The organism is Clostridium sp. AF27-2AA, assembly GCF_003478505.1.
Taxonomy (GTDB): Bacteria; Bacillota; Clostridia; order Lachnospirales; family Lachnospiraceae; genus Brotaphodocola.
This window is the reverse complement of the sequence record NZ_QUFI01000020.1, coordinates 1-54,070: the sequence shown is the minus strand read 5'-3', so window position 1 is coordinate 54,070 and position 54,070 is coordinate 1. Positions and strand designations below refer to the sequence as shown.

General features: G+C 49.2%; 69 protein-coding genes and 1 other annotated feature (1 of these 70 cut by a window edge). Of the genes, 55 read left to right on the top strand and 14 right to left on the bottom strand.

What is annotated here, in order from left to right:
- The 3 genes in view from DWY84_RS11795 to DWY84_RS11785 are tightly spaced (each overlapping or abutting the next) and all read right to left on the bottom strand, a layout consistent with a single transcriptional unit that may run on beyond the window.
- On the bottom strand, window positions 1-371 hold the beginning of the coding sequence (locus tag DWY84_RS11795) for an MATE family efflux transporter (RefSeq protein ID WP_118533533.1). The gene continues 1,024 nt to the left of window position 1, outside the view; only the first 371 of its 1,395 coding nucleotides appear in the window; the start codon lies at window positions 369-371; the stop codon falls past the left edge of the window.
- Entirely contained in the window at window positions 364-1,200 is an 837-nt protein-coding gene (locus DWY84_RS11790) for a polysaccharide deacetylase (protein ID WP_118533531.1), read from the bottom strand. The genes DWY84_RS11795 and DWY84_RS11790 overlap by 8 nt, the downstream gene beginning before the upstream one ends.
- Window positions 1,197-2,066 (bottom strand): polysaccharide deacetylase, encoded by an 870-nt coding sequence (locus tag DWY84_RS11785; protein WP_118533529.1) that lies wholly within the window; start codon window positions 2,064-2,066, stop codon window positions 1,197-1,199. The genes DWY84_RS11790 and DWY84_RS11785 overlap by 4 nt, the downstream gene beginning before the upstream one ends.
- 260 nt (window positions 2,067-2,326) lie before the next feature.
- Here DWY84_RS11785 and DWY84_RS11780 point away from each other — a divergent pair, with 260 nt between their 5' ends.
- The 6 genes from DWY84_RS11780 (at window position 2,327) to spoIIID (ending at window position 6,347) form a co-directional block, all read left to right on the top strand.
- Window positions 2,327-3,208, top strand: a complete 882-nt coding sequence (locus DWY84_RS11780) for a transporter substrate-binding domain-containing protein (protein WP_243024840.1) — start codon at window positions 2,327-2,329, stop codon at window positions 3,206-3,208.
- A 22-nt stretch (window positions 3,209-3,230) separates the two neighbouring features.
- Window positions 3,231-3,899, top strand: coding sequence for an amino acid ABC transporter permease (locus DWY84_RS11775; RefSeq protein WP_118533525.1), 669 nt, complete (start codon window positions 3,231-3,233; stop codon window positions 3,897-3,899).
- A complete protein-coding gene (locus tag DWY84_RS11770) occupies window positions 3,883-4,605 on the top strand; it encodes an amino acid ABC transporter ATP-binding protein (RefSeq protein WP_118533523.1) in 723 nt (240 codons plus the stop codon). The genes DWY84_RS11775 and DWY84_RS11770 overlap by 17 nt, the downstream gene beginning before the upstream one ends.
- A 135-nt stretch (window positions 4,606-4,740) precedes the next feature.
- A complete protein-coding gene (locus DWY84_RS11765) occupies window positions 4,741-5,829 on the top strand; it encodes an FUSC family protein (RefSeq protein WP_347560794.1) in 1,089 nt (362 codons plus the stop codon).
- Window positions 5,822-5,995 carry a chorismate--pyruvate lyase gene (locus tag DWY84_RS11760; protein ID WP_118533521.1) on the top strand — a complete coding sequence of 58 codons (174 nt, stop codon included), beginning with the start codon at window positions 5,822-5,824 and terminating at the stop codon, window positions 5,993-5,995. The genes DWY84_RS11765 and DWY84_RS11760 overlap by 8 nt, the downstream gene beginning before the upstream one ends.
- 70 nt (window positions 5,996-6,065) lie before the next feature.
- Window positions 6,066-6,347: a sporulation transcriptional regulator SpoIIID gene (gene spoIIID, locus DWY84_RS11755; protein ID WP_118533519.1), complete on the top strand. Its 282-nt coding sequence runs from the start codon at window positions 6,066-6,068 to the stop codon at window positions 6,345-6,347.
- 18 nt (window positions 6,348-6,365) lie between these two features.
- Here the strand turns inward: spoIIID and DWY84_RS11750 are convergent, their stop codons facing one another.
- The gene (locus tag DWY84_RS11750) at window positions 6,366-7,094 is read right to left on the bottom strand and encodes a histidine phosphatase family protein (protein WP_118533517.1); all 729 of its coding nucleotides are present in this window, start codon (window positions 7,092-7,094) and stop codon (window positions 6,366-6,368) included.
- A 19-nt stretch (window positions 7,095-7,113) separates the two neighbouring features.
- Window positions 7,114-8,805: an AAA family ATPase gene (locus tag DWY84_RS11745; protein ID WP_118533515.1), complete on the bottom strand. Its 1,692-nt coding sequence runs from the start codon at window positions 8,803-8,805 to the stop codon at window positions 7,114-7,116.
- 148 nt (window positions 8,806-8,953) lie between these two features.
- On the opposite strand from DWY84_RS11745, the gene DWY84_RS11740 reads away from it, so the two are divergent.
- From DWY84_RS11740 to DWY84_RS11720, 5 genes are all read left to right on the top strand, one after another.
- On the top strand, window positions 8,954-9,919 hold the full coding sequence (locus DWY84_RS11740; RefSeq protein ID WP_118533513.1) for a D-2-hydroxyacid dehydrogenase: 966 nt from the start codon (window positions 8,954-8,956) through the stop codon (window positions 9,917-9,919).
- A gap of 75 nt (window positions 9,920-9,994) precedes the next feature.
- Complete coding sequence (locus tag DWY84_RS11735; RefSeq protein WP_118533511.1) at window positions 9,995-10,426, top strand: protease complex subunit PrcB family protein; 432 nt, start codon at window positions 9,995-9,997, stop codon at window positions 10,424-10,426.
- Between the two features lie 97 nt (window positions 10,427-10,523).
- A complete protein-coding gene (cysE, locus tag DWY84_RS11730; RefSeq protein WP_118533509.1) occupies window positions 10,524-11,174 on the top strand; it encodes a serine O-acetyltransferase in 651 nt (216 codons plus the stop codon).
- A 100-nt stretch (window positions 11,175-11,274) separates the two neighbouring features.
- A complete protein-coding gene (locus tag DWY84_RS11725; RefSeq protein WP_118533507.1) occupies window positions 11,275-12,831 on the top strand; it encodes an SPOCS domain-containing protein in 1,557 nt (518 codons plus the stop codon).
- 203 nt (window positions 12,832-13,034) lie between these two features.
- A complete protein-coding gene (locus DWY84_RS11720; protein ID WP_118533505.1) occupies window positions 13,035-13,313 on the top strand; it encodes a GIY-YIG nuclease family protein in 279 nt (92 codons plus the stop codon).
- Window positions 13,314-13,352: 39 nt separating this feature from the next.
- On the opposite strand, the gene DWY84_RS11715 is transcribed toward DWY84_RS11720, so the two are convergent.
- Entirely contained in the window at window positions 13,353-14,003 is a 651-nt protein-coding gene (locus DWY84_RS11715) for a hemolysin III family protein (protein ID WP_118533503.1), read from the bottom strand.
- A 154-nt stretch (window positions 14,004-14,157) separates the two neighbouring features.
- On the opposite strand from DWY84_RS11715, the gene DWY84_RS11710 reads away from it, so the two are divergent.
- The 3 genes from DWY84_RS11710 (at window position 14,158) to DWY84_RS11700 (ending at window position 15,841) form a co-directional block, all read left to right on the top strand.
- Window positions 14,158-15,021, top strand: coding sequence for an RluA family pseudouridine synthase (locus tag DWY84_RS11710; protein WP_118533501.1), 864 nt, complete (start codon window positions 14,158-14,160; stop codon window positions 15,019-15,021).
- A 210-nt stretch (window positions 15,022-15,231) separates the two neighbouring features.
- On the top strand, window positions 15,232-15,507 hold the full coding sequence (locus DWY84_RS11705; protein ID WP_118533499.1) for a type II toxin-antitoxin system HicB family antitoxin: 276 nt from the start codon (window positions 15,232-15,234) through the stop codon (window positions 15,505-15,507).
- 76 nt (window positions 15,508-15,583) lie between these two features.
- Window positions 15,584-15,841: a TIGR03905 family TSCPD domain-containing protein gene (locus DWY84_RS11700; protein ID WP_118533497.1), complete on the top strand. Its 258-nt coding sequence runs from the start codon at window positions 15,584-15,586 to the stop codon at window positions 15,839-15,841.
- Here the strand turns inward: DWY84_RS11700 and DWY84_RS11695 are convergent, their stop codons facing one another.
- Window positions 15,842-16,726: a LysR family transcriptional regulator gene (locus DWY84_RS11695; RefSeq protein WP_118533495.1), complete on the bottom strand. Its 885-nt coding sequence runs from the start codon at window positions 16,724-16,726 to the stop codon at window positions 15,842-15,844.
- Window positions 16,727-16,908: 182 nt separating this feature from the next.
- Here DWY84_RS11695 and DWY84_RS11690 point away from each other — a divergent pair, with 182 nt between their 5' ends.
- The 4 genes from DWY84_RS11690 (at window position 16,909) to DWY84_RS11675 (ending at window position 22,152) form a co-directional block, all read left to right on the top strand.
- The gene (locus tag DWY84_RS11690) at window positions 16,909-18,186 is read left to right on the top strand and encodes an L-serine ammonia-lyase, iron-sulfur-dependent, subunit alpha (RefSeq protein ID WP_118533493.1); all 1,278 of its coding nucleotides are present in this window, start codon (window positions 16,909-16,911) and stop codon (window positions 18,184-18,186) included.
- 175 nt (window positions 18,187-18,361) lie between these two features.
- A complete protein-coding gene (locus DWY84_RS11685; protein WP_178716364.1) occupies window positions 18,362-19,546 on the top strand; it encodes a sensor domain-containing diguanylate cyclase in 1,185 nt (394 codons plus the stop codon).
- Window positions 19,491-21,854 (top strand): DMSO/selenate family reductase complex A subunit, encoded by a 2,364-nt coding sequence (locus DWY84_RS11680; RefSeq protein ID WP_178716363.1) that lies wholly within the window; start codon window positions 19,491-19,493, stop codon window positions 21,852-21,854. Before DWY84_RS11685 ends, DWY84_RS11680 begins: the two co-directional genes overlap by 56 nt.
- Window positions 21,844-22,152: a DUF3837 family protein gene (locus DWY84_RS11675; protein WP_118533487.1), complete on the top strand. Its 309-nt coding sequence runs from the start codon at window positions 21,844-21,846 to the stop codon at window positions 22,150-22,152. Before DWY84_RS11680 ends, DWY84_RS11675 begins: the two co-directional genes overlap by 11 nt.
- A gap of 400 nt (window positions 22,153-22,552) precedes the next feature.
- Here DWY84_RS11675 and DWY84_RS11670 read toward each other — a convergent pair whose 3' ends face one another.
- The 5 genes from DWY84_RS11670 to DWY84_RS11650 all read right to left on the bottom strand — a co-directional run bounded on the left by DWY84_RS11670 (window position 22,553) and on the right by DWY84_RS11650 (window position 26,313).
- Window positions 22,553-23,146 (bottom strand): cytidylate kinase-like family protein, encoded by a 594-nt coding sequence (locus tag DWY84_RS11670; protein WP_118533485.1) that lies wholly within the window; start codon window positions 23,144-23,146, stop codon window positions 22,553-22,555.
- 13 nt (window positions 23,147-23,159) lie between these two features.
- The gene (locus DWY84_RS11665; RefSeq protein ID WP_118533483.1) at window positions 23,160-23,822 is read right to left on the bottom strand and encodes an amino acid ABC transporter permease; all 663 of its coding nucleotides are present in this window, start codon (window positions 23,820-23,822) and stop codon (window positions 23,160-23,162) included.
- Window positions 23,816-24,544 carry an amino acid ABC transporter permease gene (locus tag DWY84_RS11660; protein ID WP_118533481.1) on the bottom strand — a complete coding sequence of 243 codons (729 nt, stop codon included), beginning with the start codon at window positions 24,542-24,544 and terminating at the stop codon, window positions 23,816-23,818. The genes DWY84_RS11665 and DWY84_RS11660 overlap by 7 nt, the downstream gene beginning before the upstream one ends.
- Before the next feature lie 102 nt (window positions 24,545-24,646).
- On the bottom strand, window positions 24,647-25,564 hold the full coding sequence (locus DWY84_RS11655) for a transporter substrate-binding domain-containing protein (protein ID WP_118533479.1): 918 nt from the start codon (window positions 25,562-25,564) through the stop codon (window positions 24,647-24,649).
- A 26-nt stretch (window positions 25,565-25,590) separates the two neighbouring features.
- Entirely contained in the window at window positions 25,591-26,313 is a 723-nt protein-coding gene (locus tag DWY84_RS11650; RefSeq protein ID WP_178716406.1) for an amino acid ABC transporter ATP-binding protein, read from the bottom strand.
- A gap of 349 nt (window positions 26,314-26,662) precedes the next feature.
- Window positions 26,663-26,886: a binding site (T-box leader), on the top strand.
- A gap of 117 nt (window positions 26,887-27,003) precedes the next feature.
- On the opposite strand from DWY84_RS11650, the gene proS reads away from it, so the two are divergent.
- On the top strand, window positions 27,004-28,437 hold the full coding sequence (gene proS, locus DWY84_RS11645) for a proline--tRNA ligase (RefSeq protein ID WP_118533477.1): 1,434 nt from the start codon (window positions 27,004-27,006) through the stop codon (window positions 28,435-28,437).
- Between the two features lie 87 nt (window positions 28,438-28,524).
- Here the strand turns inward: proS and DWY84_RS11640 are convergent, their stop codons facing one another.
- Entirely contained in the window at window positions 28,525-29,436 is a 912-nt protein-coding gene (locus DWY84_RS11640; RefSeq protein WP_118533475.1) for a LysR family transcriptional regulator, read from the bottom strand.
- Between the two features lie 15 nt (window positions 29,437-29,451).
- Window positions 29,452-30,411, bottom strand: a complete 960-nt coding sequence (locus DWY84_RS11635) for a hypothetical protein (RefSeq protein WP_118533473.1) — start codon at window positions 30,409-30,411, stop codon at window positions 29,452-29,454.
- Between the two features lie 206 nt (window positions 30,412-30,617).
- On the opposite strand from DWY84_RS11635, the gene thrC reads away from it, so the two are divergent.
- From thrC to DWY84_RS11455, 36 genes are all read left to right on the top strand, one after another.
- Window positions 30,618-32,105 carry a threonine synthase gene (gene thrC, locus DWY84_RS11630; protein ID WP_118533471.1) on the top strand — a complete coding sequence of 496 codons (1,488 nt, stop codon included), beginning with the start codon at window positions 30,618-30,620 and terminating at the stop codon, window positions 32,103-32,105.
- Between the two features lie 117 nt (window positions 32,106-32,222).
- Window positions 32,223-33,086: a class II fructose-1,6-bisphosphate aldolase gene (fba, locus tag DWY84_RS11625; protein ID WP_118533469.1), complete on the top strand. Its 864-nt coding sequence runs from the start codon at window positions 32,223-32,225 to the stop codon at window positions 33,084-33,086.
- A gap of 227 nt (window positions 33,087-33,313) precedes the next feature.
- Entirely contained in the window at window positions 33,314-35,431 is a 2,118-nt protein-coding gene (locus tag DWY84_RS11620) for a glutamine synthetase III (protein ID WP_118533467.1), read from the top strand.
- A 282-nt stretch (window positions 35,432-35,713) separates the two neighbouring features.
- Window positions 35,714-37,078 carry a cell wall-binding protein gene (locus tag DWY84_RS11615; protein WP_118533465.1) on the top strand — a complete coding sequence of 455 codons (1,365 nt, stop codon included), beginning with the start codon at window positions 35,714-35,716 and terminating at the stop codon, window positions 37,076-37,078.
- Window positions 37,079-37,490: 412 nt separating this feature from the next.
- Entirely contained in the window at window positions 37,491-37,808 is a 318-nt protein-coding gene (gene rpsJ / locus DWY84_RS11610; protein WP_118533463.1) for a 30S ribosomal protein S10, read from the top strand.
- Between the two features lie 51 nt (window positions 37,809-37,859).
- Window positions 37,860-38,495 (top strand): 50S ribosomal protein L3, encoded by a 636-nt coding sequence (gene rplC / locus DWY84_RS11605; protein ID WP_118533461.1) that lies wholly within the window; start codon window positions 37,860-37,862, stop codon window positions 38,493-38,495.
- Window positions 38,496-38,523: 28 nt separating this feature from the next.
- A complete protein-coding gene (gene rplD / locus DWY84_RS11600; RefSeq protein ID WP_118533459.1) occupies window positions 38,524-39,144 on the top strand; it encodes a 50S ribosomal protein L4 in 621 nt (206 codons plus the stop codon).
- Entirely contained in the window at window positions 39,144-39,443 is a 300-nt protein-coding gene (rplW, locus tag DWY84_RS11595; protein WP_118533457.1) for a 50S ribosomal protein L23, read from the top strand. The genes rplD and rplW overlap by 1 nt, the downstream gene beginning before the upstream one ends.
- A gap of 212 nt (window positions 39,444-39,655) precedes the next feature.
- Complete coding sequence (gene rplB, locus DWY84_RS11590) at window positions 39,656-40,501, top strand: 50S ribosomal protein L2 (protein ID WP_118533455.1); 846 nt, start codon at window positions 39,656-39,658, stop codon at window positions 40,499-40,501.
- Window positions 40,502-40,522: 21 nt separating this feature from the next.
- Window positions 40,523-40,801, top strand: coding sequence for a 30S ribosomal protein S19 (gene rpsS, locus DWY84_RS11585; protein ID WP_006782235.1), 279 nt, complete (start codon window positions 40,523-40,525; stop codon window positions 40,799-40,801).
- Window positions 40,802-40,831: 30 nt separating this feature from the next.
- Window positions 40,832-41,218 carry a 50S ribosomal protein L22 gene (gene rplV / locus DWY84_RS11580; protein ID WP_118533453.1) on the top strand — a complete coding sequence of 129 codons (387 nt, stop codon included), beginning with the start codon at window positions 40,832-40,834 and terminating at the stop codon, window positions 41,216-41,218.
- A 12-nt stretch (window positions 41,219-41,230) separates the two neighbouring features.
- The gene (gene rpsC / locus DWY84_RS11575) at window positions 41,231-41,893 is read left to right on the top strand and encodes a 30S ribosomal protein S3 (RefSeq protein ID WP_118533451.1); all 663 of its coding nucleotides are present in this window, start codon (window positions 41,231-41,233) and stop codon (window positions 41,891-41,893) included.
- Window positions 41,893-42,330, top strand: coding sequence for a 50S ribosomal protein L16 (gene rplP, locus DWY84_RS11570; protein WP_118533449.1), 438 nt, complete (start codon window positions 41,893-41,895; stop codon window positions 42,328-42,330). The genes rpsC and rplP overlap by 1 nt, the downstream gene beginning before the upstream one ends.
- The gene (rpmC, locus tag DWY84_RS11565) at window positions 42,320-42,526 is read left to right on the top strand and encodes a 50S ribosomal protein L29 (protein ID WP_118533447.1); all 207 of its coding nucleotides are present in this window, start codon (window positions 42,320-42,322) and stop codon (window positions 42,524-42,526) included. The genes rplP and rpmC overlap by 11 nt, the downstream gene beginning before the upstream one ends.
- 16 nt (window positions 42,527-42,542) lie before the next feature.
- Window positions 42,543-42,803, top strand: coding sequence for a 30S ribosomal protein S17 (gene rpsQ, locus DWY84_RS11560; RefSeq protein WP_118533445.1), 261 nt, complete (start codon window positions 42,543-42,545; stop codon window positions 42,801-42,803).
- Between the two features lie 24 nt (window positions 42,804-42,827).
- On the top strand, window positions 42,828-43,196 hold the full coding sequence (rplN, locus tag DWY84_RS11555; protein ID WP_118533444.1) for a 50S ribosomal protein L14: 369 nt from the start codon (window positions 42,828-42,830) through the stop codon (window positions 43,194-43,196).
- 13 nt (window positions 43,197-43,209) lie between these two features.
- Window positions 43,210-43,509: a 50S ribosomal protein L24 gene (rplX, locus tag DWY84_RS11550; protein WP_118533442.1), complete on the top strand. Its 300-nt coding sequence runs from the start codon at window positions 43,210-43,212 to the stop codon at window positions 43,507-43,509.
- Window positions 43,510-43,532: 23 nt separating this feature from the next.
- Window positions 43,533-44,072 (top strand): 50S ribosomal protein L5, encoded by a 540-nt coding sequence (rplE, locus tag DWY84_RS11545; RefSeq protein ID WP_118533440.1) that lies wholly within the window; start codon window positions 43,533-43,535, stop codon window positions 44,070-44,072.
- Between the two features lie 15 nt (window positions 44,073-44,087).
- Window positions 44,088-44,273 (top strand): type Z 30S ribosomal protein S14, encoded by a 186-nt coding sequence (locus DWY84_RS11540; RefSeq protein ID WP_002566501.1) that lies wholly within the window; start codon window positions 44,088-44,090, stop codon window positions 44,271-44,273.
- Between the two features lie 264 nt (window positions 44,274-44,537).
- On the top strand, window positions 44,538-44,939 hold the full coding sequence (rpsH, locus tag DWY84_RS11535) for a 30S ribosomal protein S8 (protein ID WP_118533438.1): 402 nt from the start codon (window positions 44,538-44,540) through the stop codon (window positions 44,937-44,939).
- Between the two features lie 93 nt (window positions 44,940-45,032).
- Complete coding sequence (gene rplF / locus DWY84_RS11530; protein ID WP_118533436.1) at window positions 45,033-45,575, top strand: 50S ribosomal protein L6; 543 nt, start codon at window positions 45,033-45,035, stop codon at window positions 45,573-45,575.
- A 17-nt stretch (window positions 45,576-45,592) separates the two neighbouring features.
- A complete protein-coding gene (gene rplR, locus DWY84_RS11525; protein WP_118533434.1) occupies window positions 45,593-45,961 on the top strand; it encodes a 50S ribosomal protein L18 in 369 nt (122 codons plus the stop codon).
- 16 nt (window positions 45,962-45,977) lie between these two features.
- A complete protein-coding gene (gene rpsE / locus DWY84_RS11520) occupies window positions 45,978-46,487 on the top strand; it encodes a 30S ribosomal protein S5 (RefSeq protein WP_118533432.1) in 510 nt (169 codons plus the stop codon).
- A gap of 13 nt (window positions 46,488-46,500) precedes the next feature.
- Window positions 46,501-46,683 carry a 50S ribosomal protein L30 gene (rpmD, locus tag DWY84_RS11515; protein WP_118533430.1) on the top strand — a complete coding sequence of 61 codons (183 nt, stop codon included), beginning with the start codon at window positions 46,501-46,503 and terminating at the stop codon, window positions 46,681-46,683.
- Window positions 46,684-46,709: 26 nt separating this feature from the next.
- Entirely contained in the window at window positions 46,710-47,150 is a 441-nt protein-coding gene (rplO, locus tag DWY84_RS11510) for a 50S ribosomal protein L15 (protein ID WP_118533428.1), read from the top strand.
- 1 nt (window position 47,151) lies between these two features.
- Window positions 47,152-48,471: a preprotein translocase subunit SecY gene (secY, locus tag DWY84_RS11505; protein ID WP_118533426.1), complete on the top strand. Its 1,320-nt coding sequence runs from the start codon at window positions 47,152-47,154 to the stop codon at window positions 48,469-48,471.
- Window positions 48,472-48,578: 107 nt separating this feature from the next.
- On the top strand, window positions 48,579-49,223 hold the full coding sequence (locus tag DWY84_RS11500) for an adenylate kinase (protein ID WP_118533424.1): 645 nt from the start codon (window positions 48,579-48,581) through the stop codon (window positions 49,221-49,223).
- Between the two features lies 1 nt (window position 49,224).
- On the top strand, window positions 49,225-49,974 hold the full coding sequence (gene map / locus DWY84_RS11495) for a type I methionyl aminopeptidase (protein WP_118533422.1): 750 nt from the start codon (window positions 49,225-49,227) through the stop codon (window positions 49,972-49,974).
- A gap of 12 nt (window positions 49,975-49,986) precedes the next feature.
- A complete protein-coding gene (locus DWY84_RS11490) occupies window positions 49,987-50,238 on the top strand; it encodes a KOW domain-containing RNA-binding protein (protein ID WP_118533420.1) in 252 nt (83 codons plus the stop codon).
- 14 nt (window positions 50,239-50,252) lie between these two features.
- Complete coding sequence (gene infA / locus DWY84_RS11485; protein ID WP_118533418.1) at window positions 50,253-50,471, top strand: translation initiation factor IF-1; 219 nt, start codon at window positions 50,253-50,255, stop codon at window positions 50,469-50,471.
- Window positions 50,472-50,664: 193 nt separating this feature from the next.
- Window positions 50,665-50,778: a 50S ribosomal protein L36 gene (gene rpmJ, locus DWY84_RS11480; protein WP_003497809.1), complete on the top strand. Its 114-nt coding sequence runs from the start codon at window positions 50,665-50,667 to the stop codon at window positions 50,776-50,778.
- A 31-nt stretch (window positions 50,779-50,809) separates the two neighbouring features.
- Window positions 50,810-51,178, top strand: coding sequence for a 30S ribosomal protein S13 (rpsM, locus tag DWY84_RS11475; RefSeq protein WP_118533416.1), 369 nt, complete (start codon window positions 50,810-50,812; stop codon window positions 51,176-51,178).
- 88 nt (window positions 51,179-51,266) lie between these two features.
- Window positions 51,267-51,668: a 30S ribosomal protein S11 gene (gene rpsK, locus DWY84_RS11470; protein ID WP_118533414.1), complete on the top strand. Its 402-nt coding sequence runs from the start codon at window positions 51,267-51,269 to the stop codon at window positions 51,666-51,668.
- Window positions 51,669-51,684: 16 nt separating this feature from the next.
- Window positions 51,685-52,278 (top strand): 30S ribosomal protein S4, encoded by a 594-nt coding sequence (gene rpsD, locus DWY84_RS11465; RefSeq protein WP_118533412.1) that lies wholly within the window; start codon window positions 51,685-51,687, stop codon window positions 52,276-52,278.
- Window positions 52,279-52,331: 53 nt separating this feature from the next.
- On the top strand, window positions 52,332-53,291 hold the full coding sequence (locus DWY84_RS11460; RefSeq protein WP_118533410.1) for a DNA-directed RNA polymerase subunit alpha: 960 nt from the start codon (window positions 52,332-52,334) through the stop codon (window positions 53,289-53,291).
- Window positions 53,292-53,435: 144 nt separating this feature from the next.
- Window positions 53,436-53,972: a L17 family ribosomal protein gene (locus tag DWY84_RS11455; RefSeq protein WP_118533408.1), complete on the top strand. Its 537-nt coding sequence runs from the start codon at window positions 53,436-53,438 to the stop codon at window positions 53,970-53,972.
- Window positions 53,973-54,070: the final 98 nt, after the last annotated feature.

Sequence of the window (54,070 nt, the reverse complement as noted above, 5' to 3'; positions counted from 1 at the left end):
GGGAGCGGATGGCAGATGAGCTCCACGCCAAGAGCCAGCAAAAGACCAAGCACGGCTGCGCACACAAGTCCCTGGGCCGTGATCCGGCGGGAACGAGCATCATCGCCGGAGCCCACTGCATGGGAGATCAGATAGGAAAAGCCCACGCTTAAGGAGGTGATAAAGCCATTGATGAGCCAGATGCTGGAAATGTTGACAGCCACTGCGGCAGTGGCAGAAGCACCGATGGAGCCTACCATGGCGGTGTCTGCCAGGGAAGCCATACAGATCAGAAACTGCTCCAGGATTGCGGGCCAGGCCAGCTTCAGGATGGTACGGTTTAAGTGGCTCTGTGCCTGGTCAGAGAGAATATCCGGCGCCTGTTTATTCATGATCCGGTACCTGGAAACCGTTTTCTTTTAATACCCAGGATGCAACGGCACGGTTGGTATCCAGCCAGGCGCCGTGGGATTTCATGTAGCCGATCAGGCGGCTGAGCATCTGCACGCGGCTGGCCCGGCCTACAAACTGCGGATGCAGCACAAAATTGATCATGCGGCCCTCTGCAGCCAGGGAATCAAATTCCTCCTTCCAGATCTCAAACATCTCATCCGGGGATTTGAGTCCGTAGCGCTCCGGGGCAGCATCGGTATAAAAGTCGTAGGCGGTATCATCGAAAATGGAATCCTTCGGAAGCTCCACCAGAGGAACGGTCTTACCGTCGATCTGATGAAGAAACGGGCCGTCACTGTCGCGCCAGTTGCTGCTGTAAATATAGCCGTGCTCCAAAAACAGGCGCAGGCTGTAGTCATGGATAACGCCGCCCGGTGCCCGGTGTCCGGCAATCTTCTGCCCGGTCAGATCGTAGATGATCTTCTCACTGCGGTGCATGGTGGCATCTTCCTGCTCATAGGTAGTTTTTGTGGATTCCTCATGCAGATAGCCATGAAAGCCGATGTCGTGTCCTCTGCGTGCAATCTCCCTCACGACCTCTGGGTAATGCTCAGCAACTACACCGGGAATGAAAAAGGTTGCCTTTACCTGGTGGCTGTCCAGCATGTCGAGGATGCGCGGCACACCCTGTTTGGGGCCGTAGGCGCCGCGGGAAAGGTTTGTCATATGGGCAGTACTGCCGTCACCGTGCGTGGTCCACATCGTTTCTGCGTCCAGGTCAAATGCCATCATCACGGCAATCCGTTTGTTGTCAGGCCAGTTCATCATGCTCTGTTTCCTCCGTTCTGCTTCTGTACATAACGCGCTACATCCTCGCAGGTGGTAATCCATGCGCCGTGATTCTGCATATAGGCAATGAATTCGCCCACCATGCCGATGCGGCTCGCGCGGCCGATCATCTGCGGATGCAGCTTTAAGATGAAGATCTTGTTGCCCTCCAGGGCCAGACCGTCAAATTCCTGCTTCCAGTTGCCTAAGACCTTCCGGTTCGGGTACATACAGCGGACAGCAGGATCGCTGAAGGTGAAATAGTAATAGGTAAAGTCATCCATGGTGATATCGTTCGGGAGCTCTACCAGAGGCAGCTCCTTTTGATCCTTTTCCCAGAGATAAGCCCAGTCACAGTCCTTCATGGAAGAGCTGTACAGATAGCCCCGCTCTGTCAGAAGCTCCGGCATAAAATCCTGGAGCACGCTTTCCGGTGCCCGGTGTCCTACCGGCTTTTTTCCGGTGATCTCTGCGAGCAGCGCTTCACTTTTATCCAGGATTTTTATCATTTCGTCCCGGGAAAGCTCCGGATCGGATTCATGCCGGTAGCCGTGGCAGGCTAGCTCATGGCCGCGCCGGTGAATTTCCTCTACGGTGTCCCGGTAGGTCTCGATCACAGCACCCGGCACAAAAAAGGTAGATTTGATGTTCATGGTATCTAACATATTGAGGCATCTGGCCAGTCCCTCATGAGGGCCGTACTGACCTCGTGAAAAATCGGTAAAGCCAATGGTTGTCCCCTTGCTTTTGGCGCGGGATATCCGTAAAAATTCAGCGTCATAATCAAATGTAACCATCACGGCAATACGTTTGCCGTCTGGCCAGGAAAACGCTGGTCCGTTTGTTTTTCCATCTGCAATGTACATAAAATGCTCCTTTCGCGGTCTGAAAACTCTCTCTTAACATAAGAAGAGTTTCCCTTTCGTAGTTCGATTATAAGCATGGGAAAGATCAATGTCAACCGCCCTGTCGGGTATAACCGCGCGGCCCTGTTCTTATAAATATTTCGTATGGAAATTTATGAATAATATTCACCGGTTTAGTTGAAATGGGGAAATAAAAGTGATATAATCAGCCGGAATGTTTATTTTTATGCACAATTATACACATGAGGAGGAATGAAATTATGAAAAAACATATTCTTTTCGCAGCCGGTGCAATGCTGGCAGCTGTGCTTATGACCGGATGCGGCAGCAAGCCGGCAGAAACCACCGCGGCCGCAACAGCTGCTGAGACAGAGAGCACTGCAGCAGAGACAACACAAGCAGCAGGCAGCGAAGCAGAGAGCAGTGAGGCTGAGGTATCTGCAGATAATCCGTTTGCAGGCAAGACCGTGAAGGTTGGCTGTTCCGCAACCTTTGTTCCGTTTGAATCCATTGAGATGGCAGCAGACGGAAGCAAGACCTATGTTGGCATGAATATTGATATTGTTAAGGCAATCGTTGAGAAAAACGGCGGTAGCGTTGAGTTTGTAGATATGCCGTTTAAGAGCCTGATGGCAGCAATCCAGGCCGGCCAGATTGATTTCTGCAGCGGCGGCATGGCACCGACCGAGGAGCGTGAGAAGACTCTGGATTTCTCCGAGATCTTTTTCTATCCGAGAAATGCGATCGTTTACCGCGCAGAGGATGATTACCCGGATCTGGATTCCCTTCAGGGCAAGACCGTAGCATATGTATTTGGTACCAACTATCAGCAGGTAGCTGAGAGTATCCCGGATGTAAACGCAGTTGGTATTCAGGGAAGCCCGGCCTGCATCGAGGAAGTAAAGAGTAAACGTGCAGATGCCTGCATCATTGATGGCGCCGGCGCAAGCGAATTCCTGAAGAACAACGATACGTTAAAGATGAGCCTTCTGGACAAGACCGATGACTGCTTTGCAATCGGCTTCCCGAAGGAGTCTCCGTACTATGAGACTTTCAACAACACTCTGAAAGAGATGATGGATGACGGCGAGTTAAACAAGATCATCGCGGAGCACTTAAGCGAGCAGTTCATCCTGGATTAATTTTGAAAAGAAAGGAAATCATATGAAGCTTGATTTTAGCAGTGTCTGGCAGTATTGGCCGTTCTTATACCATGGTGCAGTGACTACTTTAAAAATAACAGCCATGGCGGCGGTACTTGGATTTATACTGGGTGTGCTTCTGTCGTTGATTAAGATCAGCAAATGTAAGCCCCTTGTCTGGTTTGGTAACTTTTACACCTCGATCTTCCGTGGTACCCCGCTTCTGGTACAGCTCTGTATCGTGCATTTTGGCCTTCCGCAGTTAACCGGTATGACCCTTACCACGATGCAGTCCGGTGTGCTGACCTTCTCACTGAACTCAGCTGCATATATTTCCGAGATTTTCCGTGGCGGAATCAATGCCATTGACCGCGGACAGTATGAGGCTGCCATGTCCCTGGGTGTGGGTTATCGGGACATGATGAAGGATATCATCCTTCCGCAGGCAGTCAAGCATATCCTGCCGAGCCTGGTAAATGAGGCAATTTCCCTGTTAAAAGAGTCTTCCATCCTTTCCTATATCGGAGCGGTGGAACTGCTTCGTGCAGCAGACCAGATCACGGTACTGACCTTCCGGTTCTTTGAGCCGTATCTGGTGATCGCATTGATCTATTATGTTTTTGTCATGCTGCTGTCTATGGTAGCCAGTCGTGTAGAAAGGTGGGTGAACCGAAGTGATCGAGTTTCATGATGTCCATAAGAGCTTTGGCTCTCTTGAAGTGTTAAAAGGAATCAATTTAAAGATTGAAAAGAGCCAGGTTGTTACCCTGATCGGCCCTTCTGGTTCCGGTAAATCCACGATCCTGCGGTGCATGAACCTGCTGGAGCGGCCGACCAGCGGCCAGGTGCTCATTGAAGGACAGGACATTACGGCACCGAAGACCGACATTCAGAAGATCCGCAAGGATATCGGCATGGTGTTCCAGCATTTCAATCTGTTTCCGCATATGACAGTCATGGAAAACATGGTCTATGCGCCGATCCGGGTCAATAAGATGCCGAAGGATCAGGCGAAGGAAAAGGCTCTGGAGCTTTTAAAGCTGGTCGGCCTGACCGAGAAGGCAGACGTGTATCCGGGCAAGCTTTCCGGAGGACAGAAGCAGCGTATAGCCATCGCGCGGGCGCTGGCCATGGAGCCGAAGATCATGCTGTTCGATGAGCCGACCAGCGCCCTGGATCCGGAGATGGTAAAAGAGGTTCTGGAGGTAATCAAGGGTCTGGCCCACACCGGGATCACCATGGCGCTTGTTACCCACGAGATGGGCTTTGCAAGGGAAGTTTCCGACCGCATCTGCTTCATCGATAACGGGCAGATCGTGGAGGACTCCAACCCGGCCGAATTCTTTTCAAACCCGAAGAGCGAGCGTGCACAGAACTTCCTCGAGAAGGTGCTGTAGATCATATTGCAGAATGCCGGACGGCAGTGCGTACAAAAAATACGTACTGCCGTTTTTGCATAAAAGATTTGACATTCCTGCCGCGACAGGATATAGTTCTTAATACATTGCTGTTTTCCGGCCGGGCAGATTGCAATGGATAAAAAGAAGAAAGGCAGGGATGTTATGACTGTTTACCAGGAATTACAGTTAAGCTCCGCAGGATCGAAGAATCTGATCCGGCGGTCAGAAAATAAAGAAGAAAAAAAGCGTCATATTTTTATTTATAACGCGAAGGTGTATCTTGTGGTAGCGTTTTGCTTTGCGGTGGTGACCGCCTTCAGCCTGCTGTTTGGTTCAGCCAACAGCATCGCGGGCGTGGTGGTGCTTCTGGCTCTTCTGGTGCTGCGTCAGGCAGATTTCGGAATCCGCACGTCGCACGGACTCATCTGTATCGGATTGATCTTCGGCGTGCTGATCGCAGGTCCGCGCCTCTCCAATATGCTGCCACCGGGATATGCGTTTCTTGCAAACTGTATCTTCATCATGATTCTGATGGTGCTGGGCTGCCACAATGTGATCATGTCGAATCATTCTACATTCGTTCTGAGCTATTTGCTGCTTCAGGGCTACGATGTCAGCGGAGCCGATTATGAAAAACGTATCGTGGGACTGCTTTTGGGAATGGTCATCTGCATGGCTGTATTTTATAAAAATCAGAGACTGCGTCCGTACCGCAGAAGCTTTCTGGATCTGTTCCGGGAATTCCATTTCCGTTCGGCAAGAAACTGGTGGTATATCCGTATGACGCTGACGGTCTCCACGGCACTTCTCATCATGAATCTTCTGGGAATTTCCAGAGCCATGTGGGCCGGAATTGCCTGCATGTCCGTGTGCCTGCCATTTTCCGGGGATATGCAGCCAAGGGCGAAAATCCGTGGCTTATACAATGTTCTGGGCTGTGCGGTATTCGCTGTTTTATATTTTCTGCTGCCCCAGTCCCTGCATCCATATCTGGGCATTTTGGGCGGAATTGGTGTCGGTTATTCTGCCGGATACGCATGGCAGACGGTGTTTAATACCTTCGGTGCACTTTATATTGCGTCCGGGGCCTTTGGACTAGTGGGAGCCATTGTCTTAAGAATCGGGACCAACGTGGGAGCAGCAGCTTATACCATGCTGTTAGATCAGATCTTAAACCGGCTGTTTGGCCGCGAAATGAAAAGGAGAGAAGGCTATGTTTGAGAGAGTTGAGTATACCGTAGCAAGAATTGACGGAGATTACGCATACTTACAGCGGGTGGACGATCCGTCCGCAGAAGAAAAATGCGTGGCAAGAGCGCTGCTTCCGGCAGAGATCAGCGAAGGCTGCCGCGTAGCATATGAGATGCTGGAATACAGTATGGCATAAAAGTGAATAAGCGGTATAACCCCTCAGAGTTCTTCATAGACTGTAAAAAAGAATTCTGAGGGGTTTTCTTTTGAAGGATTATATCGAAGAGCGGGCCGTTGCCATTGCCAATTACATCATAGACCACAATGCCACGGTACGGCAGACGGCGAAGAAATTTGGGATAAGCAAGAGCACGGTCCACAAGGACGTCACGGACCGGCTGGAGTACATAAATCCGGCGCTGGCAGCCCGGGCCAGGATCGTGCTGAACATCAACAAATCCGAGCGCCATATCCGCGGCGGCATGGCCACCCGGGAGAAATATCAGCACCGCGTTGCTATCTGCAGCCGGGAGGAGGAATCGAGATAACAAAAATGAGCGGCGTGTTCAGTCATGCCGCTCATTTTCGTTGTCCCAGGTTTCGCAGAACCGTGCCGCAAAGGAAGGTTCTTCTCCTGCCGCGTAAAGATGGGAAATATCCCCAAAGGCGTTGGCCCTAAAGCTTGCGATGCCCTGCCGCCGTTCTTCGGTATAGATGGTGGTGACGGAGGATGCTGCCGCGCACAGGCCGTGCCACAGCGGCATCGGGGAAACGTGCAGCAGGTGGCTTAACAGCACACATTCCACGCCGAAGTGGCAGAACAGCACGATGGTATCGCGGTTTGGTCGGACAGCCCGGTAGTACAGGCCTTCGCGTTCATAGCCGTGAAATGCCAGAAGCCGGTCAAATTCTTTGGTAACCCACTTGTATTCCTGCTCTGCATTCACAGAACGCATGGCATCCGTGTGATACCATTCCTCCGGGTCATAGTAGCGGAGTTCTTTTGTCCAGATTTCCGGCAGCCAGTCCCAGATGCTGGTGCTGCGGTCCATGCCGGGCTTTACAATGCGGGGAGAAAACTCCCGGAGCCATTCCTTTGTCTCAGCAGTGCGCCCCAGCTTCTTTAAAGTCAGGGATGCGGTATCCTTCGCCCGCCCCAGCGGCGAAACATAGTAGGCATCTGCCGGAGTTTTTACAAGCCGTTCAGAAAGCAGTTCCGCTTCCTTCCAGCCGGTGGGAGTCAGGGAGTCAATGGAGTAGTCCGGGTCAGCGTGTCTTACGATTACAAGTTTCATGAAGAGTTCCTTTCATGCTTTATCCAAGCTTTACTTTACATTCTTTCTTATAGCAGGCAATGCCGTATTTGATGATGGTTTTCATGCCGTCTTCTTCCAGGCTGGCGGCATATTGCTGGTCTTCAATCTGTGCAAGTGCTTTATCGCAGGCAGCATCCAGATTTCTGTCATCTGCATATTTCAGTTCAATCACGATGCCAATGCGGTTTTCTGGTATTTTGATCAGAATATCACTGTAACCGATTCCGGATTCTGCATTGGATTTTATGATCCAGTTTTCTTTAAAGCGGAGCAGGCCCAGAAGAATTCCATGATAAAAGTTTTCCTTTTTCTCTTTCGTGGCATTGTCGCGGACACTGATCATATTCCAGAGATAGTCATCAAACAGCGTTTCAATCACGGCAGCATTCCTTTCAGGAAATGCGCTGCAGAAGGTGGAAATGGTTTCTTTATTGGCTCTGGATGTTTCCTTAAACCAGATGCGGATCTGATCGATAAACAGTCTCCGGATTTCCTGGTTGGGAATCATGAGCTGGTATGGATTGTCACGGATTCCGCTTTTGGTTGTCAGATATCCGGTAGTGAAAAGTACACTCCACAGATTTTCAATGCTCTGATCCAGTTCATTGTAAGTCAGTTCCTGGTGAATATCTTTGGAAATGGATTTCCCGGCAATCAGGTCTTCCATTTCGTTTCGGGTCTGTGCGCCAGCCATGTCAATAAATCTGCGCACAATGGCATTGCCGCTGGTGTTCAGCCAGTAGTTCTGCGGCGGGAGTGCGGGATCACTCAGGTGATCTGCACAATAATTGATGACATCCCATGGGCAGTACACATCCATATTTCCAAAATGATAGCCGTCATACCAGGTCCGGACTGTTTCATAATTTGATTCCAGGCCATAGTAATGAAGCAGTTTTTTTACATCGGAATCGGTAAAACCAAAATATTCATCAAAAGCGGTGCTGGTGATGGAGTAAATCTTAAAATTGTTGAGTCCAGTAAATACGCTCTCTTTTGTGATGCGAAGACATCCGGTCAGCACAGCAAATTTCAGGCTGTTGTTTGTTTTCAATGCATTTCCAAGCATGGTGCGGATCAGGGAAATCATTTCGTTGTAGTAACCATGCTGAAAGGCTTTATCGAGTGGAACATCATATTCATCAATGAGAATGATGACTTCCTTCTGGAAATGTTTGGCAAGGAGCAGGGATATATTGCGCAGGGCAGCAGGAAGGGCTTCATTTGGCATGGAAAAAATACCATTTTCTACCTGTACATAGCCGCGGTAAAGGTCCTTTTCCGTGTCTGTCAGATTTGTACTTTCAGCCAGAAATGGAAATCTGGCCGCTTCCATGCCGATGATATCTTTCATGGCAGCAACAGCGTCTGCGTATGTCTGCCCGTCGACGCCCTTCAGTGTTATGGAAATGACAGGAAACTGCCCCATATAGGCATCACACAGCGCAGTGTTTTGGAAAATATCCAGACCGTCAAAGAGCATTTTATTGCATCCAATCTCAAAGAAATTCTGCAGCATGCTCATATTCAGGGATTTTCCAAAGCGGCGTGGTCGTGTGAACAGATTTACTTCGCTGGGGTTCTTTAACAGCTGCTCAATCAGACGTGTTTTATCCACATAGTAAAAGCCGCTGGTTCGTATTTTGGAAAAGCTTTCGATTCCAATAGGAAGTTTCAGTTGTTCGCGCAAAAGATGGATGCCTCCTTTCCAGAGTGTTTTCTGTCATTCCATTTTACCATTTCAGCCCCGCCGAAACAAGCAATAGATTTTTTCTTGTGTATTCGCTGCATATGGTCTAAAATGGAGAAAGAAAAAATTCCAATACGGAGGACTCACAATGAAAAACATCTTAGTTGCTATGCCATTCAACGATACGCACAAAGCTTATATCGAAAAAATCGGAACCGGCTGCGAGTTTCACTATACCACCATCAAAACTGCCACTGCAGAGGAGGTAAAGGCAGCGGACATCATTTTCGGCAACATCAGTCCGGAGCTTGTGAAGCAGAATGACCATCTGGAGTGGATGCAGTTAAATTCTGCAGGCTCTGACCAGTACTGCAAGCCGGGAGTCATCGGTCCGGATACGATTCTGACCTGTGCCACCGGTGCTTATGGTCTGTCTGTTTCCGAGCATATGGTTTCCATGTCCATGATGCTCTGCCGCAAGATGGATTTATATATGAAGAATCAGATCAACCATGAGTGGAAGGAAGAGGGCAGCGTAACATCCATCTGGAATTCCACCACACTGGTAGCAGGTCTTGGTGATATCGGAAGTGAGTATGCAAAACGCATGAAGGCGCTGGGAAGTCATGTTATTGGTATTCGCCGCAACGTGGCAGAGAAGCCGGATTTCATCGACGAACTCTACACCATGGACCAGCTGGATGAGGTTTTACCGAAGGTGGATTTCGCGGTATTTATTCTGCCAAGTACCCCGGCAACCCATCACATCATGGATGAGCGCCGCCTGCGCCTCATGAAGCCGGGCAGTTATCTCATCAACGCAGGACGCGGCGATGCAGTGGACTGCGATGCGTTAAATAAAGTCCTGCGCGAGGGCGGTGCGCTGGCCGGTTGTGCGTTAGATGTAACTGAGCCGGAGCCGCTTCCGGCAGATCATCCCCTCTGGGATGCGCCGCGCACCATCATAACCCCGCACAGCGCAGGAAAGTTCCATCTGCGTGAAACCTTTGAGCGCATTGTACGGATTACCGGGGAGAATCTGGAGAAATATCTGGCTGGAGAGAAGGATAAGATGCGCAATCAGGTAGATGTGAAGACTGGAAACCGGAAATAATATCATGAAGTACATGCATACATTCTGTCCCGGAAGAATAGGTTATTACTATCAAATTTTTTCGGGGAGGCTGTTATGGGAAAGAAAAAAAGCGGAAAGGTGCTGTTGGTGGCGGCTCTTCTGGCCTGGGTCTTCGTGGTGCGGTTTCTGACGGCCTGCAGCGTGGAGAAGGATGACCTGAAAAAGGTGCGTGACCTGGAATTCACCGTAGTCGGGGAGACAGATCTTCCAGAGGAGCTTAAGCAGGTGATCGGGGAGAAAAAGACGGCACCGTTTAAAATGACCTACACCGATGATCAGAATCTTTACATAGCAGTGGGCTACGGGGAGCAGGAGAACGGGGGCTACAGCATTTCAGTGAGGGAGCTTTACCTGACGGAGAATGCAATCGTGGCAGATACGGAGCTTCTGGGACCGGAGAGCGCGGAACAGACCGGAGCAGAAAAATCGTATCCGTACATTGTCGTAAAAACCGAATATCTGGAGGAACCGGTTATATTCCAGTGATTTACTAGGAATTCTTCTGCAGGCACTTGTATTTCTTTCATATCATATGGTAAAATAAAAGCTAAAATTCTAACATATATTGCGGAGGCCTGGGAATATGATTTTGAAAGATATCTGGATGGATGTAAAAGCCGTACAGGAGCGTGACCCGGCAGCGCGGAGTGCCCTGGAGGTGCTTCTTCTCTACCAGGGCGTGCATGCCCTGATCTGGCACCGGTTTGCCCACTGGTTTTATAAGCACCACATGTTTTTTATTGCGCGCCTGATCTCTCAGATCGCGCGCTTCTTTACCCTGATCGAGATTCATCCCGGCGCACAGCTGGGGCATGGCATTTTAATTGACCATGGCTGTGGCGTGGTTATCGGTGAGACAACGGTAGTCGGAGATAACTGTACCATTTACCAGGGCGTTACCCTGGGCGGTGTCGGCCTGAACAAGGGAAAACGTCATCCTACTCTGGGCAACAATGTCACCGTAGGCTGCGGCGCCAAAATTCTGGGCGCTTTCGAGGTCGGAGACAACTGCCAGATTGCGGCGAACGCGGTTCTGTTAAAACCGCTGGACAACGATACCACGGCAGTGGGCATCCCGGCGCAGCCGATTAAGGTGGCAGGTGTTCCCATTGAAAACCGAAAAAGAGCGGTGACCGTGGAACATTTTGAGAAGATGGAACAGCGCGTGAAAGAACTGGAGGCGGAGCTGGAGCGTCTGAGAGCGGAACTGGCAGAGAACTCCGGGGAAAACTGAGCAAAGCGCCTGGGTTGGCGCGGTATCATAAAAAGAGAAGCACTCACATAGACTTTCTGTAAAGGGTTTCTGATATGGAAAGAAAGGTGGGTGCTTTTTTATGCTGGAACTGGAAAAACAGAATCTGCGCAGAAACCGTCTGAAAAGCCAGACGGGAACGCAGGTAACCCTGGATGATGATTTTATTGTTCCGGATACGATGAGTGATATGGCTGAGGTGATCCTGGATTCCGGAATCATCCAGCTGGAGCCGGTGAAGGTGCAGCGGGAGCGGATCACAGTGCGGGGAAAGCTGGATTTTCATGTGCTTTACCGGAAGGAAGAGGGCGGCCTGCAGGCCCTTGGAGGGTCAATTCCCTTTGAGGAGGCCATAAACGTGCCGGATCTGGATGAGAAGGATTATGTCAGTGTCTCTTGGCAGCTTGAGGACCTGAATACGGAAATGATCCATTCCAGAAAGCTTGGGATCAAGGCCATTGTGACGCTGGAGGCGAAGGCAGAAAGCCTGTATGATACAGAGGCAGCCGTGGATGTGCGTGGGGAAGATGATGAAATCCATCTCCAGGTAAGGCGGGAGCGGATTCCGGCAGCGGCCATTGCCCTGCGCAGAAAAGATACCTATCGCTTAAAGCAGGACATCACGCTTCCGGGCAGCAAACCGGTCATCGAACGGATGCTGTGGACGGAAATGAAGCTTGCCGGGTGTCAGGCAAAGCCGCTGGACGGTCAGATCCATCTGGAGGGAACCCTGATGATATTTGCCCTCTATGAGGGCGGGGAGAGCGGTATGGTCCAGTGGGTGGAGGAAAGCATTCCGTTTTCCGGTGAAGTGGAGATGCAGGGTGCCGCTGCGGATATGATACCGATCATCGGCCTGAAGCTGATTCACCGTGATCTGGAGGAAAGGCCGGATTACGACGGGGAGATGCGGGAGCTTTCCGTGGACGCGGTCATTGAGCTGGATGTGCGCCTTTATGAGGAACAGGAGCTGGAGCTTCTGCAGGATTTGTATGCCACAAACCGGGAAATTGTTCTGGACACTGGTGAGGCGGTCTTTGACCAGATCCTGACCCGCAATTTCGGAAAATGCCGCGTTGCGGAAAAGGTGGAGATGGAGACGGATCCCAGGGTGCTGCAGATCTGTCACAGCAGCGGCAGCGTAAAGCTGGACGGGGTGGAGGTCCGGGAGAACGAGCTGGCGGTGGATGGTGTTCTGGAGGTGAAGCTTCTGTATCTGACAGATGAAGACGCAAGGCCGGTGCAGGCTGCGACCCGCCTGGTGCCCTTCCATTATGAGGCAGAGACGCCTGGTATCACGGAGGACAGCATCTGGTACCTGGAGCCGGGGCTGGAGCAGCTTACCGCGGTTATGGCGGGAGGCGGACAGGCGGAACTGCGCGGAGTGATCACGCTGGATCTGTTTGTTTTGCAGCCGGAGACAAGACAGATAATCCTGCAGGCTCAGGTTCATCCTGTGGACACAGAAAAAATGAAAGCCATGCCTGGTATTGTCGGTTACCTTGTACAGCCGGGAGATAGTCTGTGGGATGTGGCGAAGCGTTTTCATACTACAGAAAAATCCATACTGGAGGCCAATGAATTGCCGGGGGATGCCATCAAAGCGGGAGACTGCCTGATTCTGGTGAAAGAAATTTAAGGTGTCGCGCACAAAAAAGAAAAAAATGCGTATGATGTAGTATAAGACATCGCTGGTCACTGCATCAGGCTGGTGCTTTTTATAGATCAGGGAGACCTGGGCGGCGCATGCTGTACTTGCAAGCAGCATCTGCCGCCTACATAGCGTTGCGCGGGAGCGTTTCTTATGGTACGATGATAGCCGTAGTACAAAGGGGAAGAACGATGTCAGAAGAAAATTATACCTATATTCTGGAGTGCGCGGACGGCACCCTCTACTGCGGATGGACAAACCATCTGAAGGAGCGGGTGGCGGCCCACAATGCCGGAAAGGGTGCCAAATACACAAAAAACCGCCGGCCTGTGGTGCTGAAGTATTACGAAACCTTCAGCACGAAGCAGGAGGCCATGCGGCGGGAGTGGGCGGTCAAGCAGTTAAGCCGGAAGGAAAAACTGGCTCTGATCGGACAGTTTGAAGAGCAGAAGATGTCAGAACAGCAGTAAAAAGCCGCCGGCCCCAAAAGAGCAGGCGGCTTGACTGATTCAGGCCACGAAGGCGTACATCATGATGTAGTGGCAGAGACTTCCGCCCATCACGAACAGGTGAAAGATCTCATGGGAGCCGAAGTAACGGTGTTTCTGGTTGAAGATCGGCAGCTTCAGGGCGTAGATCACGCCGCCCACGGTGTAGATGATGCCACCCGCCAGAAGCCATCCGAAGGCCTGGCGCGGAAGGGCCGCGATGATCTTTCCAAAGGCGAGCACGCAGACCCAGCCCATGGCAATGTAGATCAGGGAAGAAAACCACTTGGGGCAGGTAATCCACAGCGCGTTGATGAGGATGCCCACGGCGGCAATGCCCCATACCAGTGCCAGAAGGAGCCAGCCGGTGCGGTCGCCCAGAACCAGCATGCAGACCGGCGTGTAGGTCCCGGCGATCAGGATAAAGATCATCATATGATCTGCCTTGCGCAGCATACGGTTGATCTTCGGTGAGATATCAAGCGTATGGTAGATGGTGCTTGCCGCATAAAGCAGTATCATACTGGTGATAAAGACGGTAAGAGCCAGTACATGGCTGGAGCCGGGTTCCTGCGCAGCCTTGATGAGGAGCGGGGAAGCGGCACACAAAGCCAGGATCATGGCAATAAAATGAGTCAGGGCACTGCCTGGATCTTTGATTTTCAGAGTCATAAAGATTCCTCCTTAAAAAAACAATGTAGTTTTGAAAACTACGTTTAACTGTTTTCTATACTATACAGCGGCGGGGAGAAAAATGCAAGGCTTTTTCTGGAAAAACTTTGAAAATCAAACTATCTGACAAAATATACCAAAAAGGGAGAACGGCATGCTGAATATACTATATGAAGATGAAGCAGTTTTAGTGGTATGGAAACCGGTGGGAATGGAGTCTCAGTCCGGACGGGGCTTTGATGCGGACATGGTGAGCGAGATCAAACGGTATTTATCCACAAAAAAGGCGGTGGATAATCACAACTTGTCCACAAAGCCTGTGGAGCCTTATGTGGGAGTTATCCACAGACTGGATAAGCCAGTCAGTGGTGTTATGGTGTATGCCAAAACGAAAAACGCTGCTGCGTCGCTGAGTAAACAGGTAGCGGAAGGGAAGATGCACAAAAAATACCTTGCGGTACTCTGTGGAAAACCTGTGGATAATGTGGAAAAGTATGTGGATTATCTGTTGAAAGACGAAAAGGAAAACACTTCCCGGATTGTGGATATGGGGATAAAAGGTGGAAAACGTGCGGAGCTCATTTGCAGGGCGCTTGAGACAAAGCCTGTGGAACCGTATGGGGAGCTGACACTGGCAGAAATCGAGCTTCTCACGGGGCGCCATCACCAGATTCGGGTGCAGATGTCAGGCCACGGTCTGCCACTCTGGGGAGATAACCGCTACAATCCTGCTTTCCAGAAAGGAGATGCGGCAATGTCAGGATCCGCGGCAGAGCGTGCGGCAGAAACCGGCGGGCAGGAACAGATGGAGAAAAAGAAGCGGGAATCTGGCCGCATCCCGCTTCGTGAACGGCGCAGGAGCGGCACAGGACGCAGTGGCCGCGCTCTCCGTGTGGATGTAGCTCTGGCAGCGTATGAACTGGCCTTTACTCATCCGGAAACCGGGGAGAGCATGATCTTTCAGCACAACCCGTCTGGTGGCATTTTCCGCCAGTTCCAGATGCCCGGGCAGCAATGAGTCCATGAAAACAGCCAGTATATTCTGTGCCCGTATAAATCCGGAAAGAGCGGGCAGACTAGAGAATGTACAAAGGAAGTACAGATCAAAAAGCAGGTGAGTCCATGGGTAAACCGACCGAGGTACTAACGATAACTCCATTTACATATGAAAAAAAATGTCGTATACTGGTACTGCTTCACGAAATGAAAAGAAACAGGAGGCAGGATTATGACATTTACCTATCCTGCGGTGATCACACCGCATAAAGACGACGATGGTTTCCATATCGTATTCCCGGACCTGGAACTCTGCGAAGGAGACGGTCCGGATTTAGAGGATGCTCTGGATGATGCCAGAGAGGCAGCCTACAACTGGCTGATGCTGGAACTGGAAGAAGGCGGAGAGTTCCCGGCACAGAGCCATGAGGAAGATATTGAAGTTCCGGAGGGCGGATTTGTACGCCGCATTATTGTGCGGATCAAACTGCTGCCGGACAGCGACTGATCAGAACAAAACTGGCCGGGCTGCTTGCAAAAGCCACAGCCAGTTTTATGCTGGATACAATAGGAGGAGTTGAATCATGAGATACACTGTAAAACCACACGACGTGTGCCCGACATCCCTGTCTTTTGACCTGGAGGGCGACGTAGTAAGAAACGTAGAATTTACAAGAGGCTGTAATGGCAACTTAAAGGCCATCAGCAAGCTGGTGGACGGCATGACCGTAGACCAGATCTACAATACGCTGCACGGCAATACCTGTGGCTACAAAGATACATCCTGCGCGGACCAGCTGGCCCAGGCAGTGCGCCAGTGCTACGAGGAGAGCCAGAAATAATCAGCTCATTTCCCGTGCAAGACGCAGGAATTCCTGCATTTCTTTTGTGACCCATTTATCTTTATGGTAAAAGATCTGCCGCCAGGTCTGCATCTGAAATCCGCGGACCTTAAGCGCGGTCAGCCGTTTCTGTTCTACTTCCCGCCGGATGGTAAATTCCGGCAGAAACGAGATCCCTGTATTTTTTAGAAGCATGTGAATAATGAATTCGGTACTGCCGATTTCCAGAAACGGCCGGATAAAACGGTCTGTAGATGCCAGATACTGTTCTAACATATGACGGTAGCTGGCATCTTTTTCTGTGAGCAGAAACGGAAAACGCAGCACTTCCTCCAGCTCCAGTTCCCGGTTTGCCCTGGCCAGCTCATGATCCGGAGAAGCCACGAAGATATTTTCCTCCGGCTCTTCCAGGGTCTTGCACCAGCGGCTGTCGTAGATGCGCCGGTCTAAGAGATACACGATATCGATGGCATTTTCGTTCATCCGGTTTAACAGAACATCCGGGGAATCCGTGACAATGCTGATGGTGACCTCCGGATAGAGCCTGTGATATTCGGACAGCAGATCCGGAAAGATGGAGGCACAGATGGACTCGATGGTGCCAAGACAGAGCTTGCCATTTAAGGTGGAAGCATCGGAGACCGCGCCCCTGGCCTGCGCTAAGTCCTTCTGGATGGCAACTGCGTACTGATAGAAAACCTGCCCCTGATGGGTCAGGGAAATCTGTTTTCCGATGCGGTCAAACAGGTGAACGCCCAGCTCATTTTCGAGCTGCTTGATCTGGATGGTGACCGCGGCCTGAGAGTAGCCAAGCTGCTTTGCGGCCTTGGAAAAACTCTGGTGCTGTGCCACCTGGAGAAAGGTACTGATTTCACGAAATTCCATAAGAATCCCTTCTTTCATCATTAAAAAATTTTAAACGATATGATAAAAACTTTAAATTTTACATTAATGTAACTATATGTTACAGTAAATTTATCAACAAGGCAAGCCGTAATGATGAATCCGGATGGCCTTCATATCTGATCAATATGAGTAGCCATAAACAAAAGAAAGGTGATAATGAGATGGAAAAGTCAGATCCGCGTTATCAGGCATATATCCAGATCCTGAAAGAAGAACTGATCCCGGCTATGGGATGTACCGAACCGATCGCGCTGGCCTATGCAGGCGCAGTTGCAAAAAAAACGCTGGGAGAACAGCCGGATAAAGTGAAGGTTGAGGCCAGTGGCAGCATCATTAAGAATGTAAAATCCGTGATCGTGCCGAATACCGGTCACTTAAAGGGCATCAATGCGGCAGTGACTGCAGGTATTGTGGCAGGTGACCCGGATAAAAAGCTGGAGGTCATTGCCCAGGTTAGTTCGGAGCAGATTCAGCAGATGAAGCAGTTTATGAAAGAGGTGCCGATTGAGATTGAGCATCTTGCGGGCGGCTGCACCTTCGATATTATTGTAACCGTATACCATGGTGAGTCCTACGCGAAGGTGCGCATTGCGAATTACCATACCAATATTGTTCTCATCGAAAAGAACGGGGAGGTTCTGCGCAGTGAGGCGGTTTCCGATGACAGTGAGGATGGCCTGACAGACCGCACGCTGCTTGACATGGAGCATATCTGGGATTTCGCGACAACGGTGGATATCAACGATGTCAAAGAGCTTCTGGATCAGCAGATTGCATGCAATGTGGCTATTGCGGAAGAAGGATTAAAGAATGATTACGGCGCAAATATCGGAAAAGTACTTCTGGATATGGACGGGGACGATGTCCGTGTGAGAGCAAAAGCCATGGCAGCAGCTGGTTCTGATGCCCGCATGAACGGCTGTGAGATGCCGGTAGTGATCAACTCCGGAAGCGGCAACCAGGGCATCACCACTTCGGTTCCGGTCATTGTTTACGCAAAAGAACTTGGCGTCAGTGATGAGATGCGCTACCGCGCCCTGACGCTTGCCAATCTGACTACCATTCATGTAAAGACCCCGATCGGCCGTCTGTCTGCTTACTGCGGAGCAGTAGGAGCAGGTGCCGGAGCAGGTGCCGGAATCGCATACCTTTGCGGCGGCGGCCTGAAAGAAGTAGAACACACGGTGGTCAATGCGCTGGCAATTGTTTCTGGTATTGTCTGTGATGGAGCGAAGGCATCCTGTGCTGCAAAGATCGCGTCTGCGGTTGATGCGGGAATCCTCGGCTACAACATGTACATCCGCGGCCAGCAGTTCCGTGGTGGAGATGGTATTGTTTCCAAGGGCGTTGAGAATACCCTGCAGAATGTCGGCCGTCTTGGAAAAGAAGGCATGAAAGAAACCAACGACGAGATCATCAAGATCATGATCGGAGAATAAAAGAACCCGTGTTTTTTAAGAAAAGCTCTGAGCCAGAAAAAATTCCGGCGCGGAGTTTTTTCTTATGCCCAAGTTTTACATTTCTTTTCATGGAAAAGCCGGAATAATTGTGGTAGTATAGGTTCATATACCTTTGAGAGAATCGGCCTGACCGGATATTGAAAGAAGAATGACCATGAAAAATAAGACTGGAAAAACAACGCAGCTCCTGCTTATGATTATCATGACGATAATCGTTGCGCTGATCATGTATCAGAATGTAGAAGATAGAAACAGGGCAGTACTTTTTCTGCTGCTGTGCTATTTCCTGTGGAATGTATGGACCATGCGCCAGCTTACAAAAAGCCGGGCGGACACAGTTATGGAACTGGAGCGAAGCACAGTCCTGATCCAGTGCGTCACGGAGCTTTCTTCCCATGAGGATGTAGATCAGGCCATCAACAACCTGTTAAAAATTGTTACGGAATATTTCCAGGGCGACCGGACATACATCTTTGAAATGGATTATGAGGAAAAGCTGGTCCACAATACATATGAGTATGCGGCAGCGGGAGTGACAAAGGAAATAGAGAACCTCCGCGATGTCCCGATCCAGATTATTCAAACCTGGATTGATATGTTCCATGAGCGCAGAATGTTCTATATTTCGGATTTGGACCGGGAAAAAGAGAAGGAAGATGCCCGGGCCTATGAAGTGCTGAAAGCACAGAACATCAACAGCCTGATCGCGGTACCCTTTAAAAAGAACGGAGTAGTGACCGGATTTTTTGGTGTGGACAATCCGCGGGAGCATTACCGTGATTTTGAACTGTTGTCCTCCATCCAGTTTTTTATCATGAACCGTCTGGAAACCAGGAGCCGTCAGGAGCAGCTGCAGTATTTAAGCTACCGGGATATGCTGACCAACCTTTATAACCGCAACTGCTACATCCGCTTTATGGAAGGCTACCGGGGGCAGAAGTTTGAGAATATTGGTGTTGTGTATATTGATTTAAACGGATTGAAAAAAGTGAATGATGAGCAGGGCCATGAAGCTGGAGATTCCTTTATCCGGCGGGCTGCCCAGCAGATCGTCGCTGTATTTCCAGAGCATACCTACCGCATTGGCGGTGATGAATTTGTGGTAATCTATCCGGGAATCCTGGAGCAGCAGTTTGAATTCCTGATGAGCCAGCTGAGGCTGAACGCGCGCCAGCACCATGTGAGCTTTTCCTGTGGAGCAGTCTGGAAAAAAGAGTGCGATTCCCTGGATGCGCTTTTAAAAGAAGCGGACGAAAAAATGTATGAGGAAAAGAAACATTTCTATGAGAAAACAGAACACGACCGGAGACGGAAAATCCGCAGAAGTGAGCATGTGTAGAGAAGGGCAGCAGGACGTCGGCCGCATTAGCGGCAAACAGCAGGATGCCGCCTGCGCCAGTGGGGAACAGGTCATCCGCACCACCGGACGGAATAACTGTGGCGGCCGCTGCGTCATCTGTGTTCACATGAAAGACGGAACGATTGACCATTTAAGTACTGAGCGGCCCTGTGACGCGCCAGAGGGGGAAATTCCCCTGACAGCATGCGTGCGGGGCCTGAATTACCATAAGACTTTTCTTGGCGAAGACCGTCTGCGTTATCCTATGAAGCGGGTGGGAAAACGCGGCGAAGGAAAGTTTACGCGCATCAGCTGGGCGGAGGCGGTGGATACCATCGCTTCCGAATGGATCCGCATCCGCGATACCTACGGTGTTGGGTCTCGTTATGTAAATTATGCAACGGGCATCAGTGCTTTAAACCGCGGAAACAATATGGCTAAGCGCCTGCTGAATTTAGATGGCGGATTTCTGGATTACTACAATTCGTACAGTACGGCCTGCATCCGCCAGGCAACGGACATTATGTATGGCACCAACCAAACCGGTCATAATCCGGAAGACTGGTTAAACAGCAATCTGATTATTCTCTGGGGGCACAACCCGGAAGAAACCAAGTTTGACAGTGTCACCATGAATGTGCTTCTGCGCGCAAAAAAGAAGGGCATTCCCATCATTGTCATCGATCCGAGAAGGAATGACACGGCAGTACGTCTGGATGCGGAGTGGATTCCGATCCGTCCTGCCACGGACAGCGCGCTCATGGACGCTATGGCGTGGGTGATTGTGGAAGAAGGGCTGCAGGATCAGGAATTTCTGGATCGCTGCTGTATCGGCTTTGACAAGGCCCATATGCCGAAGGGCATAGATTCGTCCGAATGTTATCTTTCCTATATATATGGAGAGAAGGATGGGATACCCAAAACGCCGGAATGGGCAGAGCGTATTACCGGAACAGCGGCAGATACCATCCGCAGCCTGGCAAGACGCTATGCCCTGGCAAAACCCGCGGCGCTCATTCAGGGTTACGGCCCGCAGCGCAATGCCAACGGGGAGCAGAGCACCCGGGGCGCCATTCTGCTTGCCTGCATGACTGGCAATGTGGGAATTTCCGGCGGCTGGGCCAGCGGCACCGCAGACTGGGTGGAACATAAAAACCCATCCTGGCCAAAGCTGTCAAACCGTTACAACCGGCAGATTCCGGTTTACTTGTGGACCGATGCCGTGCTGCACGGACATACCATGAACCAGTTAGACGGCGTACAGTGGATTGACGGCTCGGAAGAACCAGTCACACTGGAAAGTGATATCAAGATGATTCTCAATCTGGCTGGCAACTGTCTCATCAACCAGCACGGAGACATCAACCGTACGGCAGAACTCCTGCGGGATGAGAGTAAATGCGAGTTCATTGTGGTCAGTGATCTGTTTATGACAGCCAGCGCGAAGTTCGCGGACATCCTGCTTCCGGGCATTTCCATGTTTGAGTGTGAGAATATCACCATGCCCTGGCAGTATGGCAATTTCCTGGGCTTCAACAACAAGGTGATCGAGCCGCTTTACGAAGGGCGGTTTGAGTATGACTGGTTTTCCGAGGTGGCAGACCGCCTGGGATTAAAAGAGCAGTTTACCTGTGGCCGTACCGCGTCGGAGTGGCTGGAATATTTATATAAAGAGCTGAAAAAAACAGAAACAGAACTGCCGGATTATGAGATTTTTAAGAAGCAGGCGCTGTTCCATTATCAGAAGCAGCCAATTCGGCCTGCTTTCAAAGAAGAATGCCGCGATCCGGAAACGCATCCGTTTCCTACAAAGAGCGGAAAGATTGAGATTTTTTCTGAGAAGGTCTACCGGACCGAGTTTAAAGAATTTATGCCGGCCATTCCGCGCTACGTTCCGCCGGTGGAGGGAGCGCAGGATCCTTTGGCAGAAAAGTATCCGCTGCAGCTGACTGGCTGGCACACCAAGCGGCGCTGTCACAGTATCCACGACAATAACCAGGACATGCACAGGCTGGATCCTCAGACTCTGTGGATGAACCCAGCGGATGCTGCAGCCCGGAATCTAAAAGACGGGGATCTGGCAGAGGTATTCAATGACCGGGGACGGATCCGGATGCCGGTGCGCGTCACTGACCGGATCATGCCGGGCGTGACCGCCATCTCCCAGGGCGCATGGTACCGGCCAGACAAAAACGGAACCGACACTGCCGGTTCCATTAACGTGCTGACATCCCAGCACCCGACCCCTTACGCCCGGGGTAACGGGCAGCATACGAACCTTGTGGAGGTGATCCGTTATGGTCTATGAACTGACCGTTCAGTCTGTAAAACTGAAATCAACCCTGTTCACTCCGCCGTCCCGGCTTATCAATACCTGTGAAGTAACATGTGCCATCGGCATGCTGTACAAAAAAGCAGGCCAGCCCATGCCGGAGGTGAAAGCGGGAGACAACCTGGGAAAGCTCATTGAGGGCATCCCGCAGCAGGTCTACGACGCGGAAGGCGGAAACCTGTCCGAAATCGTTCGCAACTACACCTGGTTCGACAGCGATGAAGTGACGGAAGACGCAGCCATCATGCTTCGGATGGGGTATGAATTAATATAAAAATTTAAGAATATTCATGAAAGGTCCGAAGCAGGCCGGGGTGGTATCCCGCTGCGCAAAATAGAAGTGCCGTGTTCGGACGATGTGGCTGACAGCCGTTTGCGGATAGTCGGACTGATCGTCCGCCTCCCGAAAACGTCAGTCGCCACATAGCCGGATACGTTGCACTTCTATTTATGCTACGCAGGATACCCCCCCGCCCTGCTTCTGCTTTCCTGCTATTCTACGGTAATAAAAAACACAGCCAGAATGCTACTGGTAAAAAGCTGAAATTCCAGGCTTTTATCAGTACCGTTCTGGCTGATTTTATTTCTCTCTTAGCGGGAGCAATACAGCAGAAGCCGGTTATCCCGGCATTCCCGGCTTCGGACCTTTATTGCTATTGCTTTTAATTGCAATTTTAATGAAACTTCCGCCGTACTACCTCCGCAATCAGATCTGCGGTTCCTTCTACGCCGAGCAGGGAGGAATCGATCATCAGGTGCTTGTGCAGCGGGTCGGAGGGGGAGTATCCTGCGTAGCGTTTGTGGTAGGCACATCGTGCTTTGTCGACTTTCATGATGGTGCGTTTAGCATCCTCTTCGGACATTTCCAGCGCATTCACGCAGTTTTCCAGCCGTGCCTTGTAAGGCGCGTAGATGAAGATGTTCAGAACATTCGGTTCATTCTGCAGCAGGAAATCGGAGCAGCGGCCCACGATGATGCAGCTGGATTTCCGGGCCAGATCCAGAATGATGTCTTTCTGAACATCAAAGATCATATCCTGGATGTATTGTTTGTCGGTGCCCAGGGGAAACATGTGGGCGAAGAAGTGGTTGTGGGAGCTTTCCTCTGCGTCGCTGATCTGGGAGACCGGCAGGTTTAACTGCTTTGCAACCTCATCCACGATATCCCGGTCATAGTATTCAATGCCAAGCTTCTGAGAGAGAGCATGGGCAATGGGACGGCCCAGGCTTCCGAATTCCCTCGTAATGGTGATGATATATTTATCCATGAATCAGCCCTCCTTAAGCGGTCACAATGGTTTTCTGATATCCTCTGACAACACAGCTGAGCGTGAAGCAGATCACAAAATAGCAGATTGCCTCAAAGGCCAGCAGCATGATCATGCCGCGGACATCGTAGATGCTGCCCATGACAATGGCACAGTTACGCATGAATTCGGCTACATCTACCATCTTCAGGAAGGAAGTATCCTTGATGATGGTGATGACCTGGCTGAGCAGCGCCGGGATGACTTTCTTGTAGGTCTGTGGAAGGACGATGTACCACAACGTCTGCAGGAAAGAGAAGCCCTGGGACTGGGCTGCCTCAAACTGTCCCTTCGGGATGGAGTTTAAGCCGCCGCGGAAGATCTCAGCCATGACAGCGGAGGTGAACAGGGAGATGGCGAACACGGAAACTGCGATCTTATTTCCCTTGATGGTGAAATAGATCCAGAGAATCCACAGCAGGTTTGGCGTGCAGCGGAAGAATTCCGTGTATACAGCAACAAGGGCAGAAGCCCATTGGAACGGTCCGTTCGCGTAGGTGCGGATCAGCGCCAGGATGGTGCCGAAAAACATGCTGATAACGGTGGCCAGTACTGCGATGGCGACGGACATGGCAAGACCCTTCAGCATAAAAGTGACATTGGCAAAGGTGAAAATCTGATAAAACAAAGCTAACATAAGCCATCCTCCTTAATCACGATTTTTTTCGGCGCCGGAAGACGCATGGAACGGATCTCCAGGTAACGTCCAAGGCGGGCCAGCGGGAAGCAGATGATAAAATACAGCAGCGCGCTGGTGAAATATGCCTGGGCAAAGTATCCGCGGTCAGCACCCCAGGAGTCGGTGTAGTACATCAGATCCATTCCGGCTACCATGGCCAGGATGGAGGTGTTCTTTACCAGGTTCAGTGCCTGGTTTGCCAGCGGTGGCATGATGATGCGGATCGTCTGGGGAAGAATGATGTAGTACATGGTCTCCAGATACGAAAAGCCCTGGGAAGCGGCGGCTTCCGACTGTCCCTTCGGCACAGCCTCGATACCGGTACGGATAACCTCTGCGATGTAAGCTCCATGGTATACCCCAACCCCGATAACACCCAGAACAAACTTTGGGATACGAAAGCCGGAATTGGAAAAGAGGAGTGGAAGCACGGAGTAGTAAAACAGGATCTGCAGTGCCAGCGGTGTGTTCTGCAGAAACTCCACGTAAATACGTGCGAGGATTTTTGCGGGTTTAAATTTCATTGTAGAAAATGTACCGAACACAATTCCCAGGAGCAATGCGACCAGAAGGCCGACGATGGAAATCTTCAGAGTCATGATAAATCCCGGCACATAATATTCAGGGAGCGCTTTCCAAAGCGCGGCCCATCGTTTTCCTTCTAAGAGACCTTTGATCATAATACTCATCATCCTTTGCTGTATCAGATTTTTATAAAATCAGAGAACGCGCCAGTGACGCGTTCTCCTCCATACTGGATTTTTAGATTGTCTTGCGTTGTATTACTGTAAGTTCCACTGTTCCTGCAGTGCTTTCATGGAACCATCAGAGATCATGGAAGTTACCTTCTCATCTACCAGCTCAGCAAGACCGGTATTCTCTTTGGCAGATGCAACGCCGTATTCCTGCTCGCTGAAGCGGTCATCCAGAATGTGGTTGGAATCATTTACATAACCGGAAAGGATCGCGCGGTCTACAGAGAAGCAGTCAATCTGCTTGGTAGCCAGTGCCTGAGCTAGTGCCGGGTAGCCGTCAAACTCCTGGAATTCCGGATTTACGTTGAGGCCTTTTTCCTCTACATAGGCTTTGAAGCCGTCCTTGGTGGTGGAGGACTGTGCAACACCGATGATCTTGCCATCCAGGTCTTCAATGGACTCGATTCCGGAATCGTTGTTTACCAGAAGGCCAACTGCGTCCGTGTAATACGGTGTGGAGAAGTTGTAGGTTTCTTTTCTTTCATCGGTAATGGTGAAGGTTGCGATAACCAGGTCAATCTCGCCGTTCTCCAGAAGCGGTCCTCTGGTCTTTGCGGTAACACCCTGGAATTCTACCAGCTTTTTATCTTTCGCTTCCTCCGGAGTGCATCCGAAGATCTCACCTGCAATGTTGTAAGCCAGGTCATCCTCAAAGCCCTCATATTCACCGGTTGCGGTGTTCTGAAGGGAGAAGTTTGGAACATCCGATTTGCATCCTACTTTTAAAACGCCGCGGTCAACGATCTTCTGAACATCTGCGCTGACATCACTGGAAGCAGCGGTAGTATCTGCTGCTGCTTCGGAGGCTGCTGCAGTGGTTTCTTCTGCCTTTGCGGTGGTTGCTGCAGCGGTGGTCTCAGATGCTGAGGAACCACATCCGCCTAACAGTGCGGCCATCATAGCGGCCATGGTCATGGCAGTTACTTTTTTCATGCTCTTTTTCATAATTTCTTTCCTCCTCATAGAAAAAATTAATGTAAAATTTTGCTTAAGAACGCTTTGGTGCGCTCATGCTCCGGAGCGGTGAAGAAATGCTCCGGTGTCCCTTCCTCAACAATGTATCCGCCGTCCATGAAGATCACCCGGTCAGCGACCTGTCTGGCAAATCCCATTTCGTGGGTGACACAGATCATGGTGATGTTTTCCCTGGCCAGCTCGACCATAACATTTAAAACCTCCTGGACCATTTCCGGATCCAGTGCTGAGGTAGGTTCATCAAAGAGAATCAGCGGCTGATTCGTGCAGAGCGCTCTGGCAATGGCTACACGCTGCTGCTGTCCGCCGGAAAGCTGTACCGGATAATTTCCGGCCTTGGCCTTTAATCCAACGCGGTCCAGACATTTCAGCGCAGTGGCTTTGGCCTCTTCCTTCGGCACATGCTGCAGCTTGATCGGAGCCAGCGTCAGGTTTTCCAGCACGGTCAGGTGCGGATAGAGATTGAACTGCTGGAATACCATGGAAGAATATTTCTTGGCCATTTCCAGATGGTTCTTTTTGGTAACGGGAGTTCCGGCAATGGAGACGGTGCCTGCTGTCGGATCCTCCAGATGGTTGATGCATCGGATAAAGGTAGATTTTCCGGAACCGGAGGGACCGATGATGACCAGCTTCTCGCCTTCCTTTACAGTCAGATTAATATCTTTCAGGACCTCCAGGTCACCGAAATTCTTTTTCAGATGTTCGACTTTTACCATGTCAGCCATATCATTCACCTTCCAGAGCTGCCGGTAGATCCGGCACATCTGGCCTTTCTGAAAAAATGCAAAAGGGCGCTCAGAGAGTGAAATCTCCAAGCGCCTTTGCCTGTTTTATTGATCCGGAATGTGCTGCGGCACGGTTTTCCTGATCGGTTTGGGTCTTAAGTTTATGATTTGCATTATAGGCAGACGAAAATAAAATGTCAAGTCAAAAAACCAGACTGGATTTGACAGAAATTTGCTGTTTTACACAAAAATAAACAGATATAATGTTATGGAATAAAAGGAGCAGAGAGTCTGCCTTCCCTTGACAAAGTGCGGAAAATGGCTTAAAATCAAGCAAGAGAAAACGACAGTGAAGAGGATTAGTAAGCAGACATTACATCACAGAGAGAGGGCTATCTGGTGCGAGGCCGTCATGTCCCTGGAAGCTGAACCGGCCTTGGAGTCCTGCAGTGAACTGCAGCGTAGTTTCCGGCGTTAACGGAGCATAGAGTGAGCGCTCCTGCATGCATTGCAGCGCTAATCAGGGTGGTACCGCCGAATTTATCTGGTCATTCGGTCCCTTGTCAGAAATGGCAGAGGACCGGATGATCTTTTTATATGGTAGGAAATTGCGTCCTATCATATAAAAACGCTCCGCGAGGATGCGCACATTTTTTTCATTAAAAATAAAGGAGAGTTATCATGGCAAAGGATAAGAAATTAGTAGAAGCCATCACATCCATGGACGAGGATTTCGCCCAGTGGTATACGGATGTGGTAAAAAAAGCAGAGCTGTGTGATTACGCAAGCGTAAAGGGCTGCATGGTCATCAAACCGGCTGGTTACGCAATCTGGGAGAACATCCAGCATGAGCTGGACCGCCGCTTTAAGGAAACCGGAGTTCAGAATGTATATATGCCGATTTTCATTCCGGAGAGCCTTCTGGAGAAAGAAAAAGATCACGTAGAAGGCTTCGCGCCGGAGGTTGCATGGGTAACCCACGGCGGCCTGGAGCCGCTTCAGGAGCGTCTGTGCGTGCGCCCGACCTCAGAGACTCTGTTCTGTGATTTCTATGCAAAGGATATCCACTCTTACCGTGACCTGCCGAAGGTATACAACCAGTGGTGTTCTGTAGTCAGATGGGAAAAAACCACCCGTCCGTTCCTGCGTTCCAGAGAGTTCTTATGGCAGGAGGGCCACACCGCTCACGCAACCGCAGAGGAAGCTGAGGCAAGAACCATCCAGATGCTGAATCTGTACGCAGACTTCTGTGAGCAGGTACTGGCTATCCCGGTAATCCGCGGTCAGAAGACCGATAAAGAGAAATTCGCAGGCGCAGAGGCTACCTACACCATCGAGTCCCTGATGCATGACGGAAAAGCACTGCAGTCCGGAACCAGCCACAACTTTGGCGATGGTTTCGCAAAGGCATTTTGCATTCAGTATGCAGCAAAGGACAACACCCTGCAGTATGTTCATCAGACCTCCTGGGGTATGACTACCCGTATGATCGGTGCGATCATCATGGTACACGGCGATAACAACGGTCTGGTACTGCCGCCGAGAATCGCTCCGACTCAGGTTGTGATCGTTCCGATTCAGCAGCAGAAAGAGGGCGTTCTGGATAAGGCCTTTGAGTTAAGAGATGTTCTTTCCAACTTCAGGGTAAAAGTGGACGATTCCGACAAGAGCCCGGGCTGGAAGTTCAGTGAGTCTGAGATGCGCGGAATCCCGGTACGTGTGGAGATCGGACCGAGAGATATCGAAAACAACGAGGCGGTTCTGGTTCGCCGTGATACCCACGAGAAGATTACCGTTTCCTTAGATGAGATCGAGGCAAAGGTAAGCGAACTCTTAGACACCATTCAGAACGATATGCTGGAGCGCGCAAGAGCACACCGCGATTCCCACACCTACGTTGCAACCGCCTACGATGAGTTTGTGAAAACCATCAACGAGAAACCGGGCTTTGTAAAAGCTATGTGGTGCGGCGATCAGGCCTGCGAGGACAAGATCAAAGAAGACACTGCAGCAACCTCCCGCTGCATGCCGTTCGCGCAGGAGAACCTCTCCGACAAGTGCGTATGCTGTGGAAAACCGGCCAAGAAGATGGTTTACTGGGGCAGAGCATACTAAAATTTTATATTCCGATATTTCAAAGGGACCCTGGAAAGAGCCACATATGGCAGCCTTTCCAGGGCCCCTTTTTGTATGATGGGAAATTTATGTCCAGAAATTCCGGACCAGTTCAATAAAGTACTTTGCAGCCTCGCTTAAGTAGCCGTTCTTGCGGTAATTGGCCGCAATGTCCCAGGATGGGTGAGTTGGAAATGCAAAACAGCTGATCCCTTTTGGCAGTCTGCGCACATAGTATTCCGGCACTACGCCGCAGCAGAGATTTGCTTCGATCATGGACAATACCGTGTTGTTGCTGGCGGTTTCAAACAGCACATTCGGGGTGAAGCCGGACTTGCGGAAAATCTCATCGGTGATGGCCCGGATGGTAGATTCCTTATACATCAGAACGAAGGGTTCATACTGAAAGAGGGTCAGGTTTGCGATGGGGAAAGGTGCGGATGCTGTCTGTGTGGCTGCCAGCTGCTCAGCGGCCGGGTGAATGCTGGGCACCAGAAGAAAAATTTCTTCCTCACCAAGCTTTATGTACTCACTGTCGGTTCTCTGGCGTTCGGAAAGTGTCTGAAAACCAATATCCAAGTTGCCCTGGGATATCATCTGCTGCTGGCGATGCACGCTTAGTTCATGAGGTTCCACAATGACGTTGGGATAAGCCTGGTGAAAAGACGGGTAGACATGGGTAAACATTTCGCTGCCGCGGCCTGGGGTAAATCCAATCGAGAGGCGTCCTTTCTTGGCATCGGTCATGTCGTTGATGAGGTTGTAGGTGCGCTGCTTAATCCGCAGGATTTCCCTCGCGTTGTCTAAATAAACCTGTCCGATTTCGGTGGGGCGCATATCCACCTTACTGCGGTGGAAAAGCGGTGCGCCCAGCTCCTTTTCCAGCCGCAGAAGCTGCTGGTTTAAGGCGGACTGGGTCACGAACAGCTTCTCCGCCGCGCGGGTAATGCTGTGCTCATCATCAATTTTCACAATATATTCAATCTGTTTTAAATCCATAAGAAATGCCTCCGGTTACGCATGCTTCTGTTCCTCCCATTCATTGTAAAGCTCCTTCCAGGCATCAGCAAAGTGTCTGGATATCGCGGTTGGGTTACGCCGCAGGATAGACGGGCGGACTATAGGCTTTTTGCTGTTTAAGAGACGGGCGGTATCGGCCATCTTTTCGTTCAGGGAGCTGATACGGGCTGCCAGAGCGGCTTTGTGAGCAACAGCAGTCTCAGCCAGTTCATCCCGGCGTGCGGCCACAGTCTCTTTGTGGGCTGCAACAGCCTCTTCCAGCGCTTCCCTGCGTGCTGCAGCCTTCTCTTTGCCAGTTTCCACATTTTCGGCAACAGCTACACGCAGTTCTTTTTTTGCGTTCTCAATATTCTGGGCGGTTTCAGCTTTTAACAGGGCAAGCTGTACTTGCATTTCCTCCAGCTCGGCCCGCAGCTTCGCAACACTTTCCAGTGCTTTGGCCAGGCTGAGCGCTTCCTTCGTGGACTGGATGGTATCCATGACAAAGCATCCGCTGACTGCGCCTAAGAGGCACCATTCCAGTGCCGGAGGCAGGTTCAGAACAAAGTGTTCAATGGGTTTGTGAATGACCTCAGTCATAAAAATCGTTAGAAATCCCCAGGCAATCGAAGAAGTCAGGCAGATGTAACCGTGGAGGTTAAATTTCTGGTTGCTGTAATCCCAGTAGCGGACTTTGAACAGCCGCTCCATCACATAGCCGGTTACGTATTCCAGCAGGGTGGCTGCCACCACGCCAGAGCAGTAAACCAGGAACAGATTGTTTTTGACGGGCAGGGATACCCACAGCATCATCACCGCCCCGGTGCCGTACAGAGGCAGCATGGGAAGCCGCAGGAAGCCGCGGTTGACGAAGTGATGCTGCTTTAAGGAAACGTAGGTGGATTCAAAAACCCAGCCGCAGAAGCAGTAAATATAGAAGAAAGTAAGCCAGTGATACCAGGCGTAAGTGTACATAATCTTAGTCCTCTCTTGCTAATCAACAATTTTCCTCAGTTTAGCATATCCGAAAAAAACCTTCAATACACATTCCACGCCTTTTGTTTAGAAAGAAAACATGGACAAATGATATTTGCCTGTGCTACAATCAACAAAAATGTAGTTACATAAATTGTAGCTGGATAAAAATGTATTCACTGAAAAGGGAGAAAGGAAAGAAAGCTATGAACTTAACATATCAGAGCACAAGAGGCGGAGAGAGCGGACTGACTGCATCTCAGGCAATCTTAAAAGGACTGGCTGACGACGGCGGCCTGTTTATGCCGACTTCAATCCCGAAACTGGATGTAACGATGGAAGAGCTGGCAGGCATGACCTACCAGGAGACTGCATACCGTGTCATGAAACAGTTCTTAACAGACTTCACCGAGGAAGAGCTGCGTTACTGCATCGACCACGCTTACGACAGCAAGTTTGACACGGAGGAGATCGCTCCGCTTGTCAAGGCGGACGGCGCTTATTATCTGGAGCTGTTCCACGGAAGTACCATCGCCTTCAAGGACATGGCACTGTCCATTCTTCCGTATCTGATGACTACCTCTGCAAAGAAGAATCATGTGGAGAATGAAATCGTTATCCTGACTGCAACCTCCGGAGATACCGGTAAGGCTGCTATGGCTGGTTTTGCGGATGTACCGGGAACCCGTATCATCGTGTTCTATCCGAAGGGCGGCGTCAGCAAGGTTCAGGAGCTGCAGATGGTAACTCAGAAGGGCGCCAACACCGCGGTTGTCTCCATTCACGGCAACTTTGATGATGCCCAGACCGGTGTGAAGAAGATCTTTGGCGACAGAGAATTTGCTGCAAAGCTGGCTGCAAAGGGCTTCCAGCTTTCCTCCGCAAACTCCATCAACATTGGCCGTCTGGTCCCGCAGGTGGTTTACTATGTTTATGCTTACGCCAAGCTGGTGCAGAACGGAGAAATCCAGAACGGTGATCTCATCAATGTGACTGTTCCGACCGGAAACTTCGGCAATATCCTGGCTGCCTACCTGGCAAAACAGATGGGCGTGCCGATCAAGACCCTGATCTGCGCATCCAACGACAACAAGGTTCTGTATGATTTCTTTAAGACCGGAACCTATGACCGCAAGAGAGACTTTATCCTGACCAATTCTCCGTCTATGGATATCCTCATCTCCAGCAACTTAGAGCGGCTGATCTATTTAAGCACTGGTTGTGACGCTGCGGTCAATAAACAGCTCATGGAAGATCTGAGCACGAAGGGAGCTTACACCGTTACCGATTCCATGAAAGCTTTTATGAAGGACTTTGCAGGCGGCTATGCTACTGAGGCTGAGAATGCTGCAGGCATCAGGCATCTGGCAGATGAAACCGGATATATCATTGATACGCATACTGGCGTGGCTTCCTGCGTATATAAAAAGTATGTGGCAGAGACCGGAGACAAGACTCCGACCGTCATTGCGTCTACCGCAAGCCCGTACAAGTTCTCCCACAGCGTTATGGCAGCTGTGACAGGCAAAGAGGCAGAAGCCGATGAGTTCGCTTCCATCGACGCCCTGTGCAAGGCATCTGGCGTAGCCATCCCGCGCGCAGTGGAGGAGATCCGCAACGCAGAGATCCGTCACAACAGAGAGTGCGACGCAGCCGACATGGAAAAGACAGTGGCAGAGATTCTGGGCTTATAATTCGTTATCTGCTTCACAAAAAACTGTTTTTGTAATATAATAAAGACAGTTGTAAGCCTATAGCCTGTGTTTGGGACAGGCTGTGGGGCAAACTATAGAAAAACGGAGGTTTTGAACATGTTAGTATCTGCAACAGAAATGCTGAAAAAGGCAGTAGAAGGACACTATGCAGTAGGTCAGTTCAACATTAACAACCTGGAGTGGACCAAGGCCATCCTGGCAACCGCACAGGAGTTAAACTCCCCGGTTATCCTGGGCGTATCTGAGGGCGCAGGAAAATATATGACCGGATTTAAGACCGTTTCCGCTATGGTAAAAGCCATGATCGAGGAAATGAACATTACCGTTCCGGTAGCACTGCACTTAGACCACGGCACCTACGATGGCTGCTATAAGTGCATTAAGGCAGGTTTCTCATCCATCATGTTCGATGGTTCCCACTATGCCATCGAAGAGAACGTAGAGAAGACCAAAGAGTTAGTAAAAGTTGCTCACGCTATGGGTCTTTCCATCGAGGCTGAGGTCGGTTCCATCGGCGGTGAGGAAGACGGCGTGATCGGTATGGGCGAGTGCGCAGATCCGAACGAGTGCAAGATGATCGCAGACCTGGGCGTAGACTTCCTGGCAGCAGGTATCGGCAACATTCACGGCAAATATCCGGCAAACTGGCAGGGCTTAAGCTTTGAGACTCTGGCAGCAGTCAAGGAGAAGGTGGGCGACCTGCCGTTAGTTCTTCATGGCGGTACCGGTATCCCGGCTGACATGATCAAAAAAGCGATCGATCTTGGTGTGGCAAAGATCAACGTAAATACCGAGTGTCAGCTTTCCTTTGCAGACGCTACCCGTAAGTATGTCGAGGCAGGCAAGGATTTAGAGGGCAAGGGCTTCGATCCGCGTAAGCTGCTCGCACCGGGCGCAGAGGCTATCAAGGCAACTGTAAAAGAGAAAATGGAGCTGTTCGGTTCCGTTGGAAAAGCCTGAAAATCAGTGCTTTGAAAAAAATACGGGAAAATGCAAAAAAACACTTGCTTTTTCCAACCTGATGGTTTATTTTAATTAGGGAACAATGGTGTTCTTCCAAAAAGGAAGAGCACCATTTTTTTTTAACCAGATACCCAGCTTAAGAAAATTAAGTATACATAAAAATAATTTAGGGCAGGGTGAGGAGACCGGGAACGGCAATTCTAAGTGAGAGGAAGGAAAAGTCTATGAGCGAAGTTATGAATGTAGCTGAGATTTTTGGCAAGAACGTCTTCAACGAAACTGTTATGAAAGAACGCTTACCAAAGAGCGTTTTCAAGAAAATGAAAAAGACCATCGAAGATGGTGCTGAGCTGGATCCGTCCATTGCAGATGTGGTTGCGCACGCAATGAAGGACTGGGCAATCGAGAGAGGGGCAACCCATTACACCCACTGGTTCCAGCCGCTGACTGGCGTAACCGCAGAGAAGCATGATTCCTTCATTTCCGCACCGGATGCGGAGGGAAAGGTTATCATGGAATTTTCGGGCAAGGAGCTTATCAAGGGCGAGCCGGATGCATCTTCCTTCCCGTCAGGCGGCCTGCGCGCTACATTCGAGGCAAGAGGCTATACTGCATGGGACTGCACTTCCCCGGCATTCTTAAGAGAAGATGCCTGCGGTGTGACTCTTTGCATTCCGACCGCGTTCTGCTCCTACACTGGTGAGGCGCTGGATCAGAAAACCCCTCTTCTTCGTTCCATGCAGGCCATTGACGAGCAGTCTTTAAGGATTTTAAGACTCTTCGGCAACACCACCGCAAAGCGTGTCTGCCCGTCTGTTGGACCGGAGCAGGAGTACTTTATTGTAGACCGTCAGAAATACTTACAGAGAAAAGACCTGATCTACACCGGCCGTACCCTGTTTGGCGCCATGCCTCCGAAGGGCCAGGAGCTGGACGACCATTACTTTGGTGTCATCCGTGAGCGTATCGGTGCTTACATGAAGGCGGTTAACGAGGAACTCTGGAAGCTTGGCGTTACCGCTAAGACCCAGCACAACGAGGTAGCACCGGCACAGCATGAGCTGGCTCCGATCTACGACCAGGCAAACTTGGCGGTTGACCACAACCAGATGGTTATGGAAACCTTAAAGAAGGTTGCCGGACGTCAGGGCCTTACCTGTCTGCTTCATGAGAAGCCATTTGCAGGCGTAAATGGTTCCGGTAAGCACAATAACTGGTCTCTTACCTCTGATGATGGCGTGAACCTGTTAAACCCGGGCGATACCCCGCACGAGAACATTCAGTTCCTTCTTGTTCTGGGCTGCATCTTAAAGGCAGTCGATATTCATGCAGACCTGCTTCGTGAATCAGCGGCTGATATCGGAAACGATCACCGTCTGGGTGCAAACGAGGCACCGCCGGCAATCATTTCCGTATTCCTGGGTGAGCAGCTTGAGGATGTGATCGATCAGCTGTGCAGCACTGGTGAGGCAACTCACTCTAAGAGCGGCGGTACGTTAAGGACTGGTGTTGCAACCCTTCCGGATCTGGATAAGGATGCAACCGACCGTAACCGTACTTCACCGTTCGCTTTCACCGGAAACAAGTTCGAGTTCCGTATGGTAGGTTCTTCCGATTCTGTTGCTCCGGCCAACGTAGTCCTGAACACCATCGTGGCAGAGGCTTTCAAAGAGGCAGCAGATGAGCTGGAAAAGGCAGATGATTTCGATACTGCAGTACATGACATGATCAAGAAACTGCTTCGCGACCACAAGCGCATCATTTTCAACGGCAACGGTTACTCTGATGCATGGGTAGAAGAGGCAGAAAGACGCGGCCTTCCGAACATCCGCTCCATGGTAGATGCAATCCCGGCCCTCACTACCGAGAAGGCAGTAAAACTCTACGAGTCCTTCGGCGTATTTACCAGGGCAGAGCTTGAGTCTCGTGCCGAGGTTGAGTATGAGGCATATGGCAAGATGATTAACATCGAGGCAAGAACCATGATCGATATGGCGAGCAAGCAGATCATTCCGGCTGTGATCAAGTACACCACTCAGCTGGCAGGCTCTCTTGGTGCAGTCAAGGCTGCATGCCCGGAGGCAGATACCAGCGTACAGGCTGAACTGCTGACAGAGACCTCTGATCTTCTGTCTGATATGAAGGTTGCCCTGGCAGCTCTGATCGATATTACGGAAGAGGCAGCATGTGTTGATGGTGCTGAGACTCAGGCGCGCGTTTACCATGAGAAGGTGGTTCCGGCTATGGCAGCGCTCCGCACACCGGCCGATAAGCTGGAGATGATCGTGGACAAAGACCTGTGGCCATTCCCGAGCTACGGCGATCTGATCTTCGAGGTATAAAGTTCCAATCATATTAGAAAAAATCAGGGCAGGCTTTCGCTGTTTGGCGGAGGCCTGCTTTGTAGTTACGGGTAAGAATACAGCGGGAAAGCTTTTTGAATCGGACCTTCCGGCCGATAGGAAATCGTAAGAATCTATTTGCGCGAATTGGTTGAATATTTATGCCGTTATTGTTAAAATGAAACGTATAAGAGACCGCCCGGGGAAAGCAGGCATCTGCGCAGGCAGGCTGGTTGCGAAAAGAAGAAACGGCGGCGCAACGATACGAAGGAGCTTTTATATATGAAGAAAAAGGGTTTGGCAATGTTTGCCCTGGCAGCAGTCATGAGCCTTGGCGCGGTGGGGATTACAGCGTTTGCGGCCGGCTGGTCACAGGAAGGCAGCAACTGGGTATACTATAATAACAATGGAAGCAAGGTAACCAATGCGTGGCGTCAGGCACAGGATGGAACCTGGCGTTATCTGGAAAGCAGCGGAGCCATGGCAACCAACAAATGGGTCGATAACGATGATTACTATGTAGATGCCAGCGGTATCATGATCACCAATAAATGGCTTCAGGTGGCAAACAGCCGGAAAACAAGTGGGTATGACTGGTATTATTTCGGAAATAACGGCAAGTGCTCGAAAGAAAAATGGGTGCAGATCGATGGTAAGTATTATTATTTTGGAGATACCGGCGCCATGGAGACTGGCTGGATCCTGGATGACATGTATTACTGCGATGATGTGGGCGTTATGGTGACCGGATGGAAGAAACTGACCCCGCCGGAGGAATATCAGGATGAGGACAAGCACACCGGTCCGTTTGAAACTGCCAGTGATGGTCAGTACTGGTACTATTTCGGAACCAACGGAAAGAAAACGGTTCCAAGCGAGAACGGAACCAATATCAAACAGAAAAAGATCAACGGAACCTATTATTGCCTGCGCGAGGACGGTGCTGTTCAGACCGGCTGGGTCTGCGTCACCGGCGATGAATCCGACAACATTGAGGATTACCGCCTGGTAGATGCCGAGGGAAAAGTCCGCACCGGCTGGTATTCTGCCGAGCCGCCGGAATATCTGGCGGGGCATTATGATCATGACGTCGAGTGGTTTTATTTCAATTCCAAGGGTGTTCCGGAAGTGGGACCGGCAAAGGGCAGTGCGAAAACCAGTGATTTAAAGCGCATCAACGGATATACACATCTGTTCAATGAATATGGAACTCCTGTATATGGCGTTCAGAAGGTGTATACCAACAGCAGTGAGTATACCGCCTATTACTTTGGCAATTATCCGCAAAGCAGTATGCTGACGGGCAAGTACAATATCACGGAGGGAGGAGTCTCCTGGCCGTATTATTTCAACTCTACCGGAAAAGGCTATACCGGTGTGTATGACAATTATCTATATTATATGGGGAAACTGCAGAAGGCAGATTCCGGCAGCAAATACGAAGTCTTCTCCGTTCCGAACGGAAACAGCTATAAGAACTATGTAGTGAACACTTCCGGTAAGATTGCCAAGAACACTACGGTCAAGGACAGCAATGGCGTAAAATACAAAACCAACAGCAGTGGGGTCCTGACCAAAGAAGATGACGAGAGCGTAGACGGCGGAAGCTACCGCAGCCCGGAAGAACCGGAATGGGATAACGAATAAAACAGAATACCATTACAGAAACAGAGGCTGATACAGGGAAAAGCTGTATCGGCCTCTTTACTGCATTATATATAGAAGAAACACAGCTCTGGCCAATGCACGGAAAATTGCATGAGAATAAAAACATTAAAATAATAGATAAAATACTTGCTTTTTTGGAAAGACTATGATATCATACAAAGGCTGTGACATGATAGCAATGAAGCGCGAGGTTGCTGCCAAAATGGCAGGTTTTCCGTGGAGCGAATGTCAAGTTAGGAAACTGACGACAAGTCACTGTACCAATTTAACAGCTGTAGTAAAGAGTAATTGCAGTAACGCAGTGTGTAGTCCGCGCGACACACACGGAGATGTGTACAGTCACCGCTTGTCGTACTTCAAACAAAAGTGCGAAAAGGAGGCGACTTTTTTTATGGCAAGTCAAGTAATGAGAATCACATTAAAAGCTTATGATCATCAGTTAGTTGATCAGTCTGCTGGAAAAATCATCGAGACCGTAAAGAAGACAGGGGCTCAGGTGAGCGGACCGGTACCGTTACCGACCAAGAAAGAGGTAGTAACTATTCTGAGAGCGGTACACAAGTACAAAGATTCCAGAGAGCAGTTCGAGCAGAGAACTCACAAAAGACTTATCGATATCACCACTCCGAGCCAGAAGACAGTTGATGCATTAAGCAAACTGGAAATGCCGGCTGGTGTTTATATCGACATCAAAATGAAACAGAAATAAGCTTTAGTATGATTGCCGTAAAAGGTAATCCGCTGTAAGGAGGAAATTGAAATGAAGAAAGCTATCTTAGCTACCAAAGTCGGAATGACTCAGATCTTCAACGAAGATGGCGTGTTAGTTCCGGTAACCGTTCTTCAGGCTGGCCCGTGTGTAGTAACCCAGGTTAAGACCGTTGAGAACGATGGCTACAAAGCAGTTCAGGTTGGTTTTGTAGACAAGAGAGACAAACTGGTTAGCAAACCGGTTAAGGGACACTTCGACAAGGCAGGTGTTTCCTACAAGAGATTCGTCCGCGAGTTCCGTTTCGAGAACGCAGAAGAGTATTCTGTAAAGGACGAGATCAAAGCTGACATCTTCGCTAACGGCGATAAGGTGGATGCAACCGCTGTTTCCAAAGGTAAAGGTTTCCAGGGCGCGATCAAGAGACACGGCCAGCACAGAGGACCTATGGCTCATGGTTCTAAATTCCATCGTCATCAGGGTTCCAACGGTGCTTGTTCTGATCCGAGCAAGGTATTCAAGGGTAAAGGCATGCCGGGACATATGGGCTCCAAGCGGGTTACCATTCAGAACCTTGAGATTGTCCGCGTAGACGTTGAGAACAATCTGCTTCTGGTTAAGGGCGCTGTTCCGGGACCGAAGAAATCTTTAGTAACGATCAAAGAAACAGTGAAAGCTTCCAAGTAAGCTTTGACGAGAAAGGAGGAACACACAGATGGCAAACGTATCTGTTTACAATATGGAAGGTAATGAAGTAGGCAAGATGGATTTAAACGATGCTGTATTCGGTGTTGAGGTTAACGAGCACTTAGTACACATGGCAGTCGTTGCACAGCTTGCTAACAATCGTCAGGGTACTCAGAAAGCAAAAACCCGTTCTGAGGTATCTGGTGGCGGTAGAAAACCGTGGAGACAGAAAGGAACCGGACATGCACGTCAGGGTTCAACCAGAGCTCCGCAGTGGACCGGCGGCGGTATCGTATTCGCTCCGACTCCGAGAGATTACACAATCAGACTCAACAAGAAAGAGAAGAGAGCAGCTCTGAAGTCTGCACTGACCAGCAGAGTGCTTGAGAACAAGTTCATCGTTGTTGACGAGCTGAAGCTTGATGAGATCAAGACCAAGAAATTCCAGAACGTCCTGAATAACTTAAAGGTTAACAAGGCGCTGGTAGTAGTTGACGAGAACAGCGACAACGTTGTTAAGTCCGCTAAGAACATCCAGTCTGTAAAGACCGCTTATGTCAATACCATCAACGTATATGACATTCTGAAATACAACACCGTAGTAGCTACCAAGGCTGCTGTTGCAAATATCGAGGAGGTGTACGCATAATGGCTAACGTTCAGTACTATGACGTCATTCTGAAACCGGTTGTAACCGAGAAAAGCATGAACGCAATGAGCGAGAAGAAATACACTTTCCTGGTTCACACCGATGCGAACAAGTCCATGATCAAAGAGGCTGTTGAGAAGATGTTCCCGGGAACCAAAGTTAAGAGTGTAAACACCATGAACAGCGAAGGCAAGAACAAGAGACGTGGTATGACCTTCGGCAAGACCGCTGCAACCAAGAAAGCTATCGTTCAGTTAACTGAGGACAGCAAAGAGATCGAGGTATTTGCAGGTCTGTAGGCATTGAACACTTAACGAGCGCGCAGAGCGCGAGTTTAGTGAGAAAGCCCATCGCGAACCTTAACGAAGCGAAGCTGAGTTTAGTTGAGCGATGAGAATTAATGAAACTATACGGTGACTAGTGAAAAGAATATACTGCGCCGTGATAAAGAGATACACGCGAGTGCGTTGATAACGCACGACCGTGTACGGAATTGAAAGGAGTTCAAGTCATGGGAATTAAAACATACAACCCATATACACCTTCCAGAAGACATATGACCGGATCTGACTTCAGTGAGATCACCAAGTCCACTCCGGAGAAGTCTCTGGTTACTTCTTTAAAGAAGAATGCTGGCCGTAACAACCAGGGTAAGATCACCGTTAGACATCGTGGTGGCGGTTCCAGAAGAAAATACAGAATCATCGATTTCAAGAGAAACAGCAAGGATGGTATCCCGGCAACCGTTATCGGTATCGAGTACGATCCGAACAGAACTGCAAACATCGCACTGATCTGCTACGCAGACGGCGAGAAGGCTTATATCCTGGCTCCGGCTGGCTTAACCGACGGCATGAAGGTTATGAGCGGCGAGACTGCAGAGGCTAAAGTTGGTAACTGCTTACCGCTGGCAAACATTCCGGTTGGTGCGCAGATTCATAATATTGAGCTGTATCCGGGCAAGGGTGGTCAGCTGGTTCGTTCCGCTGGTAACGCTGCTCAGCTTATGGCAAAAGAAGGCAAATATGCAACCTTAAGACTTCCTTCCGGCGAGATGAGAATGGTTCCGATCGTATGCCGCGCAACCATCGGTGTTGTAGGTAACGGCGAGCACAACCTGATCAACCTCGGTAAAGCTGGTAGAAAACGTCATATGGGTATCCGTCCTACAGTTCGCGGTTCCGTTATGAACCCGAATGACCATCCGCACGGTGGTGGTGAAGGTAAGACTGGTATCGGTCGTCCGGGTCCTTCTACTCCGTGGGGCAAGCCTGCTCTGGGTCTGAAGACCAGAAAGAAAAACAAGCAGTCTAATAAGCTGATTGTAAGAAGACGCGACGGCAAGACCATTAAATAATTCAAGGAGGATACAAAACCTATGGCACGTTCATTAAAAAAAGGACCATTTGCAGATGCACACTTACTGAAAAAAGTTGATGCAATGAACGCAGCAGGACAGCATCAGGTAATCAAGACCTGGTCCCGCCGTTCCACAATCTTCCCGCAGATGGTTGGACATACAATCGCAGTTCACGATGGCAGAAAGCATGTTCCGGTATATGTTACCGAGGATATGGTTGGCCACAAACTGGGTGAGTTCGTAGCTACCAGAACTTACAGAGGACATGGAAAAGACGAGAAGAAATCCAAACGATAATCGTCAGGATTGAAAGGAGGTTAATTAGCAATGGCTAAAGGACATAGAAGTCAGATTAAGAGAGAGAGAAATGCCCAGAAGGACACCAGACCGAGCGCAAAGTTATCTTACGCACGTGTTTCTGTTCAGAAGGCTTGCTTCGTATTAGATGCCATCAGAGGCAAAGATGTACAGACCGCACTTGGTATTGTAACTTACAACCCAAGATATGCTTCTTCTTTAATTAAAAAATTACTGGAATCTGCAATTGCTAATGCAGAGAACAACAACAACATGGATCCGGCTAAGCTTTACGTGGAGGAGTGCTTCGCAAACAAGGGACCGACCATGAAGAGAGTAAAACCGAGAGCACAGGGCAGAGCTTACAGAATCGAGAAGAGAATGAGCCACATCACTGTTGTGCTGAATGAGAGATAAGAGGAGGCAATTATGGGACAGAAAGTTAATCCGCACGGCTTAAGAGTCGGTGTTATTAAAGACTGGGATTCCAAGTGGTATGCAGAAGGCAACTTCGCTGATTGCCTGGTAGAGGATTACAACATCCGTAAATTCCTCAAGAAAAAACTGTATAGCGCTGGCGTTTCCAAAATCGAGATCGAGAGAGCATCTGCATCTGACAGAGTAAAGATCATCATCTTCACCGCTAAACCGGGCGTAGTAATCGGTAAGGGCGGCGCAGAGATCGAGAAGCTCAGAGCTGAGGTTCAGAAGCTGACCGACAAAAAAGTATTTATCGACATCAAAGAGATCAAGAGACCGGACCGCGATGCTCAGTTAGTAGCTGAGAACATTGCACAGCAGCTGGAGAACCGTGTTTCCTTCCGTCGTGCTATGAAGTCTACCATGGGTCGTTCCATGAAGGCAGGCGTTAAGGGAATCAAGACCGCTGTTGGCGGACGTCTTGGCGGTGCTGATATCGCTCGTACCGAGTTCTACAGCGAGGGCACCATTCCGTTACAGACATTAAGAGCAGATATTGACTATGGTTTCGCTGAGGCAGATACCACCTACGGCAAGCTTGGCGTTAAGGTTTGGATCTACAAAGGCGAGGTACTTCCTACTAGAGGAAACAAGGAAGGGAGCGATAAATAATGTTAATGCCTAAGAGAGTAAAGCGCCGCAAACAGTTCCGTGGAACTATGACCGGTAAGGCTTTAAGAGGAAATAAAATTAACTACGGTGAGTTCGGTCTGGTGGCTACTGAGCCGTGCTGGATCAAGTCCAATCAGATCGAGGCAGCCCGTGTTGCCATGACCCGTTACATCAAACGTGGTGGTAAAGTCTGGATCAAGATTTTCCCGGACAAACCTGTAACTGCTAAGCCGGCTGAGACTCGAATGGGTTCCGGTAAAGGCGCTCTGGAGTACTGGGTAGCAGTTGTTAAACCGGGCAGAGTAATGTTCGAGATCGCTGGCGTTCCGGAGGAAACCGCGCGTGAGGCATTACGTCTTGCTATGCACAAGTTACCATGCAAATGTAAGATTGCTGCTAAAGCAGATTTAGAAGGCGGTGATAACAGTGAAAACTAATAAATTCGTAGAAGGCTTAAAGGCAAAATCAGCGGCTGAGTTACAGGAAGAATTAGTAGCTGCAAAGAAAGAACTTTTCAACTTAAGATTCCAGAATGCAACCAACCAGTTAGATAATACCAGCAGAATCAAAGAGGTTCGCAAGAATATCGCTAGAATTCAGACTGTTATTACAGAGAAATCTAAACTGGCTTAAGGTTTGAAAGGAGAACATGACCGTGGAAAGAAATTTAAGAAAAACCCGCGTAGGTAAAGTCGTAAGCGACAAGATGGACAAGACCATCGTTGTAGCAATCGAGGACCACATCAAACATCCTTTATACGGCAAGATCGTAAAAAAGACCGTTAAGTTAAAAGCTCATGACGAGAACAACGAGTGCGGCAAGGGTGATACCGTTAAAGTTATGGAAACCAGACCGCTGTCCAAGGACAAGAGATGGAGACTGGTTGAGATTATCGAGAAGGCTAAATAAGTTATCCAGGAAGGAGTATCAGGCATGATTCAGCAGGAAACCAGACTGAAGGTTGCTGATAACACCGGCGCAAAAGAGTTACTTTGCATCCGTGTTATGGGTGGCTCTACAAGAAGATATGCTAACATTGGTGATGTAATCGTCGCTTCCGTTAAAGATGCAACACCAGGCGGCGTTGTAAAGAAAGGCGATGTTGTGAAGGCCGTTGTAGTTCGTTCCGTTAAGGGCGCACGCAGAAAAGACGGTTCTTATATCAAGTTCGATGAGAACGCAGCAGTTATTATCAAAGATGACAAGACCCCAAGAGGAACCCGTATCTTTGGACCGGTAGCAAGAGAATTACGTGAGAAACAGTTCATGAAGATCGTATCTCTGGCTCCGGAAGTACTGTAAGGAGGTATTGGCTGTGCAGAAAATTAAAAAAGACGACCTGGTAAAGGTTATCGCAGGTAAAGATAAAGACAAAACCGGTAAAGTCCTGAGCGTTAAGGGCGGTAAAGTTCTGGTTGAGGGCTGCAACATGGTTACCAAGCACTCCAAACCGAACGCTGCTAACCCGCAGGGCGGCATCGTAAATCAGGAAGCAGCTATGGATATTTCCAACGTTATGCTGGTTGTTGATGGCAAAGCTACCCGTGTTGGCTTTGAAGTAAAAGATGGTAAGAAAGTCCGCGTTGCAAAGGCAACCGGTAAAGTTATCGACTAATTGCAGAGAGGAGGAACAGAGAGTTGGCTAGATTAAAAGAACAGTATCAGAGCGAGATGGTTGACGCACTGATTAAGAAATTTGGTTACAAGAACATCATGGAAGTCCCGAAGCTTGATAAGATCGTTATCAACATGGGCGTTGGTGAGGCAAAAGACAATGCTAAGGTTCTGGATTCTGCAGTTAGAGATTTAGAGCTGATTACCGGACAGAAGGCAGTTACCACCAAGGCTAAAAAGTCCGTTGCAAACTTCAAAATCAGAGAAGGTATGCCGATCGGTTGTAAGGTTACCCTTCGTGGTGAGAAGATGTACGAGTTCGTTGATCGTCTGATCAACCTGGCTCTGCCGCGTGTACGTGACTTCCGCGGTGTTAACCCGAACGCATTTGATGGCAGAGGTAACTACGCTCTGGGTATCAAAGAGCAGTTAATCTTCCCTGAGATTGAATACGATAAAGTTGACAAGGTAAGAGGTATGGATATCATCTTCGTTACCACTGCCAAGACTGATGAAGAAGCTCGTGAACTTTTGACATTATTCAATATGCCATTTGCTAAATAACAGGAGGAAAGATCCATGGCTAAGACTTCAATGAAGATTAAGCAGCAGCGTCCGGCGAAGTTCTCCACCAGAGAGTACAATCGTTGCAGAATCTGTGGACGTCCGCATGCATACTTAAGAAAATACGGCATCTGCCGTATCTGCTTCCGTGAGCTGGCATATAAGGGCCAGATCCCGGGCGTAAAGAAGGCAAGCTGGTAGGCCAAAAGCAACTTAGCGAGTCCGAGCCGCAAGGCGACGGACAAGCTTAGTGCGAGGCCCATCGCGAACCTTAGCAAGTGCAAGCCGCAAGGCGCCGCACGCGCTTAGTTGAGCGATGCTGCTGACTGTGAGAAAACACAGCCCAAACAAATCAGCAGATGTCCCTCCCGAAACTTATGAGCCCCCGCGGCTTCGTAAGTTTCGAAGGAGTGAGGTCCAACAAAAAGGAAACCAACTAACAATATTAAGGAGGAATTATCCATCATGACTATGAGTGATCCGATCGCAGATATGCTTACAAGAATCCGTAACGCAAACACTGCTAAACATGACACTGTTGACGTACCGTCTTCCAAGATGAAGCTTGCTATTGCAGACATCCTGGTAAAAGAGGGTTACATTCAGAAATACGATATCGTTGAGGACGGCGCATTCAAGACTATCCACATCACCTTAAAGTATGGTGCAGATAAGAATGAGAAGATCATCAGCGGCATCAAGAGAATTTCCAAACCGGGTCTGCGTGTATACGCAAACAAAGAGGACCTCCCGAGAGTACTTGGCGGTCTGGGAATCGCAATCATTTCCACCAACCAGGGCGTTATCACCGATAAGGAAGCACGTCGTCTGGGCGTAGGCGGAGAGGTATTAGCATTCGTTTGGTAATTCGTTGCCGCGAAGCTACTTCTATATATTATGTAACTGAAAACAGAAAACGCACAGAGCGTTTTCCGAAAATTTAAGTAGGAGGTAAATGGCATGTCACGTATCGGAAGAATGCCAATCGCAATCCCGGCAGGCGTAACTGTAACGATTGCAGAGAATAATAAAGTGACTGTAAAAGGTCCTAAGGGAACCCTTGAGAGAGAGTTACCGGTAGAGATGGACATCAAGGAAGAAGATGGACATATTGTTGTAACCAGACCGAATGACTTAAAGAAGATGAAATCTTTACATGGTCTGACCAGAACCCTGATCAACAACATGGTAGTTGGTGTTACCGCTGGCTACGAGAAAGTTCTGGAAGTAAACGGTGTAGGTTACAGAGCATCTAAGCAGGGCAAGAAATTAACCCTTAACCTGGGTTATTCCCATCCGGTAGAGATGGAAGATCCGGAAGGTCTTGAGACTGTTCTGGAAGGTCAGAATAAGATCACGGTTAAAGGTATCGATAAAGAGAAAGTTGGCCAGTACGCTGCAGAGATCAGAGACAAGAGAAGACCTGAGCCGTATAAGGGCAAGGGTATCAAGTATGCTGATGAGACTATCAGACGTAAAGTTGGTAAGACTGGTAAGAAATAATTAAGGAGAGTACAAAGATGGTTAGTAAGAAATCAAGAAGCGAAATTCGCGTTAAAAAGCATACCAGATTACGTAATCGCTTTGCAGGTACTGCAGAGAGACCGCGTCTGGCTGTTTTCAGAAGTAATAATCATATGTATGCTCAGATTATTGACGACTCAGTCGGCAATACTCTGGTAGCAGCATCCACCAATGAGAAGGCAGTTAAGGCTGAGCTTGAGCACACCAATGACACTGCAGCAGCAACTTATGTTGGAACTCTGATCGCTAAGAGAGCTCTGGAGAAGGGTATCGAGGAAGTCGTTTTCGATAGAGGCGGTTTCATTTACCAGGGTAAGATCCAGGCACTTGCAGACGCAGCTCGTGAAGCTGGTCTGAAATTCTAGTAGAGAGGAGAACGGCATGAAGCGTACAATTATTGACCCAAGTCAGTTTGAATTAAATGACAACGTAGTAGCAATCAAGCGTGTATCCAAAACCGTAAAAGGTGGACGTACCATGAGATTCTCTGCTCTGGTAGTAGTAGGTGATGGCAATGGTCACGTAGGTGCAGGTCTTGGTAAGGCTGGTGAGGTTCCGGAGGCAATCCGCAAAGGAAGAGAAGCAGCTATGAAGAACCTGGTAGAGATCCCGGTTGACGAGAACAAGAGTATCCCGCACGACCACATCTGCAAGTTCGGCAGCTCTTCTGTACTGTTAAAGAAGGCTCCGGAAGGTACTGGTATCATCGCTGGTGGTCCGGCTCGTTCCGTACTGGAGCTTGCTGGTATCAAGAACATCCGTGCTAAGTCTTTAGGCTCCAACAACAAGACCAACGTTGTTCTTGCAGTGATCAACGGTCTGACTCAGCTTAAGACTCCGGAAGAGTATGCAAGACTTCGCGGCAAATCTGTTGAAGAGATCTTAGGCTAAGGAGGGTAATGAAATGGCAGAGAAGTTAAAAGTAACGTTAGTCAAATCCCCGATCGGTGCTATCCCGAAGCAGAAAGCTACCGTAGAGGCTCTGGGCCTGAAGAAAGTCAACAAGACTGTTGAACTTCCGGATAACGAGGCTGTCAGAGGTATGATCTGGCACGTAAAGCATTTAGTTAAGGTAGAAGAAATCTAATTATAGAAGTAAGGAGGTGCAGTGCAATGGATTTATCCAATTTACAGCCTGCTGTTGGTTCTAAACATAGTGATAATTTCAGAAGAGGACGCGGTCACGCTTCCGGAAACGGCAAAACTGCTGGTAAGGGCCACAAGGGTCAGAAAGCACGTTCTGGCGCACCGAGACCTGGTTTCGAGGGTGGTCAGATGCCGTTATACAGACGTCTCCCGAAGAGAGGCTTCAAGAATCGTAACACCAAAGTTATCGTTGGTATCAATGTAAGCGCTTTAGAGTGCTTCGAGAACGATGCAGTTGTTACTGTTGAGACTCTTCTTGAGAGCGGAATCGTTAAGAATCCGAGAGATGGCGTCAAGATCCTGGGTAACGGAGAACTGACCAAAAAGCTGACCGTAAAGGCAGATGCATTCAGTGAGGGTGCGAAGGCTAAAATTGAAGCTTTAGGTGGAACCTGCGAGGTGATCTAATATGTTAAAGACACTCCGAAATGCATGGAAGATCAAGGAGATCAGAACAAAACTGATCTTCACCTTCCTCATGCTGGTGGTCATCCGTTTTGGATCTGAACTGCCGATTCCTGGAGTTAAGACGGACTTTTTCGCGAATTTCTTCGCGAATCAGTCCACTGATGCATTTGGATTTTTCAATGCGATGACTGGCGGATCCTTCTCCTCCATGTCTATTTTCGCACTGAGTATCACCCCGTACATTACATCTTCCATCATCATGCAGCTGCTCACGATCGCAATTCCGAAGCTGGAAGAGATGCAGCGTGACGGCGAGGATGGCCGTAAGAAGATCGCAGAGTACACCCGTTACTTAACGGTTGCGCTTGCACTGATCGAGTCCATCGGAATGGCAGTCGGTTTCGGCGGCCAGGGACTTCTGATCAATTACAATGTATGGAGCGTGGTTATTGCAGTCGCTACCATGACTGCAGGAAGCGCATTCCTGATGTGGATCGGTGAGCGTATTACTGAGAAGGGCGTGGGCAATGGTATTTCCATCGTCCTGCTGTTCAATATCGTATCCTCTCTCCCGCAGGATGTGAACACCCTGTACACCAGATTCTTAAGCAACAGCAAGAACATCGGATCTACTGTATTGATCGTACTGATTATGATTGCGATCCTTGCAGCTATGGTTGTGTTCGTTATCATCCTTCAGGATGGCGAGCGCAGAATCCCGGTCCAGTATTCTAAAAAGATGGTTGGCAGAAAGTTAGTGGGCGGCCAGGCTTCCCACATTCCGTTAAAGGTGAACACCGCAGGTGTCATCCCGGTAATCTTTGCTTCCTCCATCATGTCCTTCCCGATTGTGATCGCACAGTTTTTCCATCCGGATTACACCACCATCGGCGGTAAAATCCTGATGGTCCTGAACTCATCTTACTGGTTCAGACCGGAGATGCCGGCATATTCTGTGGGACTGGTGATCTACCTTGTATTGATCGTGCTTTTCGCATACTTCTATACATCCATCACCTTCAATCCGCTGGAAGTGGCAAACAATATGAAGAAGTCCGGCGGTTTTATCCCGGGTATCCGCCCAGGTAAACCGACTTCCGAATATCTTGACAAGATCTTAAATTACATCGTATTTATCGGTGCAGTTGGCCTGATCATTGTCAGCGTTATCCCGATCACCATTTCCGGAGTATTCACGGTAAGCCGTCTGTCCTTCATGGGTACCTCCCTGATCATTATCGTCAGTGTTATCCTGGAGACCATTAAGGCTATTGAATCTCAGATGATCGTTAGAAATTACAAAGGCTTTTTAAATGATTAAGCGTTCGTAAGAGAAAGCTGCTGCCCATATGCGTGCAGCAGCTTCTTTTGTATAACAGGAAATTGCGTCCTGTCATAGAGGAACGCCCTGCGAGGAGGATTAACCAGATGAAGATCATCATGTTAGGTGCTCCGGGTGCCGGCAAAGGCACCCAGGCAAAGAAGATTGCAGCGAAATATGGTATTCCGCATATCTCTACCGGAGATATTTTCCGTGCAAATATCAAGGGCGGTACAGAGCTGGGTATGAAGGCGAAGTCTTACATGGATCAGGGACAGCTTGTTCCGGATGATGTCACCATCGGCATGCTGTTAGACCGTATTGCAGAGGCTGACTGCGAGAACGGATATGTGCTGGACGGTTTCCCGAGAACTATTCCGCAGGCAGAAAGCCTGACAGAAGCACTTGATAAGCTGGGCCAGAAGATGGATTTCGCAATTGATGTTGATGTACCGGATGAGTCCATTATCAACCGTATGTCAGGCAGAAGAGCGTGTCTCTCCTGCGGTGCTACCTATCACATCGTATACAATCCGACCAAAGTGGAAGGTGTCTGTGACGCATGCGGCCAGAAGCTGGTACTGCGTGACGACGATAAGCCGGAGACTGTAAAGAAACGTCTGACGGTATATCATGACCAGACTCAGCCGCTGATTGATTATTACAAAAAGGCCGGAATCCTGAAATCTGTAGACGGAACACAGGATTTAAACAAAGTATTTGAGGACATCGAAGCTGTCCTGGAGGCGTAATATGTCAGTAACGATCAAATCCGCAAGAGAGATTGAGCTGATGCGGGAGGCCGGAAGAATTCTGGCGAAGGTACATGAGGAACTGGAGAAAGCCATTCACCCGGGCATGTCCACTCTGGACATTGACCGTCTGGGCGAGAAGCTGATCCGCGAGTTCGGGTGTGTTCCTTCCTTTAAGAATTACAATGGCTACCCGGCATCCATCTGTGTTTCTGTGAATGATGAGGTGGTACATGGTATTCCGAATAAGCACCATATCATCAAGGAGGGCGACATTGTCAGCCTGGATGCAGGCGTCATTTACAAAGGCTATCATTCTGATGCTGCAAGAACCCACGCGGTTGGTGCCATCAGCCCGGAAGCGCAGAAGCTGATTGATGTTACCAGGCAATCTTTCTTTGAGGGGATTAAGTTCGCGAAAGCTGGCAATCATCTCAATGATATCTCTTCCGCAATCCAGGCCTATGCAGAAAGCTTCGGATACGGTGTTGTCCGCGATCTGGTGGGACACGGTATCGGATCTCATCTGCACGAGGAGCCGGAGGTGCCGAACTTTGCGCAGAAGCGCAAGGGCATCAAGCTGGTTCCGGGTATGACGCTGGCCGTTGAGCCCATGATCAATATCGGAACACCGAACGTAGCATGGATGGATGACGACTGGACGGTGGTTACAAAAGACCACAGCATGTCTGCTCATTATGAGAACACCATTCTGATCACTGAGGGTGAGCCGGAGATCTTATCTCTGTAAAGGCGGTGTGCGATGAAAATGGAACTGTACTGTCCGGCAAGATCTCTTGCGGGACATGACAAAAACCAGTATTTTATCATAGTATCCGATGAAGGGGAATACGTTGCCATGGCAAATGGAACCACCCACAGGGTGGACGACCCGAAGCGGAAAAACAAGAAACATATTCAGGCAGGGAAGACGCCGCTCTTTACGGCGTCTCCCACTGATGAAGAAATCCGAAACGAGCTGAACGCCTGGGTGAAACGCCACGGCTGTATTTAGGAGGAATTGATTACATGTCTAAATCAGATGTTATTGAAATTGAGGGAACTGTTGTTGAGAAGCTGCCGAACGCAATGTTCCAGGTAGAGTTAGAGAACGGCCATCAGGTACTGGCTCATATCAGCGGTAAGCTGCGTATGAACTACATCCGTATCCTGCCGGGCGACAAGGTTACCCTTGAGATGTCTCCGTATGATTTAAGCAAGGGCAGAATCATCTGGAGAGATAAATAAGGTTATAGAAGCAGCCGCTTTTATAAATAAAAAATAGTAAAAAATATTTAGAAAAACACTTGCATAATAGGAACCATGATGTTATAATATCATGGCGACTTTGTTGAGATGCTGGGCGAAGTTTGTCTAAAATTAGTCCGGCTGTACCAATATATCTGGACAGATATATGCAACTGTAGAAAGGAGAATTGCCGTGAAGGTGAGATCATCAGTAAAACCGATTTGCGAAAAGTGCAAAATCATCAAACGCAAAGGCAGTATCAGAGTAATCTGTGAAAATCCTAAGCACAAACAGAGACAAGGTTAAAAACAAAAAGTTATAGGAGGTTACGACGCAAATGGCTCGTATTTCAGGTGTTGATTTACCAAGAGAAAAACGTGTTGAAATCGGTCTGACTTACATCTACGGAATCGGTAGAACAAGTGCAAACCGTATCCTTGCTGAGGCTGGCGTTAATCCTGACACCCGTGTTAAGGATCTGACCGATGACGAAGTGAAGAAGCTGGCAGCTGTTATTGCTGACACTCAGACTGTTGAGGGTGATCTTCGCAGAGAGATCGCTATGAACATCAAGAGACTGCAGGAGATTGGCTGCTATCGCGGAATCCGTCATAGAAAAGGTCTCCCGGTTCGTGGTCAGAAGACCAAAACCAATGCAAGAACCCGCAAAGGTCCTCGTAAGACTGTTGCAAACAAGAAGAAATAAGTAATTCGTTACATTATGTAGAATCACGTTGCATGTTTTAAAAACAGGAAACAGGATTCGGAAATTCAAGAAAGTAGGTTAGTTTAAAATGGCTAAAAAAGTGTCCACTGCAAAAAAAGTGACAAAAAAGCGCGTAAAGAAAAACGTTGAACGCGGACAGGCACATATCCAGTCTTCTTTTAACAACACCATCGTTACCTTAACCGATGCACAGGGTAACGCGTTGTCCTGGGCAAGTGCCGGTGGTCTGGGATTTAGAGGTTCAAGGAAATCTACTCCATATGCAGCTCAGATGGCTGCAGAAACTGCCGCTAAAGCAGCTTTAGTACATGGTTTAAAATCTGTAGACGTTATGGTTAAAGGACCTGGTTCAGGCCGTGAGGCAGCAATTCGTGCGCTTTCCGCATGCGGTATTGAAGTAACTAGCATTAAGGACGTAACTCCGGTTCCACATAACGGATGTCGCCCGCCAAAACGTAGAAGAGTCTAATTAGGAGGTACTAAAAGTGGCAGTAGATAGAGTTCCTGTTCTTAAAAGATGCAGATCTCTTGGTTTAGATCCGATCTATTTAGGAATTGATAAAAAATCAAACAGAGAATTAAAAAGAGCTAACAGAAAAGTAAGTGAGTATGGTCTCCAGTTACGTGAGAAGCAGAAAGCAAAATTCATCTATGGCGTATTAGAGAAACCGTTCCGTAACTACTACACCAAGGCTGAGAAGATGGAAGGCCAGACTGGTGAGAACATGATGATCCTTCTGGAGCGCAGACTGGACAACGTTGTATTCCGTATGGGATTCGGCCGCACCAGACGCGAGACCAGACAGATGGTAGATCACAAGCACATCCTCGTAAACGGCAAGTGTGTAAACATTCCGTCCTACCTGGTAAAAGCTGGTGACGTGATCGAAGTAAAAGAGAAGGCTAAATCTTCTCAGAGATACAAAGATGCTCTTGAGGTAACTGCAGGACGTCTGGTTCCGGCTTGGCTGGATGTTGACCAGGAGAATCTGCGCGGTACTGTAAAAGAGATGCCGTCCAGAGATGAGATTGATGTTCCGGTAAACGAGATGCTTATCGTCGAGTTGTACTCCAAATAATTAAGAGTACCAATTTCCCTCGATAGAAGAACCCAAAAGGAGGGGCTAGAGTCGTGTTCGATTTTGAGAAACCAAACATTGAGATTGTTGAGATTTCTGATGATAAGAAATATGGCAAGTTTGTAGTTGAACCACTTGAGAGAGGCTATGGCACAACGCTGGGTAACTCCCTGAGAAGAATCATGCTTTCTTCTCTGCCGGGTGCAGCTGTCAGCCAGGTGAAAATCGACGGCGTTTTACATGAGTTCAGTTCTATTCCGGGTGTTAAGGAAGATGTAACTGAAATCATTATGAACATCAAGAGCTTATCTATTAAGAACAACAGCGATAGCAACGAAGTAAAGACCGCTTACATCGAGTTCGAGGGTGAGGGTGTCATTACTGCAGCTGATATCCAGGCTGACCCGGACATTGAGATCATGAATCCGGATCAGGTGATCGCACACTTAAGCGGCGGCGCAGACAGCAAGTTCTACATGGAACTTACGATCACTAAGGGCCGCGGATATGTGAGCGCAGACAAGAATAAGAGTGAGGATATGCCGGTTGGTGTGATCGCGGTGGATTCCATCTACACACCGGTTGAGCGTGTCAACATGTCCATTCAGAATACCCGTGTTGGACAGGTTACCGATTACGATAAGCTGACCTTAGACGTGTACACTAATGGAACCTTAGCTCCAGATGAGGCTGTAAGCCTTGCAGCGAAAGTTCTGAGCGAGCACTTAAATCTTTTCATCGATCTTTCTGAGAATGCCAAGACTGCTGAGATCATGGTAGAGAAAGAGGACAATGAAAAAGAGAAGGTTCTCGAGATGAACATCGATGAACTGGAACTGTCTGTTCGTTCCTACAACTGCTTAAAGAGAGCCGGAATCAATACTGTGGAGGAGCTGTGCAACAGAACTCCGGAGGATATGATGAAGGTTCGTAATCTCGGCAGAAAGTCCCTTGAGGAAGTTCTGGCGAAATTAAAAGAGTTAGGCCTTCAGCTCAACCCGAGCGAGGAATAATTCTTCAATTACTGATAACTTTAAAGTGGCGGCTCCGTAAGTCCATCAGGCAGAGAGCCGCTACGTTATGAAAAATTGGAAGCTGTGGTCCGGTAAGACCAAAGGGCACGGGACTGCACTCCACATTATATGGAGGAAAATAAAATGGCAGGTTATAGAAAACTTGGAAGAACTTCCAGCCAGAGAAAAGCAATGATCCGCAGCCAGGTAACTGCACTGCTGTATCATGGAAGCATCAAAACCACTGAGGCTAGAGCAAAAGAGATCCGCAAAGTTGCTGAGGGTCTGATTGCACTGGCTGTAAAAGAGAAAGACAACTTCGAGACTGTTACTGTTACCGCTAAGGTTGCTAAAAAGGACGCTGAGGGTAAGAGAGTCAAAGAGGTAGTAAACGGCAAGAAAGTTACCGTTTATGATGAAGTTCAGAAGGAAATCAAGAAGGATAAGCCGTCCAGACTTCATGCTCGTCGTCAGATGCTCAAAGTTCTCTACGATGTAACTGAGGTTCCGACCGCAGCTGCAGGCAAGAAGAAAAACACCAAATCCGTAGATATCCCGGCAAAACTCTTCGATGAGGTTGCTCCGAAGTACGTTTCCCGTAACGGTGGTTACACCCGTATCGTTAAGATCGGCCAGCGTAAGGGTGACGGCGCTATGGAAGTGCTGTTAGAGCTTGTTTAATCTTATAATCATATAAATTTATGAGCTTAGGGCTCCTGGAGATTCGTTCTCCAGGAGTTTTTTTGTATGATAGGAAATTCCTCCACTCGGAGGAAACC

What these genes read in the sequence shown, in the direction of transcription:
- secY (WP_118533426.1), top strand. Translation starts at nt 47,152, where the DNA reads ATGTTAAAGACACTCCGAAATGCATGGAAGATCAAGGAGATCAGAACA.
- DWY84_RS11500 (WP_118533424.1), top strand. Translation starts at nt 48,579, where the DNA reads ATGAAGATCATCATGTTAGGTGCTCCGGGTGCCGGCAAAGGCACCCAG.
- DWY84_RS11665 (WP_118533483.1), bottom strand. Translation starts at nt 23,822, where the DNA reads ATGTTAGCTTTGTTTTATCAGATTTTCACCTTTGCCAATGTCACTTTT.
- DWY84_RS11670 (WP_118533485.1), bottom strand. Translation starts at nt 23,146, where the DNA reads ATGGATAAATATATCATCACCATTACGAGGGAATTCGGAAGCCTGGGC.
- DWY84_RS11695 (WP_118533495.1), bottom strand. Translation starts at nt 16,726, where the DNA reads ATGGAATTTCGTGAAATCAGTACCTTTCTCCAGGTGGCACAGCACCAG.
- map (WP_118533422.1), top strand. Translation starts at nt 49,225, where the DNA reads ATGTCAGTAACGATCAAATCCGCAAGAGAGATTGAGCTGATGCGGGAG.
- DWY84_RS11620 (WP_118533467.1), top strand. Translation starts at nt 33,314, where the DNA reads ATGAGCGAAGTTATGAATGTAGCTGAGATTTTTGGCAAGAACGTCTTC.
- DWY84_RS11775 (WP_118533525.1), top strand. Translation starts at nt 3,231, where the DNA reads ATGAAGCTTGATTTTAGCAGTGTCTGGCAGTATTGGCCGTTCTTATAC.
- rpsM (WP_118533416.1), top strand. Translation starts at nt 50,810, where the DNA reads ATGGCTCGTATTTCAGGTGTTGATTTACCAAGAGAAAAACGTGTTGAA.
- DWY84_RS11710 (WP_118533501.1), top strand. Translation starts at nt 14,158, where the DNA reads ATGCTGAATATACTATATGAAGATGAAGCAGTTTTAGTGGTATGGAAA.
- thrC (WP_118533471.1), top strand. Translation starts at nt 30,618, where the DNA reads ATGAACTTAACATATCAGAGCACAAGAGGCGGAGAGAGCGGACTGACT.
- DWY84_RS11700 (WP_118533497.1), top strand. Translation starts at nt 15,584, where the DNA reads ATGAGATACACTGTAAAACCACACGACGTGTGCCCGACATCCCTGTCT.
- rpsS (WP_006782235.1), top strand. Translation starts at nt 40,523, where the DNA reads ATGGCACGTTCATTAAAAAAAGGACCATTTGCAGATGCACACTTACTG.
- DWY84_RS11725 (WP_118533507.1), top strand. Translation starts at nt 11,275, where the DNA reads ATGCTGGAACTGGAAAAACAGAATCTGCGCAGAAACCGTCTGAAAAGC.
- DWY84_RS11675 (WP_118533487.1), top strand. Translation starts at nt 21,844, where the DNA reads ATGGTCTATGAACTGACCGTTCAGTCTGTAAAACTGAAATCAACCCTG.
- DWY84_RS11455 (WP_118533408.1), top strand. Translation starts at nt 53,436, where the DNA reads ATGGCAGGTTATAGAAAACTTGGAAGAACTTCCAGCCAGAGAAAAGCA.
- DWY84_RS11720 (WP_118533505.1), top strand. Translation starts at nt 13,035, where the DNA reads ATGTCAGAAGAAAATTATACCTATATTCTGGAGTGCGCGGACGGCACC.
- DWY84_RS11760 (WP_118533521.1), top strand. Translation starts at nt 5,822, where the DNA reads ATGTTTGAGAGAGTTGAGTATACCGTAGCAAGAATTGACGGAGATTAC.
- rplP (WP_118533449.1), top strand. Translation starts at nt 41,893, where the DNA reads ATGTTAATGCCTAAGAGAGTAAAGCGCCGCAAACAGTTCCGTGGAACT.
- DWY84_RS11715 (WP_118533503.1), bottom strand. Translation starts at nt 14,003, where the DNA reads ATGACTCTGAAAATCAAAGATCCAGGCAGTGCCCTGACTCATTTTATT.
- DWY84_RS11765 (WP_347560794.1), top strand. Translation starts at nt 4,741, where the DNA reads ATGGATAAAAAGAAGAAAGGCAGGGATGTTATGACTGTTTACCAGGAA.
- DWY84_RS11660 (WP_118533481.1), bottom strand. Translation starts at nt 24,544, where the DNA reads ATGATCAAAGGTCTCTTAGAAGGAAAACGATGGGCCGCGCTTTGGAAA.
- DWY84_RS11790 (WP_118533531.1), bottom strand. Translation starts at nt 1,200, where the DNA reads ATGATGAACTGGCCTGACAACAAACGGATTGCCGTGATGATGGCATTT.
- rplN (WP_118533444.1), top strand. Translation starts at nt 42,828, where the DNA reads ATGATTCAGCAGGAAACCAGACTGAAGGTTGCTGATAACACCGGCGCA.
- DWY84_RS11540 (WP_002566501.1), top strand. Translation starts at nt 44,088, where the DNA reads ATGGCTAAGACTTCAATGAAGATTAAGCAGCAGCGTCCGGCGAAGTTC.
- DWY84_RS11690 (WP_118533493.1), top strand. Translation starts at nt 16,909, where the DNA reads ATGGAAAAGTCAGATCCGCGTTATCAGGCATATATCCAGATCCTGAAA.
- DWY84_RS11735 (WP_118533511.1), top strand. Translation starts at nt 9,995, where the DNA reads ATGGGAAAGAAAAAAAGCGGAAAGGTGCTGTTGGTGGCGGCTCTTCTG.
- rpsK (WP_118533414.1), top strand. Translation starts at nt 51,267, where the DNA reads ATGGCTAAAAAAGTGTCCACTGCAAAAAAAGTGACAAAAAAGCGCGTA.
- DWY84_RS11740 (WP_118533513.1), top strand. Translation starts at nt 8,954, where the DNA reads ATGAAAAACATCTTAGTTGCTATGCCATTCAACGATACGCACAAAGCT.
- DWY84_RS11680 (WP_178716363.1), top strand. Translation starts at nt 19,491, where the DNA reads ATGAGAAAACAGAACACGACCGGAGACGGAAAATCCGCAGAAGTGAGC.
- rplR (WP_118533434.1), top strand. Translation starts at nt 45,593, where the DNA reads ATGGTTAGTAAGAAATCAAGAAGCGAAATTCGCGTTAAAAAGCATACC.
- DWY84_RS11705 (WP_118533499.1), top strand. Translation starts at nt 15,232, where the DNA reads ATGACATTTACCTATCCTGCGGTGATCACACCGCATAAAGACGACGAT.
- rplF (WP_118533436.1), top strand. Translation starts at nt 45,033, where the DNA reads ATGTCACGTATCGGAAGAATGCCAATCGCAATCCCGGCAGGCGTAACT.
- DWY84_RS11655 (WP_118533479.1), bottom strand. Translation starts at nt 25,564, where the DNA reads ATGAAAAAGAGCATGAAAAAAGTAACTGCCATGACCATGGCCGCTATG.
- proS (WP_118533477.1), top strand. Translation starts at nt 27,004, where the DNA reads ATGGCAAAGGATAAGAAATTAGTAGAAGCCATCACATCCATGGACGAG.
- cysE (WP_118533509.1), top strand. Translation starts at nt 10,524, where the DNA reads ATGATTTTGAAAGATATCTGGATGGATGTAAAAGCCGTACAGGAGCGT.
- rpsH (WP_118533438.1), top strand. Translation starts at nt 44,538, where the DNA reads ATGACTATGAGTGATCCGATCGCAGATATGCTTACAAGAATCCGTAAC.
- DWY84_RS11490 (WP_118533420.1), top strand. Translation starts at nt 49,987, where the DNA reads ATGAAAATGGAACTGTACTGTCCGGCAAGATCTCTTGCGGGACATGAC.
- rpsJ (WP_118533463.1), top strand. Translation starts at nt 37,491, where the DNA reads ATGGCAAGTCAAGTAATGAGAATCACATTAAAAGCTTATGATCATCAG.
- DWY84_RS11685 (WP_178716364.1), top strand. Translation starts at nt 18,362, where the DNA reads ATGAAAAATAAGACTGGAAAAACAACGCAGCTCCTGCTTATGATTATC.
- rpsE (WP_118533432.1), top strand. Translation starts at nt 45,978, where the DNA reads ATGAAGCGTACAATTATTGACCCAAGTCAGTTTGAATTAAATGACAAC.
- DWY84_RS11615 (WP_118533465.1), top strand. Translation starts at nt 35,714, where the DNA reads ATGAAGAAAAAGGGTTTGGCAATGTTTGCCCTGGCAGCAGTCATGAGC.
- infA (WP_118533418.1), top strand. Translation starts at nt 50,253, where the DNA reads ATGTCTAAATCAGATGTTATTGAAATTGAGGGAACTGTTGTTGAGAAG.
- DWY84_RS11640 (WP_118533475.1), bottom strand. Translation starts at nt 29,436, where the DNA reads ATGGATTTAAAACAGATTGAATATATTGTGAAAATTGATGATGAGCAC.
- rplB (WP_118533455.1), top strand. Translation starts at nt 39,656, where the DNA reads ATGGGAATTAAAACATACAACCCATATACACCTTCCAGAAGACATATG.
- rpmD (WP_118533430.1), top strand. Translation starts at nt 46,501, where the DNA reads ATGGCAGAGAAGTTAAAAGTAACGTTAGTCAAATCCCCGATCGGTGCT.
- rplO (WP_118533428.1), top strand. Translation starts at nt 46,710, where the DNA reads ATGGATTTATCCAATTTACAGCCTGCTGTTGGTTCTAAACATAGTGAT.
- DWY84_RS11780 (WP_243024840.1), top strand. Translation starts at nt 2,327, where the DNA reads ATGAAAAAACATATTCTTTTCGCAGCCGGTGCAATGCTGGCAGCTGTG.
- rplW (WP_118533457.1), top strand. Translation starts at nt 39,144, where the DNA reads ATGGCTAACGTTCAGTACTATGACGTCATTCTGAAACCGGTTGTAACC.
- fba (WP_118533469.1), top strand. Translation starts at nt 32,223, where the DNA reads ATGTTAGTATCTGCAACAGAAATGCTGAAAAAGGCAGTAGAAGGACAC.
- rpsC (WP_118533451.1), top strand. Translation starts at nt 41,231, where the DNA reads ATGGGACAGAAAGTTAATCCGCACGGCTTAAGAGTCGGTGTTATTAAA.
- DWY84_RS11650 (WP_178716406.1), bottom strand. Translation starts at nt 26,313, where the DNA reads ATGGTAAAAGTCGAACATCTGAAAAAGAATTTCGGTGACCTGGAGGTC.
- rplD (WP_118533459.1), top strand. Translation starts at nt 38,524, where the DNA reads ATGGCAAACGTATCTGTTTACAATATGGAAGGTAATGAAGTAGGCAAG.
- rplC (WP_118533461.1), top strand. Translation starts at nt 37,860, where the DNA reads ATGAAGAAAGCTATCTTAGCTACCAAAGTCGGAATGACTCAGATCTTC.
- rpsQ (WP_118533445.1), top strand. Translation starts at nt 42,543, where the DNA reads ATGACCGTGGAAAGAAATTTAAGAAAAACCCGCGTAGGTAAAGTCGTA.
- DWY84_RS11785 (WP_118533529.1), bottom strand. Translation starts at nt 2,066, where the DNA reads ATGTACATTGCAGATGGAAAAACAAACGGACCAGCGTTTTCCTGGCCA.
- DWY84_RS11750 (WP_118533517.1), bottom strand. Translation starts at nt 7,094, where the DNA reads ATGAAACTTGTAATCGTAAGACACGCTGACCCGGACTACTCCATTGAC.
- DWY84_RS11635 (WP_118533473.1), bottom strand. Translation starts at nt 30,411, where the DNA reads ATGTACACTTACGCCTGGTATCACTGGCTTACTTTCTTCTATATTTAC.
- rplV (WP_118533453.1), top strand. Translation starts at nt 40,832, where the DNA reads ATGGCTAAAGGACATAGAAGTCAGATTAAGAGAGAGAGAAATGCCCAG.